Source organism: Halomonas sp. 72 (genome assembly GCF_052379785.1).
GTDB lineage: Bacteria > Pseudomonadota > Gammaproteobacteria > Pseudomonadales > Halomonadaceae > Vreelandella > Vreelandella citrativorans.
In genome coordinates, this window is sequence record NZ_JBQSYY010000002.1 from 112,817 (window position 1) to 169,475 (window position 56,659).

General features: G+C 55.1%; 55 protein-coding genes (2 of these 55 cut by a window edge). 31 read left to right on the plus strand and 24 right to left on the minus strand.

The genetic code is table 11. The features are described 5' to 3' along the window. Positions 1-361, plus strand: partial view of an NAD(P)H-flavin reductase gene (locus ACT3T6_RS02445; protein WP_193055218.1) — the end only. Its footprint begins 377 nt before the window's first position; the window shows 361 of its 738 coding nt (coding positions 378-738); the start codon falls outside the window, past its left edge; its stop codon occupies positions 359-361. Positions 362-374: 13 nt separating this feature from the next. Here ACT3T6_RS02445 and ACT3T6_RS02450 read toward each other — a convergent pair whose 3' ends face one another. Next, positions 375-518, minus strand: coding sequence for a hypothetical protein (locus tag ACT3T6_RS02450; protein WP_193055219.1), 144 nt, complete (start codon positions 516-518; stop codon positions 375-377). Between the two features lie 244 nt (positions 519-762). Between ACT3T6_RS02450 and ACT3T6_RS02455 the strand changes: the two genes are divergently transcribed. From ACT3T6_RS02455 to ACT3T6_RS02470, 4 genes are all read left to right on the plus strand, one after another. After that, a complete protein-coding gene (locus ACT3T6_RS02455; protein ID WP_172118479.1) occupies positions 763-918 on the plus strand; it encodes a hypothetical protein in 156 nt (51 codons plus the stop codon). 2 nt (positions 919-920) lie between these two features. Beyond that, the gene (locus ACT3T6_RS02460) at positions 921-2,006 is read left to right on the plus strand and encodes a 3-deoxy-7-phosphoheptulonate synthase (RefSeq protein WP_193055422.1); all 1,086 of its coding nucleotides are present in this window, start codon (positions 921-923) and stop codon (positions 2,004-2,006) included. A gap of 69 nt (positions 2,007-2,075) precedes the next feature. Continuing rightward, positions 2,076-2,588 carry a DUF3087 family protein gene (locus ACT3T6_RS02465; RefSeq protein WP_193055220.1) on the plus strand — a complete coding sequence of 171 codons (513 nt, stop codon included), beginning with the start codon at positions 2,076-2,078 and terminating at the stop codon, positions 2,586-2,588. A gap of 41 nt (positions 2,589-2,629) precedes the next feature. Continuing rightward, positions 2,630-3,355 carry an MliC family protein gene (locus tag ACT3T6_RS02470; RefSeq protein WP_193055221.1) on the plus strand — a complete coding sequence of 242 codons (726 nt, stop codon included), beginning with the start codon at positions 2,630-2,632 and terminating at the stop codon, positions 3,353-3,355. 54 nt (positions 3,356-3,409) lie between these two features. Here ACT3T6_RS02470 and ACT3T6_RS02475 read toward each other — a convergent pair whose 3' ends face one another. Then, positions 3,410-4,480 carry a metal-dependent hydrolase gene (locus tag ACT3T6_RS02475; RefSeq protein ID WP_193055222.1) on the minus strand — a complete coding sequence of 357 codons (1,071 nt, stop codon included), beginning with the start codon at positions 4,478-4,480 and terminating at the stop codon, positions 3,410-3,412. 276 nt (positions 4,481-4,756) lie between these two features. Here ACT3T6_RS02475 and gloA point away from each other — a divergent pair, with 276 nt between their 5' ends. Next, positions 4,757-5,197: a lactoylglutathione lyase gene (gene gloA / locus ACT3T6_RS02480; protein ID WP_193055223.1), complete on the plus strand. Its 441-nt coding sequence runs from the start codon at positions 4,757-4,759 to the stop codon at positions 5,195-5,197. A gap of 19 nt (positions 5,198-5,216) precedes the next feature. After that, entirely contained in the window at positions 5,217-5,687 is a 471-nt protein-coding gene (locus ACT3T6_RS02485; protein WP_193055224.1) for an META domain-containing protein, read from the plus strand. Between the two features lie 144 nt (positions 5,688-5,831). Here ACT3T6_RS02485 and ACT3T6_RS02490 read toward each other — a convergent pair whose 3' ends face one another. The 5 genes from ACT3T6_RS02490 to ACT3T6_RS02510 form a co-directional block, all read right to left on the minus strand. Next, positions 5,832-8,690, minus strand: a complete 2,859-nt coding sequence (locus ACT3T6_RS02490) for a valine--tRNA ligase (protein ID WP_193055225.1) — start codon at positions 8,688-8,690, stop codon at positions 5,832-5,834. A gap of 63 nt (positions 8,691-8,753) precedes the next feature. Further along, on the minus strand, positions 8,754-9,944 hold the full coding sequence (locus ACT3T6_RS02495; RefSeq protein WP_193055226.1) for an MFS transporter: 1,191 nt from the start codon (positions 9,942-9,944) through the stop codon (positions 8,754-8,756). Positions 9,945-9,994: 50 nt separating this feature from the next. Continuing rightward, entirely contained in the window at positions 9,995-10,426 is a 432-nt protein-coding gene (locus ACT3T6_RS02500) for a DNA polymerase III subunit chi (RefSeq protein WP_193055227.1), read from the minus strand. A 70-nt stretch (positions 10,427-10,496) separates the two neighbouring features. Beyond that, on the minus strand, positions 10,497-11,606 hold the full coding sequence (locus tag ACT3T6_RS02505; protein ID WP_193055228.1) for a branched-chain amino acid aminotransferase: 1,110 nt from the start codon (positions 11,604-11,606) through the stop codon (positions 10,497-10,499). Positions 11,607-11,758: 152 nt separating this feature from the next. Beyond that, on the minus strand, positions 11,759-13,276 hold the full coding sequence (locus ACT3T6_RS02510) for a leucyl aminopeptidase (protein ID WP_193055229.1): 1,518 nt from the start codon (positions 13,274-13,276) through the stop codon (positions 11,759-11,761). Between the two features lie 122 nt (positions 13,277-13,398). Here ACT3T6_RS02510 and lptF point away from each other — a divergent pair, with 122 nt between their 5' ends. The 5 genes from lptF (at position 13,399) to bfr (ending at position 17,067) form a co-directional block, all read left to right on the plus strand. Beyond that, positions 13,399-14,472, plus strand: coding sequence for an LPS export ABC transporter permease LptF (gene lptF, locus ACT3T6_RS02515; protein WP_087109935.1), 1,074 nt, complete (start codon positions 13,399-13,401; stop codon positions 14,470-14,472). Continuing rightward, positions 14,472-15,536, plus strand: coding sequence for an LPS export ABC transporter permease LptG (gene lptG / locus ACT3T6_RS02520; protein ID WP_193055230.1), 1,065 nt, complete (start codon positions 14,472-14,474; stop codon positions 15,534-15,536). The genes lptF and lptG overlap by 1 nt, the downstream gene beginning before the upstream one ends. Further along, positions 15,529-15,993: an RDD family protein gene (locus ACT3T6_RS02525; protein WP_193055231.1), complete on the plus strand. Its 465-nt coding sequence runs from the start codon at positions 15,529-15,531 to the stop codon at positions 15,991-15,993. The genes lptG and ACT3T6_RS02525 overlap by 8 nt, the downstream gene beginning before the upstream one ends. Before the next feature lie 201 nt (positions 15,994-16,194). Continuing rightward, a complete protein-coding gene (locus ACT3T6_RS02530) occupies positions 16,195-16,401 on the plus strand; it encodes a bacterioferritin-associated ferredoxin (protein WP_087109929.1) in 207 nt (68 codons plus the stop codon). 180 nt (positions 16,402-16,581) lie between these two features. After that, positions 16,582-17,067, plus strand: coding sequence for a bacterioferritin (gene bfr, locus ACT3T6_RS02535; RefSeq protein WP_172118571.1), 486 nt, complete (start codon positions 16,582-16,584; stop codon positions 17,065-17,067). An 89-nt stretch (positions 17,068-17,156) separates the two neighbouring features. Here bfr and ACT3T6_RS02540 read toward each other — a convergent pair whose 3' ends face one another. The 6 genes from ACT3T6_RS02540 to sodC all read right to left on the minus strand — a co-directional run bounded on the left by ACT3T6_RS02540 (position 17,157) and on the right by sodC (position 24,765). Beyond that, positions 17,157-18,920 carry an ABC transporter permease subunit gene (locus ACT3T6_RS02540; protein ID WP_193055232.1) on the minus strand — a complete coding sequence of 588 codons (1,764 nt, stop codon included), beginning with the start codon at positions 18,918-18,920 and terminating at the stop codon, positions 17,157-17,159. A gap of 13 nt (positions 18,921-18,933) precedes the next feature. Then, entirely contained in the window at positions 18,934-20,454 is a 1,521-nt protein-coding gene (locus ACT3T6_RS02545) for an ABC transporter substrate-binding protein (RefSeq protein WP_193055233.1), read from the minus strand. 127 nt (positions 20,455-20,581) lie between these two features. Continuing rightward, a complete protein-coding gene (locus ACT3T6_RS02550; protein WP_193055234.1) occupies positions 20,582-21,457 on the minus strand; it encodes an ABC transporter ATP-binding protein in 876 nt (291 codons plus the stop codon). Further along, the gene (locus ACT3T6_RS02555) at positions 21,457-22,296 is read right to left on the minus strand and encodes an ATP-binding cassette domain-containing protein (RefSeq protein WP_226913700.1); all 840 of its coding nucleotides are present in this window, start codon (positions 22,294-22,296) and stop codon (positions 21,457-21,459) included. The genes ACT3T6_RS02550 and ACT3T6_RS02555 overlap by 1 nt, the downstream gene beginning before the upstream one ends. 255 nt (positions 22,297-22,551) lie before the next feature. After that, entirely contained in the window at positions 22,552-24,015 is a 1,464-nt protein-coding gene (locus tag ACT3T6_RS02560; protein WP_193055235.1) for a carbon starvation CstA family protein, read from the minus strand. Between the two features lie 201 nt (positions 24,016-24,216). Next, positions 24,217-24,765, minus strand: a complete 549-nt coding sequence (gene sodC, locus ACT3T6_RS02565; RefSeq protein WP_193055236.1) for a superoxide dismutase family protein — start codon at positions 24,763-24,765, stop codon at positions 24,217-24,219. Positions 24,766-24,936: 171 nt separating this feature from the next. Between sodC and ACT3T6_RS02570 the strand changes: the two genes are divergently transcribed. The 4 genes from ACT3T6_RS02570 to ACT3T6_RS02585 all read left to right on the plus strand — a co-directional run bounded on the left by ACT3T6_RS02570 (position 24,937) and on the right by ACT3T6_RS02585 (position 28,971). Further along, positions 24,937-25,710: a pseudouridine synthase gene (locus ACT3T6_RS02570; protein ID WP_193055237.1), complete on the plus strand. Its 774-nt coding sequence runs from the start codon at positions 24,937-24,939 to the stop codon at positions 25,708-25,710. A 12-nt stretch (positions 25,711-25,722) separates the two neighbouring features. Next, positions 25,723-26,616: a tRNA cyclic N6-threonylcarbamoyladenosine(37) synthase TcdA gene (gene tcdA, locus ACT3T6_RS02575; protein ID WP_193055238.1), complete on the plus strand. Its 894-nt coding sequence runs from the start codon at positions 25,723-25,725 to the stop codon at positions 26,614-26,616. Next, positions 26,613-26,831 carry a DUF1653 domain-containing protein gene (locus ACT3T6_RS02580; protein ID WP_193055239.1) on the plus strand — a complete coding sequence of 73 codons (219 nt, stop codon included), beginning with the start codon at positions 26,613-26,615 and terminating at the stop codon, positions 26,829-26,831. The genes tcdA and ACT3T6_RS02580 overlap by 4 nt, the downstream gene beginning before the upstream one ends. 136 nt (positions 26,832-26,967) lie before the next feature. Beyond that, complete coding sequence (locus ACT3T6_RS02585) at positions 26,968-28,971, plus strand: RecQ family ATP-dependent DNA helicase (RefSeq protein ID WP_193055240.1); 2,004 nt, start codon at positions 26,968-26,970, stop codon at positions 28,969-28,971. Here ACT3T6_RS02585 and ACT3T6_RS02590 read toward each other — a convergent pair. Then, positions 28,962-30,077, minus strand: a complete 1,116-nt coding sequence (locus ACT3T6_RS02590) for a metallophosphoesterase (protein WP_193055241.1) — start codon at positions 30,075-30,077, stop codon at positions 28,962-28,964. The genes ACT3T6_RS02585 and ACT3T6_RS02590 overlap by 10 nt on opposite strands. A 148-nt stretch (positions 30,078-30,225) precedes the next feature. Beyond that, a complete protein-coding gene (locus ACT3T6_RS02595) occupies positions 30,226-31,176 on the minus strand; it encodes a LysR family transcriptional regulator (protein WP_193055242.1) in 951 nt (316 codons plus the stop codon). A 173-nt stretch (positions 31,177-31,349) separates the two neighbouring features. Between ACT3T6_RS02595 and ACT3T6_RS02600 the strand changes: the two genes are divergently transcribed. Further along, entirely contained in the window at positions 31,350-32,408 is a 1,059-nt protein-coding gene (locus ACT3T6_RS02600; RefSeq protein WP_193055243.1) for an SDR family oxidoreductase, read from the plus strand. Positions 32,409-32,667: 259 nt separating this feature from the next. Here the strand turns inward: ACT3T6_RS02600 and ACT3T6_RS02605 are convergent, their stop codons facing one another. Continuing rightward, positions 32,668-33,228 carry a DUF2946 domain-containing protein gene (locus tag ACT3T6_RS02605; RefSeq protein WP_193055244.1) on the minus strand — a complete coding sequence of 187 codons (561 nt, stop codon included), beginning with the start codon at positions 33,226-33,228 and terminating at the stop codon, positions 32,668-32,670. Positions 33,229-33,485: 257 nt separating this feature from the next. Here ACT3T6_RS02605 and ACT3T6_RS02610 point away from each other — a divergent pair, with 257 nt between their 5' ends. Then, positions 33,486-34,880 (plus strand): PepSY-associated TM helix domain-containing protein, encoded by a 1,395-nt coding sequence (locus tag ACT3T6_RS02610; protein ID WP_193055245.1) that lies wholly within the window; start codon positions 33,486-33,488, stop codon positions 34,878-34,880. A gap of 71 nt (positions 34,881-34,951) precedes the next feature. On the opposite strand, the gene zigA is transcribed toward ACT3T6_RS02610, so the two are convergent. Continuing rightward, on the minus strand, positions 34,952-36,178 hold the full coding sequence (gene zigA, locus ACT3T6_RS02615) for a zinc metallochaperone GTPase ZigA (RefSeq protein ID WP_193055246.1): 1,227 nt from the start codon (positions 36,176-36,178) through the stop codon (positions 34,952-34,954). Positions 36,179-36,487: 309 nt separating this feature from the next. On the opposite strand from zigA, the gene ACT3T6_RS02620 reads away from it, so the two are divergent. The 12 genes from ACT3T6_RS02620 to ACT3T6_RS02675 all read left to right on the plus strand — a co-directional run bounded on the left by ACT3T6_RS02620 (position 36,488) and on the right by ACT3T6_RS02675 (position 49,781). Further along, positions 36,488-37,285, plus strand: a complete 798-nt coding sequence (locus ACT3T6_RS02620) for an IclR family transcriptional regulator (RefSeq protein ID WP_193055247.1) — start codon at positions 36,488-36,490, stop codon at positions 37,283-37,285. After that, complete coding sequence (locus ACT3T6_RS02625) at positions 37,285-38,811, plus strand: class I adenylate-forming enzyme family protein (protein WP_193055248.1); 1,527 nt, start codon at positions 37,285-37,287, stop codon at positions 38,809-38,811. The genes ACT3T6_RS02620 and ACT3T6_RS02625 overlap by 1 nt, the downstream gene beginning before the upstream one ends. A gap of 2 nt (positions 38,812-38,813) precedes the next feature. Next, a complete protein-coding gene (locus ACT3T6_RS02630) occupies positions 38,814-39,584 on the plus strand; it encodes a citryl-CoA lyase (protein ID WP_193055249.1) in 771 nt (256 codons plus the stop codon). 4 nt (positions 39,585-39,588) lie between these two features. After that, the gene (locus ACT3T6_RS02635) at positions 39,589-40,302 is read left to right on the plus strand and encodes an SDR family NAD(P)-dependent oxidoreductase (RefSeq protein WP_193055250.1); all 714 of its coding nucleotides are present in this window, start codon (positions 39,589-39,591) and stop codon (positions 40,300-40,302) included. Between the two features lie 65 nt (positions 40,303-40,367). Next, positions 40,368-41,360, plus strand: coding sequence for a Bug family tripartite tricarboxylate transporter substrate binding protein (locus ACT3T6_RS02640; RefSeq protein WP_193055251.1), 993 nt, complete (start codon positions 40,368-40,370; stop codon positions 41,358-41,360). 66 nt (positions 41,361-41,426) lie between these two features. Continuing rightward, positions 41,427-41,957 (plus strand): tripartite tricarboxylate transporter TctB family protein, encoded by a 531-nt coding sequence (locus tag ACT3T6_RS02645; RefSeq protein WP_193055252.1) that lies wholly within the window; start codon positions 41,427-41,429, stop codon positions 41,955-41,957. Positions 41,958-41,962: 5 nt separating this feature from the next. Then, complete coding sequence (locus tag ACT3T6_RS02650) at positions 41,963-43,471, plus strand: tripartite tricarboxylate transporter permease (protein ID WP_193055424.1); 1,509 nt, start codon at positions 41,963-41,965, stop codon at positions 43,469-43,471. A gap of 1 nt (position 43,472) precedes the next feature. Then, complete coding sequence (locus ACT3T6_RS02655) at positions 43,473-44,312, plus strand: SDR family NAD(P)-dependent oxidoreductase (protein WP_226912035.1); 840 nt, start codon at positions 43,473-43,475, stop codon at positions 44,310-44,312. Positions 44,313-44,930: 618 nt separating this feature from the next. Beyond that, positions 44,931-46,346, plus strand: coding sequence for an ethanolamine ammonia-lyase subunit EutB (locus ACT3T6_RS02660; protein ID WP_193055253.1), 1,416 nt, complete (start codon positions 44,931-44,933; stop codon positions 46,344-46,346). Continuing rightward, positions 46,336-47,172, plus strand: coding sequence for an ethanolamine ammonia-lyase subunit EutC (eutC, locus tag ACT3T6_RS02665; RefSeq protein ID WP_193055254.1), 837 nt, complete (start codon positions 46,336-46,338; stop codon positions 47,170-47,172). The genes ACT3T6_RS02660 and eutC overlap by 11 nt, the downstream gene beginning before the upstream one ends. A gap of 116 nt (positions 47,173-47,288) precedes the next feature. Then, the gene (aceK, locus tag ACT3T6_RS02670) at positions 47,289-49,043 is read left to right on the plus strand and encodes a bifunctional isocitrate dehydrogenase kinase/phosphatase (RefSeq protein WP_193055255.1); all 1,755 of its coding nucleotides are present in this window, start codon (positions 47,289-47,291) and stop codon (positions 49,041-49,043) included. 24 nt (positions 49,044-49,067) lie between these two features. Next, a complete protein-coding gene (locus tag ACT3T6_RS02675) occupies positions 49,068-49,781 on the plus strand; it encodes an SIR2 family NAD-dependent protein deacylase (protein WP_193055256.1) in 714 nt (237 codons plus the stop codon). Positions 49,782-49,785: 4 nt separating this feature from the next. Here the strand turns inward: ACT3T6_RS02675 and bioA are convergent, their stop codons facing one another. The 6 genes from bioA to bioB are packed head-to-tail and all read right to left on the minus strand — an operon-like array spanning position 49,786 to position 55,443. Then, entirely contained in the window at positions 49,786-51,075 is a 1,290-nt protein-coding gene (gene bioA, locus ACT3T6_RS02680) for an adenosylmethionine--8-amino-7-oxononanoate transaminase (RefSeq protein WP_193055257.1), read from the minus strand. Next, entirely contained in the window at positions 51,072-51,761 is a 690-nt protein-coding gene (gene bioD, locus ACT3T6_RS02685) for a dethiobiotin synthase (RefSeq protein WP_193055258.1), read from the minus strand. The genes bioA and bioD overlap by 4 nt, the downstream gene beginning before the upstream one ends. Next, on the minus strand, positions 51,758-52,549 hold the full coding sequence (locus ACT3T6_RS02690; RefSeq protein ID WP_193055259.1) for a methyltransferase domain-containing protein: 792 nt from the start codon (positions 52,547-52,549) through the stop codon (positions 51,758-51,760). The genes bioD and ACT3T6_RS02690 overlap by 4 nt, the downstream gene beginning before the upstream one ends. After that, on the minus strand, positions 52,546-53,262 hold the full coding sequence (locus tag ACT3T6_RS02695; RefSeq protein ID WP_193055260.1) for an alpha/beta fold hydrolase: 717 nt from the start codon (positions 53,260-53,262) through the stop codon (positions 52,546-52,548). The genes ACT3T6_RS02690 and ACT3T6_RS02695 overlap by 4 nt, the downstream gene beginning before the upstream one ends. Next, on the minus strand, positions 53,259-54,404 hold the full coding sequence (gene bioF / locus ACT3T6_RS02700; protein ID WP_193055261.1) for an 8-amino-7-oxononanoate synthase: 1,146 nt from the start codon (positions 54,402-54,404) through the stop codon (positions 53,259-53,261). Before bioF ends, ACT3T6_RS02695 begins: the two co-directional genes overlap by 4 nt. Then, complete coding sequence (bioB, locus tag ACT3T6_RS02705) at positions 54,391-55,443, minus strand: biotin synthase BioB (protein WP_193055262.1); 1,053 nt, start codon at positions 55,441-55,443, stop codon at positions 54,391-54,393. Before bioB ends, bioF begins: the two co-directional genes overlap by 14 nt. Positions 55,444-55,612: 169 nt before the next feature. On the opposite strand from bioB, the gene ACT3T6_RS02710 reads away from it, so the two are divergent. Further along, entirely contained in the window at positions 55,613-56,371 is a 759-nt protein-coding gene (locus tag ACT3T6_RS02710) for a tRNA-uridine aminocarboxypropyltransferase (RefSeq protein WP_193055263.1), read from the plus strand. Here the strand turns inward: ACT3T6_RS02710 and ACT3T6_RS02715 are convergent. Further along, positions 56,368-56,659, minus strand: the 3' portion of a protein-coding gene (locus tag ACT3T6_RS02715; RefSeq protein ID WP_193055264.1) for a DMT family transporter. Its footprint extends 614 nt past the window's final position; only the last 292 of its 906 coding nucleotides appear in the window; its start codon lies off the right edge, out of view; it ends in the stop codon at positions 56,368-56,370. The genes ACT3T6_RS02710 and ACT3T6_RS02715 overlap by 4 nt on opposite strands.

The following is a 56,659-nucleotide window of genomic DNA, read 5'->3' on the forward strand; positions in this document are numbered from 1 at the left end:
GGCCACCCTGCGTGACCAGCCTGAGCGGCCAATCTCACTCTGGTGGGCTGCCCGTGAGCATCGCGACCTTTACGCTGAAAGCCTGGCGACTGAGTGGGCGCAGCGCTATCCCAATGTAACGTTTAAAGCGGTCACCGAATTTCCGCTAACTGAGCCTTTGGCAAGCGGCGAGCGTATTCATCACCATCAGGGCCGGGTTGATCTTGTACTGGAGAAAGCGGCGCTGACGTTCAGCGATTATGACGTGTATCTCTCCGGCTCGCCCGGCATGGTATACGCCTGCCTGGATGTGTTGGAAGCCAAAGGCGTGGTGAGTGAGCGGGTTTTTTCCGACGTATTTGCTTATGCGCCGCGTGGGTGATTGACCCACAGCGTTAGCCTGTCACTTTTTGGCTATGGCGCTGTTTGTTAATCAACAGTTGCCATTTGCCAAGCTTAAAGGCAGGATAAAGATATACATTTTTTAAAACGATTTTTTGCGGCCCCTTGGCTTGCCAATCATCAGGAAAAATATGCACACACAAGCGCCTTTCCACACTGCTAACAGTCTGCCTTTTATGGCGGTTAGTGTGTGCATGAGCGTTGTGGCCTATTTTGGATATTGGTTTAGCCACGGTGTGCCCGCGGCCGACGGTTAACGTCGCGCTACCAGGCACACCCTCCAGGTTGCCTGCCGAATCTTCAAGCCCCGGTTGGTAACCCCGCCGGGGCTTTTTGCGTTTAACGGCTTTTGCCATAGGAATTTCATTAAGGAGCTTCACCATGATGTATCGCGCTTATAACGTCACTATCGCTACCGGCTATGTGGGCTATGGCTGGCGATTTAGCGACGCGCGGTCGGTGCAAGCTGCCACCTCCGACCGTGCCCGTTTGGGTGGTAACGCCAATCAACGATGTCATGTGATACCGGAGAGTTAATGATGAATGCCCAGGCCAACCTAGCCCCGATCAAGAATGCTAACGCCAATCCCCTTGGCGACAGTACGCCCAGCCCTGTTAATCACTTACCGACACCCGCCGAGTTACGCCAAAGCGTTGCTGTTGATGCTCGGTTAGGCCAGCAAATTTCTCAACAGCGAGAAGCGGTCCAGAAAATATTAAGTGGCCAGGATAAAAGATTATTGGTGGTGGTAGGCCCCTGTTCTATCCATGACCCGGACGCAGCGCTTGAGTACGCTGACCGTTTGGCGGTGCTAAGTGAGCAGGTGGATGAGCAGATTTTACCGGTAATGCGGGTTTACGTTGAAAAGCCGCGTACGACGGTTGGCTGGAAAGGGCTGGCCTATGACCCTGATTTAGACGGTCGTGGCGATATGCCCAAGGGCATTACCCTCTCTCGTGAATTGATGCATGCCGTTGCCGCCCGAGGCCTACCGGTGGCCACTGAGCTGCTTCAGCCCATGCTCGCACCTTACCTGGATGACCTTTTAAGTTGGGTCGCGATTGGCGCGCGCACTACAGAGTCGCAGCTGCACCGTGAGCTGGCCAGTGACCTGGCCGCGGCGGTTGGGTTCAAAAATGCCACCAGCGGTGATGTGCAGGTCGCGATTGACGCCATACAAGCTGCCGCTCATGGGCATCAGCGCTTTGCTCAAGACAGTCATGGGCGCCCCATCATGCAGCAAACAGCCGGTAACCCACATACGCATGTTGTGCTTCGCGGCGGGCATGGCGAGCCGAACTATCAGGCAGCGCACGTTCAGGCGGCGATCAAGGCGCTGCATGAGGCAGGTCAGAACCCACGTTTAATGGTCGACTGTAGCCACGCCAATGCACGTAAAGATCATCGTCGTCAGAATGAAGTAATGCTGGATGTACTGGCCCAGCGGCAGGCGGGCAACGCCAATCTGGTCGCCGTGATGCTTGAAAGCCACTTGTTTGAGGGCAAACAGCCGTTAAACCCTAGTGCACTGCGTTACGGTGTCTCGGTAACCGATGCCTGTGTTGGCTGGGAGGCAACCGAGCGGTTGTTAAAAATGGCCGCAGAACGATTAAGCGCACATTAAGCGACTCAGGCTTGTTTGCGTTGGTCAGCCCCGTATCATAGAGCACTCATTTGGATTGCGAGGTTGGCCATGGTTTTTACCCTTGAGCCGCATGATGTACAACGCTACCGTCGTAAGGCGCGCATGATTAGCTTTGCGATGGCGGGCCAACTGGTCATTTTTGGAATGCTGTTTTCCATGCTGCTGACCTCTGCCTTGGGCTACAGCCTATGGCTCTACGCGCTGGGTATCTTCCTGGGGCTTCTAGCCACCAGCGCACTCTTTGCGGTGCTGCGCGAACGGCCCTGGATGACCGAGATGCGCTACGTATGGCAGTTAAAGCAACACCTGTCGCAAATCAGGGGGTATTTACCTACGCTTAGGCGTGCACTTGAAGATGATAATCAAGCCGCGCTTAATATCGTGACCTTTTACCATCAAGGGATAACGCAGCTAGCCGAGCTAAACGGTCGTGAGCCCTCTCAAGACCCCACGTGGCTGGCTGAGAAGCATCACTTGGCGGAAAAACGGGCAGCATTGGGATTGCCGCCCAAGTTTGATACCTTTGATCCACAGGATCTACACGCCTTTAAGCGAAGCTAGTGCATTACACAATAAATCACGCGCGCAGGGAGCCTTGATAGATGACGTTTTTTACCCCTCTTCGATTAGCCGCTGTGGGTGCTTGTTTGATGGCACTCACCGGCTGTGCCTCTACGTCTTCACCAGTAGACGAGTCTGGGACAATGACCGTTAACAGCAGTGCCCCGTTGCTGCCCTCGGTACTTTTTGCTGGAAACGCCGACCAGTACCAGGGCTGGCACTGTCAGCCCGCTGACCAGAATTTAGTGACAGCGACGAATACTAATGACCTACGGCTTTGGTCGCTGCACGGTGCCTGGCAGCTGCCTCAAGCGGTTGTCGCTAACGGGGCTCGCTACCAGGATGGCAGTATCAGTTTTTGGAACCGAGGTAACCAGGCCATGGTGGAAACACCGCGTGGCCAGTTGCAGTGCACCCTTGGCGAAGAGCGCAAAGTCCTTACTCGTGCAGAGCGTCCTGGCGTTATGTTTTTTGGGCATGGCAATGAGCCTGGCTGGGTGGTCGCGCTCGCACACGATTCCCCCACGTTAACCCTGGAGCTTAACTACGGCGAGGAGCGTATTGAGCTACCCTATATGGTGAGCGTGATGGACAACGAAGCGGGCCGGGTGGTGCTTGAAAACGCCCGCGTTGAGCCTTTCTTTCGGGTGCGTATTGAAGCGGGCGCTTGCTTTGACAATATGAGCGGTTTTCCCTTTCCTGCGCGGGTAACGCTCAGCTACGGAGGTGAGCAGTTCAGTGGTTGTGGGCAGGGAATCGCCCCATAAGCTTTTATTTCAGCGCCTATCAGCCATCACTGCTAGCGGTGCGGGGGTCACCGCTTAGCAGTGATATTGAAGCGGATCAGCGCGCCAATCAGGCGAGATAAAGTCGCTTGCACAAAGCGCCATGGCATCTCCAGCGGCCCTTGCTGCGAGACGCGACAGCATATTTAGCTGCAGCCCACGTGCGGTCTCGATCTGCTCGCTTACATCCACGGGTATCCATGTGTCATCCTGCAGCGCTGCGAGGGTGAAGCTGAACGGGTGAAAGCCGGGATAGCCCAGCCGAAGGTCGGTAGCAATTAATGTTTCATGTCCCTCAATATTGATGGTGTCATAGCGCAAGAAAGGGCCAGTAAACCACATTAGTCGCTGGCCAAGCGGGCCCGCCAACGCACTCTCTTCAAGCGCTATATTGCGGTATAGCGGTTCCAAACGTGGCTGACGCTTGCCATCAAATACGCTAATCAGACCTTCATAATAGCGATCTTCATTGACCACGGTAGCTCGCCATAGCACCGTGTTAAAAGGGGTTGGTTGAACCAGTAAAGGCGCCTCCTCTAGTCCCATCTCGGCAAGAACCGTTGCCAGCCGGTGCTCAATGTTCAGCTTCGCTCCGGCTGCTAGCAATAAGTAAACACTTGAGACAGCCAGCGCGGCCGTAGCGTACTTTTGTACCTGTTTTGATGCGATGCCTACGATTAAGCCAATTAGAAGAGGCAGGGTGTAGAGCGGGTCAATGATAAATACAATCGGCCAGGCGACCGGTGATGTTTCTAGCGGCCAGAAGAGCTGCGTGCCATAGGTGGTCAGAGCATCAAGCAGTGGGTGCGTGATTAGCGTGAGTGTAAAAAACCACCACCAGTGGATAAAGGAAATATCTCGTGCAGGGGCAAAACGGTTGCTAAGCAGGGCTAGTAACGTCGCGAGTCCGGTCAGTACAAATAACGAGTGGCTAAACCCACGGTGCTCGGTCACATTAGCGATGGCATCGCCATAGTCCAGCGCTACGTCGAGGTCGGGCAGCGTGCCCAATAGTGCCCCTATGAGAATGGCTTTACGGCCCAAGCGCCGACCCAGCACCGCACCACCAATCGCAGCGCCCAACGCCGCCTGTGTGATTGAGTCCACTAACGTCTCCTTTGAGATAGCCCTCAAATAGCACTATACAGATTTTTCTTTGAATTCGACCTTGTATAATAAATCCGTCTAATGGTTAGTTAAAGCAGGCCGTCATTTAAACCGATAGTGGTGCAGGTCGGGCTGAATAATGAGCTTTGACGAGCATTTGGGCATACGCTACCTGATATGCATAAGATTTGCTGGTTAAGACCTATTCTGTTTCCATCCATATAATGGATATCCGCGTTAATATTCATTCACCGGCCTTAATGAAAAGGAAATAACATGCAGTTTTTACACACGATGGTACGTATCAGCGATCTGGATGCATCGCTTCACTTTTACTGTGACCTGCTGGGCCTTAAAGAAGTACGCCGTAAAGAGAATGAAAAAGGCCGCTTTACGCTGATTTTCCTTGCCGCCCCCGAAGACGAAGAGCGCTCAGCGCAGCTCTCCGCTCCCGAACTTGAATTGACGTATAACTGGGACCCTGAAGCTTACACTGGCGGGCGTAATTTTGGTCACCTGGCCTATCGGGTAGACGATATTTACGCGCTTTGTCAAAAGCTCCAGGACGCCGGTGTTACTATTAACCGTCCTCCACGGGATGGACACATGGCATTTGTTAAATCGCCTGACGGTATCTCCATCGAGCTACTGCAAAAGGGCGACACGCTAGCACCTCAAGAGCCATGGGCTTCCATGGAAAACAGCGGCAACTGGTAAAACCTATAAGGTGATAATTATGTCCATGAAGACGTTAACGCTGCGTCATTGCTTGCTGCCCTTGTGTGTATCGGCGGCTTTTCTTTTGAGCGCGTGCAGCAGTTCGCCCGCGCCTCAAGAGAGTCATGAAGCGCCGAGCAGTGCGGAGCTTTCAGGAGCGATAGTGGATCAACGCTGGGATCTTCTGTTGATCGGAACAGACGAGAAATTAGCGTTTAACGAAACGCCGTTTTTTGAAATCTCTCGCGATGGCACGATCTCTGGTTATGACGGCTGCAACCGCTTTTCGGGGCAGGTAAGCTTGGGGGAAGGGCACCGTTTCGATGTTAAGCAGCTTGCCAGCACGCGTATGGCGTGCCCCGATATGGAAAACGCCGCGCAGGTAACGAACATGCTGGAAAGCGCCTATCGTTATCTCATTGACCATGACCGGTTGGTCTTGTTCGGCCCGGATAGCCGAGTGCTTGGCGGCTGGCGAGAGGGAAGCTAGCATCATCGCAACAGCGCGTGGGAAGCGTGATTGACGAAGCCTGCCATAGCTTCGGCGTATACGTAGAGTTATAGATAAACTATAAAAAACGCCCGGCTCTTAATAGAGCCGAGCATTTTAGGCTGAACGAGTTACGTCCGCGGTTTACAGCGCTTCAATCTTGGTTTTCTGTTCTTGCAGCAGTTTTTTAGCCGACTGGAACTCGGCAAGCTTGCCGCGCTCTTTTTCGACGACGGCATCGGGGGCTTTAGACATAAATCCGGGGTTGCCCAGTTTTTTCTCAATGCCAACCATTAGCTTGTCCTGCTTTTCGATCTCTTTATTCAATCGAGCAAGCTCGGTGTCTTTGTCGATTAGATCGGCCATCGGCACCAGAACTTCCATATCGCCTACTAATTGCGTTGCTGAAAGCGGGGCATCGTTGGGGTTTTCAAGCCAGCTCGCGCTTTCCAGTTTGGCCAGCTTGGCCAAGAAATGGCGGTTACTTTCCAGGCGCTTGGCGTCTTCCGGCTTGCCTTTGGTTAACAGCACGTCCAGCGGCTTGCCGGGGGCAATATTCATCTCGGCGCGAATGTTGCGCACAGCGATAATGACGCCTTTCAGCCACTCGATATCGCGGGTGGCCTGCTCGTCGATCTTGCTCTCATCGGCTTCCGGCCATGCCTGAAGCATCAGCGAGGCGCCTTCGCCCATCAACGTGCCCGCCAAGGGTGACACGCGCTGCCAGATCTCTTCGGTAATATACGGCATCATCGGATGCGCCAGGCGCAGGATGGTTTCTAGCACGCGCACCAGCGTACGCCGTGTGCCGCGCTTGGCTTCAGCGGAGGCATTTTCGTCCCACAGTACTGGTTTGGAAAGCTCAAGGTACCAGTCGCAATACTCATTCCAGACAAACTCGTAGAGCGCTTGCGAGGCGTGGTCAAAGCGGTATTCGTCCATCGCCTTGGTCACCTGGGCTTCGGTCTTCTGCAGCTCGGAAATGATCCAGCGGTCGGCCAGCGACAGTTCCACCTCGCTGCCCTGACCTTGAGAAGCGATGCCGCAATCTTCGCCTTCGGCATTCATGAGCACGTAGCGCGAGGCGTTCCACAGCTTATTGCAGAAGTTGCGGTACCCTTCCAGGCGGTTCATATCAAATTTAATATCGCGCCCAGTGGTGGCCTGGGAGAGGAACGTAAAGCGCAGCGCATCGGTGCCATGGGCTTCAATGCCGTCTTTAAATTCGTCTTTGGTCGCTTTGGCAATCGCCTTGGCTTTTTGCGGCTGCATCATATTGCCGGTGCGCTTTTCAAGCAGTGCATCCAGCGTAATGCCGTCGATAAGATCAATCGGGTCGAGTACGTTGCCCTTGGATTTGGACATCTTCTGGCCCTGCCCATCACGTACCAGACCGTGGACATACACGGTTTTGAAGGGCACTTGGCCGGTGAACTTCAGCGTCATCATAATCATCCGGGCTACCCAGAAGAAGATGATGTCAAAGCCTGTCACCAACACGCTGGTGGGGTGGAAGGTTTCAAGTTCCGGGGTTTTTTCTGGCCAGCCAAGTGTGCCAAAGGTCCATAAGCCTGAGCTGAACCAGGTGTCCAGCACGTCTTCGTCCTGAGTCAGCGCTATATCAGCGCTCAGGCCGTGCTTCTCTCGGGCTTCGGCCTCGGTGCGGGCAACGTAGACGTTACCTTCGGCGTCATACCATGCCGGAATGCGGTGGCCCCACCATAGCTGGCGGGAAATACACCAATCCTGCAGGTCGCGCATCCATGCAAAATACATGTTTTCGTAGTTCTTGGGCACGAACTGGATGTCGCCTTTTTCCACTGCCTCGATAGCGGGCTTGGCAAGGTTTTCAACCGCCACAAACCACTGGTCAGTCAGCAGCGGCTCAATCACATCACCCGAGCGGTCGCCATAGGGCAGGGTGTTGTTAACGGCTTCCACTTGCTCTAGCAGGCCAAGTGCGTCCATATCGGCGACAATCTGTTTACGCGCTTCAAAACGGTCAAGGCCTGCGTACTTGGCGGGCAGGCTAGCGTCTTCTTCCGGCTGGGGCTGGCCTTTAAGGTTGAAGATTTCCGCCTGCTCAAGAATCGTAGCGTCTTTGGAAAAGACGTTGATCAGCAGGTGGTTTTGGCGCTTGCCGACTTCATAGTCATTGAAGTCGTGGGCCGGGGTGATTTTCACACAACCCGAACCTTTCTCCATATCGGCGTGTTCGTCGGTCACTACAGGGATGCGGCGACCCACCAGCGGTAGCTCAATAAACTTGCCCACCAGCGAGGCGTATCGCGCATCTTCTGGGTTGACTGCAACGCCGGTATCGCCCAGCAGGGTTTCGGGGCGAGTAGTGGCCACCACGACATAATCCTTGCCATCGGCGGTTTTAACGCCGTCGGCCAGCGGATAACGGAAGTGCCAGAAGCTGCCTTGCTGCTCCTTGTTCTCCACTTCCAGGTCGGAAATCGCCGTGTGCAGTGTCGGGTCCCAGTTGACTAGCCGCTTGCCACGATAAACCAGTTTCTCCTCATGCAGGCGCACGAAGACTTCCTGAACGGCTTTATAGAAACCGTCATCCATGGTGAAGCGCTCGCGACTCCAATCAACGCTGGCGCCCATGCGGCGCAGTTGGCGGGTAATGTGCCCGCCAGACTCTTCCTTCCACTCCCAAACCTTATCAATAAACGCATCGCGGCCCAGGTCGTGGCGCGTTTTGCCCTCTTCTGCCGCGATCTTACGCTCAACCAGCATTTGCGTGGCGATACCGGCGTGGTCGGTACCTACCTGCCACAGCGTATTGTTACCCTGCATTCGCTTCCAGCGCGTCAGGGTGTCCATGATGGTGTCCTGGAACGCGTGGCCCATGTGCAGGCTGCCGGTGACGTTGGGCGGCGGAATCATGATGGAGAAAGGCGCGCCCTTACCCGAAGGGGCAAAGCGGTTATCGGCTTCCCAGCGCTGATACCAGCGGGTTTCAATCTGTTCGGGTTGGTAGGTCTTTTCCATGGGGAGTCGGCTCACAACGTGCAAAAAAATGGTGACAAGTATAGCGCGATAAGAGGCAGAGCGTCAGGCCTTTGCCGAGGGGAGATGTAACCCACGCATCGCGATTAAACCCAACACAGGGCCAGGCAACAACCACCAGATAACCGCCACGCTCTGGCTTGCCCAAAGGGCGGTTACCAAGGCAATGGAGGGAATGGTCAAACCAAAGCCGATAGCGTTCATCATGGCCAGGGCCGCGCCCAGCCGTTCGGCGGGCGCGTGGGCCGATGCCAGCGCCGAAAACTGCGCTGAATCGGCAATCACGCTAACGCCCCAAACGCCCAGCAGTGCCAGCAGTAGCCAGGGTGAAAGGCTGCCCAATAGCGGGTAAACCAGGCAAAGTACGCCCGATGTTAATAGCGCCACAAAAGCGACGTGGGCGCTGCCTGCTTTCCGACTCCACCGGCCTGCCCACACGCAACCAGGCAGGCCAAGGGCAATAACGGCAAAGCTTAGCCACGGCTGCAGGCTTGCTGACGCATTGAGCCGCTCAAGCTCGCGGCTAACCAAAAAGGGCACCAGCGCCCAGAATGCATAAAGCTCCCAACAGTGGCCGAAGTAGCCCAGTGCGGCTTTGCGAAACGGGCGCTGCTTGAACGCACCAAGTCCGGCCCAGGGGCGTCCGCTTCCGGCTTTGGCGGGTAGGTGGGGGCCAACGCCTAGCCGGAAAACCATCAACGCTGCGACCAGCGCCAACAGCGATGCCAATAGCAGTGGCCATTGCCAGGGCAGGTGCAACGTTAATCCGCGCAGTAAATGGGGCGAGGCGATGCCTAGCGTTAACATGCCGACAAGCCAGCCCAGGGCCGCGCCCGCATGCGAAGGTGTCCAACTCACCACCAGCTTCATGCCCAACGGGTAGATGCCTGCCAGGCATAGGCCGGTGGCAAAGCGTGCCACTGCCGCCAGCGTTATGCTGTCGGCAACGCCAATAAATGCCGCGTTGATAATCGCACCGAGCACCGCTGACAGCGCAAACAGATGGCTTGCCTGCATGCGGTCGGCAAGGCCGGTAATGGCGATTAGTAGCGTACCGGTGATAAACCCGGCCTGCACCGCGATGGTCAGTAAACCGAGATCACCTTCACTAAGACCCACCGCCTCCTGCAATGCCAAGCCAACGCCATTAACGCTAAACCACAGCGAGGTACCAAACAGCTGAGCAATCACAATCACAGCGAGCGGATGGCGAGTTAAAAAAGACGCAGACATCATCATACACTTCCGCTAATTGGTTATTGTTAGGTGCAAAAGTTGTTGAAGCATTACCCAAGCTTATGCGGCACCACTTCATGCCCCAGCTCTTTATAGCGCTGCCAGCAGGCGCGTTTGGCGACCAGAACGTGTTGATGCTGGTTGATAATTTCGGCAACGCGCGCATAGCGCTCAACGCCATCAGGAATATCGGGGTGCAGATTGAGAAGCGCGGTTTCTGCTTTGGGCGTAGGCAGGGTTTGCCAGCCCAGCGTTATCGGTACGCTGGCCGCCATTTCACTGTCTTCAAGCGCGTGGGGCAGGTAGGCGTCTTCGCGAAAACTCCACAGGGCCGCGTTAGCCTGCTCGGCCAAGGCCTTGTCTTCGCAGTGAAGGTGTAGCCGGTACCCCTTACGCCAAATGGTTTCGGCCAGCTTACAGGCGAATGCCAAACGCGCTTCCAGGGTGGTATCCGGGAGGATATAAAAATCGATGCGCGCCATAGCGGCTCCAGCTCTTTCAAAACGCGTTTAAAACAGTGCCGCCGCCAGGGCTGGCGGCGGAGGAGAGGCATTACACCAACCGGGTGAGCCAGCCGTGTTTGTCTTCACTGCGCCCGTACTGCACGTCGAGCAGCTTTTTACGAATGCGCATGGCCACTTCGTTGCCACCGTCGCTGTTCAGGCGAATACGCTCATTTTCCGTCACCAGCTCGCCCACCGGAGTGATAACCGCCGCGGTTCCGCAGGCGAACACTTCGCTAATCTCGCCGGACGCCGCGCCTTCACGCCACTCGTCAATGCTGATTGGGCGCTCTTCGGGGGTTAAACCTTCGTCTTTCGCAAGCGTGAGCACCGAGTTGCGGGTAACGCCTTCCAGAATGGTGTCGGTTAAGCGTGGCGTCACCAAGCGTCCATCCTTGAAAACAAAGAACAGGTTCATGCCGCCCAGCTCTTCAACCCATTTGCTTTCCTCAGCGTCAAGGAAGGCCACTTGGCCACAGCCGTGAGCTTCGGCCTCTTTTTGCGCGGCCAACGAGGCTGCGTAGTTACCGCCGCACTTGGCAAAGCCGGTGCCGCCTGGGGCTGCCCGTTTGTAGTGCGAGGAGAGCCAAATGGAAACCGGGCTGATACCGCCTTTAAAGTAAGACGCTGCCGGAGAAGCGATCACGTAGTAGTCGACTTCGTGAGCCGGGCGTACGCCTAAAAAGGCTTCTGAAGCGATCATGAACGGGCGAAGGTAAAGGCTGCATTCGTCGGCATCGCTTGACGGCGTGGGCACCCAGGTCGTGTCCTGGGCCAGCAGCGCCTTGATGGAGCCGATGAAGTCTTCATCGGAGAGTTCCGGCAGTGCCAGGCGGCGGGCGCTGCGGCGAAAACGCTCGGCGTTTTTCTCCGGGCGGAAGGTCCAGACCGAGCCATCGGTATGGCGGTAGGCTTTGATGCCTTCAAAAATTTCCTGACCGTAGTGCAATACCGATGCGGCCGGGTCGAGCGTTAACGGGCCGTAGGGGCGTACCTGATGGCCGTGCCAGTCGGCATCGACCGTCCAGCGGATATTGACCATGTGGTCGGTGAAGTGCTTGCCAAAACCTGGGTTGGCCAGGATGTTGTCACGAATGCTGTCGGCCGTTGGCTGATTGGACGGCAGGATTTCAAAACGAGTCGTAGAGCTAGTGGGCACGGCGTGTTTTCTCCGCTAGAGCCAGGCCCCGAAGGGCGATATAAGCGTGTCGTTAGCGTAGCGCGTGCCATAAACGATAGAGCACACGCTATACTTCCAGATTTAACGGTTGTGGCACTCAAAGGCAACCATTGAGCGCACGATCCGTGCGATTAGTTGGCGCTGATTTCTACCTGGCCGTCGGCTTCACGGTCCAGCAGGTACTGGGAAAGTAGGCCAACCGGGCGGCCGGTGGCGCCTTTCTGTTTGCCCGAGTGCCAGGCGGTACCGGCGATATCCAGGTGCGCCCATGGGAAATGATCGGCAAAGCGCGATAAAAAGCACGCGGCGGTAATCGTACCTGCTGGGCGCCCGCCAATATTGGCCAGGTCGGCAAAGTTGGATTCCAACTGCTCCTGGTACTCATCCCACAAGGGTAAATGCCAGGCGCGGTCCCAGGAGACTTCACCGGCTTCCAGCAAATCGAGCGCTAGGTCGTCATCGTTGGAGAGCAGGCCCGTCGCGTGGTGGCCCAGGCCAACAATCACCGCGCCTGTTAGCGTGGCGATATCGACAACGCTTGCTGGTTTAAAGCGCTCGGCGTAGGTCAGTGCGTCGCACAGTACCAGGCGGCCCTCGGCATCAGTATTAAGCACTTCAACCGTTAGACCTTTCAGCGTTTTAATAATATCGCCAGGCTTGGTGGCAAGGCCATCGGGCATATTTTCTGCGGCAGCGACAATAAATACCAGGTTGAGCTTGGGCTTGAGCGCAAGCATGGTCTTCACGGTGCCGAATACGCTGGCGGCGCCGCACATGTCGAATTTCATTTCGTCCATGCCTTCGCCGGGTTTCAGCGAAATGCCGCCGGTATCAAACGTGATCCCTTTGCCTACTAGAACATGAGGGGCTTCTTCACTCTCCGTCGCACCGTTGTACTTCATGACAATCAAGCGCGTAGGTTCGTGGCTGCCTCGGCCAACCGACAGTAGTGAGCCAGCGCCGAGGGCACCCAGCGCCTCTTCGTCGAGAATGTCCACCTCTAACGCGCCGTTGGACGCCTTGCCCAACTGCTCTGCCTGTTGGGCAAGGTAGCTTGGCGTGCACACATTGCCCGGTAAATTGCCCAACGTGCGGGCGTAGTTGATGCCTTGGCCAATCGCTGCGCCAATCTGGGCGCCTTGTTGGGTAAGCGTCGCGTTTTCAGGCTCGCTAAACAGCGTGAGTGCGTTAAGGCGTGCTAAAGGCGCTGGCTGCGACTTAAACTGGTCAAAGCGGTAAACCGCGCGTTCTGCGGCCTCCAGCACCTTACGCGCTTTCCAACTGCTGTCGCGGCTTTCAAGAGGAACATCATTAAACGCGATGCTTGCTTCATCGACGGGCAGCTTGGTCAGTGCCACCATGGCTGCGTCCAGCGCTTTTAAAAAGGCGCCTTCCTGGCACTTTTCGCGCTCTCCGAGGCCTACTAACAAAAGCCGTTCTGCGCAAAGCCCCGGCGCGAAAGGAATCATCTGTACGTTGCCAAGAGCTGGATCGAAATCGCCGCGCTCAAGCAACTGACCGATTAAACGTTCACTGGCGTCGTCCAGGCTGGCGGCCGTGGGCAACAAGTCGCTACCTTTAAACATGGGGATGACGAGACAAGCCGTTTCGGTTTTGGCCGGATTGGCGGTCTGAACGGAAAATTCCATAACGTCTCCAACAAGACAAGCATCGAGGGATTCGGGATAATGCCCCGTACTGGGTGTTGGGTTAGTGTACCCAAGCCATGGGCGCATTGCATGGCATCCTGCACGATTAGCCGGAGAGGGCATTGATTTTATTTCGGTACTTAACTCGCGAAGTGTTACTCACCATGTCGGCTGTGGCAGGGATCTTGCTGCTGGTCATTATGGGCAGTCGTTTTATTCGTTACTTCTCTGACGCGGCGGAGGGAGATATCCCCGTTACCATTCTGGGTAGCTTGATGGTGTTTCATCTACCTGGCTTTATGGAACTGGTGCTGCCGCTTGCGTTCTTTCTGGGCATCTTGCTGGCCTATGGCCAAATGTACATGAACAGCGAAATCACCGTAATGGTGGCCTGTGGCATGAGCCCTCTGCGGCTGTTGCGAGTAACGTTGCTGCCCGCCTCGGTAGTGGCGGTGCTGGTGGGCTTTTGTAGCTTGTGGCTAACCCCCGCCGGGGCGTTGCAAACGGCAGCGACGCTTGAAGAGCAGCGCAGCCGGTTGGATGTGTCGGTACTGGCGCCCGGGCGATTCCAGGATTTTGGTGGTGGGCGTACCGCTTATATCAGCGATTTCAGCAGCGATGGCACCGAGATGCAGGAGGTGTTGGTTCATGAACGGCCTAATACAGAAAACCCACATAGCTTTGTTACTCGGGCCGGTTCGGGGTATCAGGAAACGCGCGTTGAAACGGGCAGCCGCTTTTTAATATTGGAAAATGGCGAGCGTTACGGTGTAGTGCCGGGTCAGCAGGATGCTCAACGGCTAACGTTTGAACGCTATACGATGCGCCTGGGGTTAAGTCGCGGCCTTCAGGAGTTTGATTCTATTGAGTACGCTACCACCGCGGCGCTTTGGGATGACCCTAACCCACGCGCCCAGGCGCAGTTTCAGTGGCGTACCGGTTTGCCGTTCATGGTCTTTGTATTAGCGCTTATCGCCCAGCCGCTTTCTCGGGTGAACCCACGCCAGGGCCGGTTTGCCAAGCTACTACCGGCGGTATTTTTGTATGTGGCTTATTTGAGCTTACTGCTTGCAGCGGTCGATGCGATTGGCAGTGGAAAGCTCTCGCCATTGGTTGGCGTTTGGCCCGTGCATCTCTTGTTTTTAGGCCTCGGCTTGCTGCTTTTGTGGCGCTCACAACGTAAGGGGATGCGCTAATGCTGGCTGATCGTCTGGATCGTTACATCGCTCGCAACGTGCTGGGGGCAATTATCGTTGTGCAGTTTGTCCTGCTGGGGCTGGATATCACCATTGCCTACATTGGCGACCTGAGCGACGTACAAGGGGATTTTACCGCGTTTGATGTGTTTCTCTATCTACTGATGCGCGTGCCTTGGCGGTTTTATCAATACGCGCCCGTAGCGGTACTGATAGGCGCGCTCATTGGCTTGGGAAGTATGGCTTCCAGCAACGAGCTGACCGTGATGCGTGCTTCAGGTCGTTCGCTGGCGCGCATCGTCTGGGGTGTGATGAAACCGGTGTTGCTGGTGGTTGTGGCCGTGCTACTGGTTGCTGAGTTTGTAAGCCCGCGCACCGAGCAGTTTGCCGAAGCGTGGCGGCTTGAGCAGCGCCAGGGGGAAAGCGCTCAACCCGCCAGCCGTAGCGGCTGGCAGTTTGAAGGTGACAGCGTTTACCGATTTGGTGCCATACGGGCCGATGAGGTCGTGCTTGATTTAACCCGCTACCGGTTTGATGGGCGCCGCCTGGTGGAAGCCACCCACGCTGACCGGGCACACTGGGAAGAGGGCGCCTGGCGGCTTGCAAACATCACCACGACACGTATCTATGATGACCGCACTGAATCCGACTATCAGGCCAGTGCTGTTTGGGAAACACAGATTACGCCGGTGCAGTTAGAGCGGCTGCTGCGCTCGGTCGATAGTCAGGCACCCAGCGAGCTATGGGCGTATGCACGCTACCTTCAAGAGCAAGGCTTAACGGCGGATCAACCGCTGTTGTACTTTTGGCAAAAAGTCTTAATGCCCCTCACCATGGGATCGCTGGTATTGATAGCAGCTTCCTTCGTGTTTGGCCCGCTGCGCACTGTGGCGGCAGGGACTCGCGTCTTTTATGGCGTCGTGACCGGGCTGTCATTTAAATATATGCAGGATCTGCTTGCGCCTGCGTCGACGATCTTTGGGTTTTCGCCCGTATGGGCAGTGCTGGTGCCAACACTCGCCTGCGCTGCTGTTGGGGTTTACTTCCTGCGCCGTAATGGCTGACGTCATGGGCGCTGGTTTAGGTCGCCGCCTGGGCGCTCTGCTCTACGACAGCGTGTTGGTGGTGGCGCTTTGGCTGATTGTAACCATTGTCCATCTGGCTTTTTTTCGACTGATGTTGGGGCAGCCCGTTGAAGCCGTGGGTGCTTCTGCGCTATCGGTTTGGAGCCTGCGCGCGCTGTTACTGGTCTCCGTCACTTTTTTCTTCTGCTTTTTCTGGTCTCGTAGCGGCATGACGCTGGGTATGCAGGCATGGCACCTGCGCGTGCAAGCACCGAATGGGCAAAAAATCACCCTTAAGCAAGGCCTTGTTCGCTGTGTCACGGCTTGGCTTTCGCTGGCGGCGCTGGGCATGGGCTATGGGTGGGTGCTTGTCGATAAGCAGCGGCGCAGCTGGCCAGATATCGCCTCTCATACTTGCACGGTAATAGTACCGAAACGCCAGAAAACCTCTGACTAACGAGTGTGCTCATTACGTTAATCAGAGGTTTCCGTTGGCAAAAGTCGTATTAGGTGTTTCGCAACTAAATAACTAACAAGCTGAATTGAATAATAAAAGCTAAATGCTAAGGGCAATCACTGCTAAAGAGCATCTGTTTTTACTTGCAAAGATATATGCGAATCATTTACATTCACCTCACGTGATTAATGAGGTGTCGCCATGTACGTTTGCGTGTGCAAGGGAGTAACCGATCATCAGATACGTCAGCAGGTGAGCGACGGAGCGCGCAGCTGGCGAGAAGTACGTGAAGCCACCGGCTGTGCGACCCAGTGCGGCAAGTGCGCTTGTATGGCTAAATCGCTAACGCGTGAAGCGGTACAAAATGCCCGCTTGGAAGCCGATATGAGTCTCGCTTACGCCGTATGACGCGAATCACTCTTGTTAGAGTTATCGTTAGCAAATAACTGATTTGTTTGAATTTTTTGATCTCTTCTTTATACTCTCAGAAAGCTGGGAGTATGCCTTTGCGTGGCCTATACTCCTTTGTTAACGTAACTGTTTGATTGCTTAGATGAACTCTCAGCATTACAACGAAAAGGTGACGTCATGAAAGGTGATCCCCAGGTAATTCAGCATCTCAACAAAGCGTTAGGCAACGAGCTTATCGCTATCAATCAGTACTTCTTGCACGCCAAGATGTACAAGGATTGGGGCCTAAAAGCACTCGCCAAATGGGAATATGACGAGTCCATTGAAGAGATGCAGCACGCCGATAAGCTAATTGAGCGCATCCTGTTCTTGGAAGGTATTCCTAATCTTCAGGACTTGGGCAAGCTGCACATTGGCGAAAACGTTAAAGAGATGCTCGAAAGCGATCTGCGTATTGAGCACGACGGCCGTAACGACTACATCGAAGCCATCACGTATTGTGAAAGCGTTAAAGACTACGTTTCACGTGATTTGCTGCGTGATCTGCTCGCCGATGAAGAAGAGCACATTGACCATATCGAAACCGAGTTGAAGTTGATTGAGCAGGTCGGTATTCAGAACTACATGCTGCGCCAAATGCAGCTGGCGGGCGACCACGAGTAAGCGCTAGCCCAGCACTTATTGACGACCGCTCACAAAAATGCCCCCGACAGTGTCGGGGGCATTTTTTTGCCTGTCATGAGTGCTATTGCCTAACGGGCGGGCTTGCTTGACCCCACAAAAGTTGAAAGCGACACCGCCAGCACCGAGAGCAGCACCAGCGCCAGCGCAGGAATCAGCACCGCCCAAGGCGCACGCTCAATGTACGGCATGCCTTCTGCCAGTACTAACCCCCACTCTGGCGAAGGTGGCCGTGGCCCCAGACCCAAAAAGCCCAGTGCCGCAAGCGCCAGCGCAACCCCAGGCAAGCGCAGCATGGCGTGGCGAAATACCGGGCCAATCACCGCAGGAAGAATATAGCGGCCCATCAAGCGCAGCTGCCCCACTCCTAGAAGGGGCGTTATGCGTACGTGGGGCTGGGCTTTTGCCTCGGCGACCAGCGCTGCTGTATGCGCCGCCAGGGGTGCCCAGGCCACCGCGGTAACCGCAATAACGGCGCCGCTGGTGCTGGGTCCCATCAAACCGGCGACGATAAGACCCGCAATGGTGGGCGGCGTTGCCTTGGTAATCTCTATGGGGCCGGTAGCAAGCTTGGGTGCCAGGCCAATCAAGAGCCCCAATATCAGCGTGAAAAATACTACCGCAACCGCCATGCCAATGGTGGAGAGCGCGCCATGGGCCACGCGGGCCAGAATATCGCGTCCGGTGCCGTCTGCCCCTAGGGGCAAGCCAAGGCTGGGTGTTTCCAGGCGCATAAAGTCCGAACTAAACGGGTCGCGGGTAATGCCTGCAATCACTAGCACACACAGCAGAAGAACCGCGACGCTCGGGACGATCCACGCTCGCCGCGATACGCTTTGCTCGGTGTGGGTCACGGGCAGTGCACCCAGCCGAAATGCCCGGCCGAGCAGCAGCGCACGGCCAATGTTGGCAAGGCTGCCCAGCACAATCGCAATCACCAGCAGAATAAGAATGCCGGTTTGCAGTGCAGGCATGTCCTGGGCTGATGCCGCTCCCAGCGTTGCCCGGCCAAGGCCCGGAATCGAAAACACCTGCTCGACGGCTATCGCACCGCCGGTTAGGCCGACCATGACCATACCCACCTGGGGCATAAGGCTTGGCAGCGTACGGCGCAGAACGGAGAGCGTAATACGGCGATGAGAGAAGCCCGCCACACTCCAGGTGGCCACCCAACGCTCGGTAAAGGTGGCCGAGAGGCCATCGCTGAACAAGCGGCCCAGCAAGCCGCCTGCGGGAAGCCCCAGCGCCAATGCGGGAAGCACCGCGTAGCTCAAGCCGCGCCAGCCATAGGGCGGCAGCCAGTTAAGCCAGGCGGCAAACACTACCAGAAGCAACGAGGCGAGTAGAAACTCCGGCAGGGCCGTTAATGCCGCGCCCACGGTGCCAGGCGAGCGGCTAATCTGACCACGCAAACCCTGCCGCACCACTGGCAGGCAAATAAGCGTTGCGGTAACCACCGCCACCAGCATGGCAAAGCTCATTAGCAGCAAGGATACCTGTGCGCTTTTTAGCAGGCCGGGCAGCACCGGCGCGCCTGAAATCCATGAGTTACCTGCATCACCCTGCAAAAGCCCCAGCAGCCAGTGCTTCAGCATCTCCAGCGGCCCGGATTCCAGGCCCAACTGAGCACGAATGGCCGCCAGTGCTTCTGGTGTTGCCTCCTGTTCGGCAGAACGCGCCCGCAAGATGCTGAGCGCCGGGTCGCGGCCTGAAAGCCAAGGCAGTAGCCCCACCAGAACCACAACGCCTGCCAGCGTCACTAGGCGTGACAACAGGGGAATAAACGGCTCGATGCGTAAGCGGCGCCACAGGGGCTGTGATGTTGCGTTAATCATGCGTGGCGCGCCTTCAGGACTCGCTATCAGTATCGATAGCGGTTTTTTCGGTGATCAGCATGCGTTCACGCGGGTCGCGTTCGGCGTTGCTAACCCGTGCCGATTCCCCCTGAATGACCCGCTCGTGGAGCATCGGGATCGCCGCATCGGTGCGCAGAATAGCGGCTTCAGCGTCGATAATCGCTTGGCGGCGTGCTTCACCGGTGGGCTGCTGTGAAGCGTTGGCAAGCGCCTCATCAACGGCCGGGTCGCAAAGCTGGGCGATATTGAAAGAGCCTTCGCAGGCGAAGTCGCTGTACATGTAGGCCACCGGGTCGCCAGAATCCAGCACGGTGGCACGCGACAGGATAAAGGCGTCAAACTCACCGGCTAACGCGTCGGACTCAATATGCGCGTACTCGCGTACTTCCTGCGTCACCTTGAAGCCAGCCTGGGTCAACTGCTGCTCAAGCAGGACGGCGACTTCCGGCAGCTCAGCGCGATCAGTAAAGGTCGCCAGAGTGATTTCGACGCCCTCTGGTGCGGTAGGCGCGGCACGGTCATCTATTGAGGTGCGGTAGTCGCTTGCCCAGGCCAGTGCCGGACCCAGTAGACCTTCGGCAATATCGGCACGACCTTCGTAAACGGTCTTCACAATGGCGGCGCGATCAATCGCTTCACGCGCGGCCGCTCGCAGGCCGGGGTCCGCCATGGGGCCTGATTGCGTGTTCAGATACAGCGTGTTGGTGCGCGGCATGGGCACTTCGTGCACCAGCGCCTGGTCCAGCAGCGCCACTTGCGACACTGGAATGGCTTCTACCACATCGGCGGTGCCGGTTCTCAGGGCAGCGGCGCGCGCCGTACCGTCGGATACATAATCCGCATCGATACCAGCAATGGCGGCGGGCTCGCCCCAGTAATCATCAAACCGGTCAAGCGTGGCGCTGGTGGTGCCATTGATCTCTTTCAAAACAAAAGGGCCGGTGCCTGCTTCGATGGGATTCACTCGGCCATCGTCGCCATAGGCGCTAGCGGCTAGAATCGCCAGCTGCGGGCTGGAAAGTCGGTTGGCAATTAATGGGTCGGCTTTCTCGGTACGCACCAGCACGGCATTGTCGCCATCGGCTTCAATGGTCATGTTAACGCCGTCCAGAATACGCGGCTTGGGGGCCGCTTGAGTGGCGGCTGTCAGGGAGTTCACGACGTCGTTGGCGGTCAGCTCGGTACCGTCGTGGAAAACCACACCGTCACGAATCACAAAGCGCCACGTTTGGTCGTCCACCTGCTCCCACTCGGTCGCCAGGAACGGCTGCGGGTCACTGTTGGTGTCCAGACGAACCAGAGTTTCAGCGTTACTCCAGCGCGATAGTTTAAACGCGTCGTCGGATAATGGACTCAACCCTGAACGCGGCGGCTGAAGCATCGCGACGCTAATTCGCTCGTCGGCGTCTGGTGAGGCAGAGGTTTCATCACGCTGATTATCAAAGCAGCCAGCGAGTAGAAAAGGCGCGGCCAGGACAGCGGGTAACGATAGGCGAAACTTGTGGCGTAGCATTGGGGAGTCTCCATGTCAGGAACAGAAGTAGACGTTAAAAAAAGCCGCCAAACGTTCGTAAGCAAACGCTTGGACGCCATGTTGGCGAAACGGATTATTCGTCGCGGATAGGTTGTTTATAAGCCCGCTATAAAAGCGCCCCCACGTCCGTCGGACGACAGTGCGGGTAAGCGCAGGTAGGCAGTTGAGAGACGGCCTTGATCAAATCAAGCGTGATGGGATGGCGAGGTGTGCGCCAAAGCTCTGTGGTAGGGCGGTCTTCAACAATCCTGCCGTCGTCCATTACCAGGGTGCGCTTGCACAGGTTGGCGACCACGGATAAATCGTGGGACACCATCAGCAGGCCTGTGCCGTTCTCATCGCAAAGCCGCTTCAGCACGTTAATCACCTGGGCGCGCACCGGCAGGTCAAGCCCGCTAAGCGGCTCGTCGGCCAGTAAAAAACGCGGGCGGGTAGCGATGGCACGGGCAATGGCTACCCGCTGCGCCTGGCCGCCGGAAAGCTCATGGGGTTTGCGGTCCAGAAATGCAGTGCCCAACCCCACGTGCTCAAGCGCTTCCTGGGCGCGCTCAATCGGGTCGCACTTCACCTGAAGGCGAATCAGCGGCTCAGCAACCAGTGCGCGCACGCTCATTCGCGGGTCAAGCGAAGAAGCCGGGTCCTGGGGAATATACTGAACCGCTTGGCGGTACCAGCGCAGGCGGGCCGTGGACGCGGGGCGCACTACTTTATGTTGGCAGGTGATCGATCCGCTATCAGGTGCTTCAATGGCTAGAAGCGAGCGTAGTAGGGTGGTTTTACCCGAGCCGGACAAGCCCACCAGCCCCACACGTTCGCCGGGGTAAAGTGTAAGGTCAACATTGTTGATGATGTGCTTACGCTCACCTGCTCGCCAAAACACCTCACGTGGCAGCGTGACGCTTTTATTAAGCCCGCGTGCCGATATAAATGCTTCTCTACCCACGAGTGCTTCCTGACGACTAAACGGTAGGGGGCTTTGCATCAGGCGCTCTTTAAGTAATCAACGGATAGAGGTTCGGCCACGCTCGTGAACTCGGCTGGCTGTACGCTGTGTGCCGCGGCCACTAACTCTTGAGTAAAGCGGTGTTGTGGGGCGGTAATCAGGGTATCCAGCTCACCGCTTTCAATCATGACGCCGCGCTCGATAACCACCGCGCGTTGGCACAGCTGAGCGGCGGCGTGAAGGTCGTGAGTGATAAACAGCAGAGACGTGGCCGTTTTGCCGGTATGTTCGCGCAGGGCACGGAGTACCTGCGCCTGGGTGACGACATCCAGTGCGGTCGTAGGCTCATCAGCAACGAGCAACGAGGTTTTGCAGGCCATGGCAAGCGCGATACACACGCGCTGGCGTTGACCACCGGAAAGCTCGGCAGGCGTGCGTTTAATCAACCGCTGAGGGTCAGGAAGCCCCATGGCTTCCAGTAACGCAATAACGGCCTGCATGGCCGCTTTACGCGATAAGCCGTGGTGGCGCGTGAAGGGCTCGCGCAGCTGGGAGCCGATAGTCACCAGCGGGTTGAGCGCCGAAAGCGAATCCTGAAACACCATGGATACGCGGGTTTCATTGCGCCGCTGTGCAGCAGGGGTGTGAATAACGTCCTGGCCAAGAAGGCGAATGCTTCCCTGTACCTGAGCATTAGGCGGTAAAAGCCCTAACACCGCTTTCGCGGTAAATGATTTCCCCGACCCCGATGCGCCCAATAGGCATACGCGCTCATCGGCCATCACGTCAAAGGAGAGGCCATCAACTACCGGCTGTTGGTCAATTTGAATGCGCAGATTACGCACGGATAAAACGGGGTCGCTGCACATTGCCAACATCTCAAATCAGGCCATTAAATCGCTATTAATGGTTATGATATAACGTTTTCTATGGGGTCGACAATATGCCGTAATAAAATCCGGGAGCAGAGGAAGAGAGTAATAGAAAGAGAGTAATAGAAAGAGAGTAATAGAAAGAGCAGGTGCGGGAGTGATGAAAAATGTAGCAGAGATGACAAAAGGATAGACACAAAAAAAGCGCTGACGGTGCAGCGCTTAATGCATACCGGGCAGCAGGCTGCCCGGGGGATGGATTTATTTGGAGGAGGCCGCGAGAACGTCTTCGCTAAAGTTCGTAGCAGGCTCATCGACCGTAAAGGTCGCGCGGCTCAAGCGACGTACACGCTTCATAAACAGGGCGATGCACACCAGCGTACCCAGTGCCGCCACCACATAGCTCACCTGCAGTGGCAGGCCAAAACCAATCGGCGCGTAGGCGATATAGGTAAAGGTAGCCATGGTCATGAAGACCGCCGGAATTGACGTAATCAGGTACGGTTTGCGCGATAGCACCAGATACATCGTGGCGACCCATAGCGCGATCACGGCGGTGGTCTGGTTTGCCCAAGAGAAGTAGCGCCACAGTAGCGTGAAGTCCATGTGGGTGAGTGCGTACGACACGACAAACAGAGGTACAGCGATCAGCAGACGCTTAACGATCGGGCGCTGATCAATTTTCAGGTAGTCGGCAATGATCATGCGCGCGCTACGAAACGCGGTGTCGCCAGAGGTGATCGGAAGAACGATAACGCCCAGTACTGCTAGTGTGCCGCCGACGGCGCCAAGCATGGTGGTAGATACTTCGCTTACCACGGCCGCAGGACCGCCTGCTGCCAACACGTCAGAAAGGCTTTGATCACCGTGGAACAGGCTCATGGCTGCTGCTGCCCAGATCATGGCGATAATGCCTTCGGTGATCATCATGCCGTAAAAGATTTTGCGCCCGCTGGTTTCGTTTTCCGTTGTGCGCGAAATAATGGGCGTTTGCGTGGCATGAAAACCCGAAAGCGCGCCGCAAGAAATCGTTAAAAACAGTAGCGGGAAGATAGGTGCGCCTTCCGGATGCATATTTTGGAACGAAAGCTCAGGGATCGGCGCGCCCGTCACGATCATGCCAATGCCGATACCCGCTGCGCTGAACAATAACAGCGCACCAAAGTAGGGGTAGATGCGGCCGATCACCTTATCAATCGGTAGTAGTGTCGCAATCAGGTAGTAGACAAAAATCGCCATAATAATCAGGGTAAGTGATATCGGCGTCATATTGTCCAGCAGCGCGGCGGGGGAGGTGACAAATACGGTACCCACCAGCAACAGTAGTAAAATCGCAAAGCCGTTAACCACGTGCTTCATGACTTTACCCAGGAACTTGCCCGCCAGTTGAGGCAGGTGAGCGCCGTGGTTGCGAATCGAGATCATGCCCGTTAGATAATCATGCACCGCACCGGCGAAAATACACCCAACCACGATCCAAACGAAGGCGACCGGACCGTAAAGTGCGCCAAGAATAGGGCCAAAAATGGGCCCGACACCGGCAATATTAAGTAGTTGGATAAGCGAGTTACGCGTTGTGTTCATCGGTACGTAGTCGATGTTGTCACGCATACTATAGGCAGGCGTTTGACGCTTGCGATCAGTGACAAAGACCCGTTCAACGAATTTACCGTAGGTAAAATAACCCACGATTAACAGCAGTATCGAGACGATAAAGGTAATCATGTTGGGCACTCAGTGGTCATGGGATAATGAAAGACGACAGATGAAAAATCAGCTAGGGCGCTGATTAGTTGGCAGAATGTACAGTGTCGTTAAGCAAACCGCTTTAAGACTTTAGTGGCCCACTGAGCGTAATGACACACATCAATATGAAAACGGGCAGCCTTAGGCTGCCCGGTCATCTTCTTGCAAAACGTAAGCGCGTTATGAAGGTGTCACACCGCAGAGCATGCGCGCACCACCGCCACCCAAGTGTGGCTCGTCTTCATACGTGTCGCCGCCCTCATGAATAATCAGGGCGCGGTCTGTTATGTCGTCCATGCTCAGCCGAGGTGCCAGCACGGGCAGGTTCGCTTCCCCATCGTCGTTGACGGTCAGTACCGGCAGGTCACCCAAGTGGCCTTCGCCATAAGGACCCTGATGGGTATCGGTATTGTCCGGGTCGTAGTGACCGCCGGCGGCTTGAGCAGCGGTCATTTCGCCGTCATCGTTTTCGGCCGGTTCGCAACTGGGGTTTTCATGCAGATGAAAGCCATAAATACCCGGCTCTAGACCGGTAATGGAAGGCGTCAATACCACTCCCCCGAATTCGGAGCTTTCAACCGTCACGGTACCGAGTGCATCGTTTACGCCTTCGGATGTTACCTCGTGCATATTCACTTCAAGCGATTCGCTCTCATTTGTCTGAGCACTAGCGGTAGTGGCCAGTAGCAGGGCTGCGGCGATACCGGTGAGCGGAGCTGAATAACGCATCGTTCGTTCTCCTTTCCTGTTCCGTGGAAGCCCCCGAAGGGGTGCCTTTACAAGGTAGTTGCCGAGTCCCCATGTTGCCAACGCTGGCTGGCTAGCTTTAAGATAACGTTACGGATGACATCAGCCTGCCCAGCCGCGACAATAGCGCCTCGTTTTTACCCAGGAAGTGCTATGTTGCCGCTTAGAATCCTCTATCAGGATGAGCACCTTGTCGTCGTGCATAAGCCCTCCGGGCTTTTAGTACACCGCTCGGCGCTGGCACGGGGTGAAACGCAGTTTTTATTGCAGCAACTGCGTGACCAGATAGGCAAACGCGTTTATCCCGTGCACCGGCTGGACCGGCCAACGTCGGGCGTTATTGTGTTTGCCCTCTCCTCGACTGTCGCCGGGCTTTTAAGCGAAGCGTTTAGTGAACGTCAGGTCGAAAAGCGCTACTTGGCGGTGGTGCGTGGCAAAGCACCTGATGAGGCGCGTCTGGACTATCCGCTACGTGAAGAGGATGGCTTGCGGCCTAAAGCAGAAATGCCTGCGATGCCCGCCATGACCGATATACGCCGCCTGGACAGTGTCGAGCTTCCCGTTCAGGTTGACCGCTATCCAGTAGCCCGTTATTCGCTTGTGGAAGCGCGCCCACTCACTGGGCGTCGCCACCAAATTCGCCGCCATTTATCGCGGCGCGGTTACCCCATTATTGGTGATGCCAAGCACGGTAAAAGCGTCCATAATCGTTTTTTTGCCGACCAACTGAATGCGCCACGCTTGTTGCTAGCGGCCACGCATTTAGCCTTTGATCACCCCGTGCTGGCTAAACGGGTTGCGCTAACTTGCGCCCTGGATGACACCATGACCGCCTTGTTCCATCATTTAGGCTGGGCAGGCCACCTGCCGTTGGACAGCGTGCGGACACCGCCGCTGACTGCGCCCTCTGCCCTTCAAATGCTTTAAAAAGAGCTTGCCATGTCTACTACGCCTTCACTTCCACCGGTTACCCCGGCAAGTGCTGAGCCAGCCTCTGCTGGCACGGCTTTTAACGACTATGCTTCTAACGACTATGAGTTCCGTTTTGGCGGTATTCGACGCCTTTATGGGCAGCGCGCGGCCACCGCGTTTCGCCATGCGCACGTGGTGGTGGTGGGCGTAGGTGGCGTAGGTAGCTGGTCGGTGGAGGCGCTGGCGCGTTCAGGTATCGGTAAGCTTACCTTGATCGACCTGGACGATGTGTGTGTCTCCAACATCAATCGTCAGCTGCACGCGCTGGACGGCACCATCGGCCAGCCCAAGGTAGAGGTGCTGGCTGAACGCTGTCGTCTGATTGCGCCGGAAATCGACATTGTCGCTGACACCGCGTTTGTCACACCCACGAACCTGGCCGAGCGCATTCCCGAGGACGCCGACCACGTAGTGGACGCTATCGACAGTGTTATCGCCAAGGCCGCGCTGATTGCCTGGTGCAAGCGGCGTAAAATCCCGATTACCGTGACCGGTGCCGCCGGTGGGCAAACCGACCCCACACGTATTCAAGTGGCCGACTTAACCCGTACTGAGCACGACCCGCTGTTATCCAAAGTGCGCTCGCGCCTGCGCCGGGATTACAACTTCTCGCGCAACCCCAAGCGGCGCTTCTCGGTCGAGTGTGTCTACTCCGACGAGCAACTGGTGTATCCCGGTAGCGACGGTGAAGTGTGCCTGCAAAAGCCCGGCAGTGGTGATGCCACCCGGCTGGACTGCGCCTCCGGTTTTGGCGCCGCCACGTTCGTCACCGGCACGTTCGGCTTTGTAGCGGCCTCCAAAGTGCTCGAACGCCTGGCTAAAAAAGCCAACCAGCCAGCCACTCAGAAGGAAATCCAATGACCGCCCCCGTTCCCGGTATTTACCGCCACTATAAAGGCGCACTTTACGAAGTGGTTGGCACCGCCCACCACAGCGAAACCGAAGAGCCGCTGGTGGCCTACCGCGCCCTTTATGGGGAGTACGGTTTGTGGGTGCGCCCGCTTGAAATGTTTATGGAGACAGTGAATAAAGAGGGCCAGACCCAGCCGCGCTTTGCGCTTGAGAAGGCATTTTAGAGCACTCTTTGAGCAGAGCAGAGCAGAGCAGAGCAGAGCAGAGCAGAGCAGAGCAGAGCAGAGCAGAGCAGAGCAGATGGCTAATCCTGGCTGAAAAGCCGTCGCTTATTCCAGTACGTCACCATCAGGAAGCTATATGCCCTCACCGACGCCGCAACAAACGCTGAAAGACGTATTCGGTTTTGACGACTTTCGCGGTGGCCAGCAGGCCGTGGTCTCCCGGGTGTTAAAGGGCCACTCCACGGCGGCTATCTTCGCCACCGGTGCGGGGAAGTCACTGTGTTATCAGTTGCCTGCGCTGCATCTACCCCATTTAACGCTGGTGGTGTCACCGCTTTTAGCGCTGATGCAGGACCAGCTGGCCTTTTTAACCCGGCATGGCGTGGCGGCGGCCACTATTGATTCTACCCAGGACCGCGACACCGTGCGTGATGTGATGGAGCGCGCCAGAAGTGGCGAGTTGAAGATTCTCATGGTGTCGGTGGAGCGGCTCAAGAACGAGCGTTTCCGGAATTTTCTACGCCAGGTGAATATTTCGCTGTTAGTGGTCGATGAAGCCCACTGCTTGTCTGAATGGGGGCATAACTTTCGCCCCGACTATCTCAAGTTGCCTGAGTACCAGCGCGAGTTCGTAATCCCGCAAGTGTTGCTGCTGACCGCCACGGCCACGCCTGCGGTGATCGCCGACATGGGCGAGAAATTCTCCATTGATCCAAACAATGTGATTACCACCGGCTTCTACCGGCCCAATCTTGAATTACTGGTGCACCCAGTGGCGGGTAACCGCCAGCAGCATTTGATTGATTGGCTAAAACCCCAAATGCAGCCGGGCAATGAAGCGCCCAGCATCATTTATGTCACCTTGCAGCAAACCGCCGAACAGGTGGCCAGCGCCTTGGTTGCCCAGGGAATCAACGCTCAGGCGTATCACGCGGGGCTGGATTCATCGCGACGAGACGAGATTCAGCGCCAGTTTATGAGCGGGGAGTCGCCGTGCATCGTGGCTACCATTGCGTTTGGCATGGGCATCGACAAAGGCAATATTCGCAACGTCGTGCACTTTGATCTGCCCAAATCCATCGAGAACTATAGCCAGGAGATCGGCCGGGCAGGGCGCGATGGCTTACCTTCCACTTGCCTGACCATGGCAGGGCGCGATGGCCTGCGCGTGCTGGAAAACTTTGTGTACGGCGATACGCCGGAATATGTGGGCATTGTGCGCTTGCTTGAAGAGATCGCTGCTGCCGGTGCCACGCCCGAGCGGCAATGGGAAGTGCTGCTCAATGTGTTGTCGCGCGATACCAATATTCGCCTGCTGCCATTGAAAACCCTGCTGGTACGGCTGGAAATGCACGGCATTATTGCACCGCGCTTTGCCTTTCTGGCGGAGTACCGGCTGCGTTATCACACTGAACCAGAGGCGCTGGTCGCGCGCTTTCAAGGCGAACGGGGATCCTTTGTCCGCCTGCTGGTCGACAACATCCCCATCGCCCGCACCTGGGGGAGCGTGGATTTCGAGCGGCTGCAGTCGGCTGGGCAGGCGCAGCAGATTGATGCCTCCCGCGCCCGTGTAATCACCGCTCTTGAGTACTTTCAGGACAAAGGCTGGCTGACGCTGGAAGGCAAACGAATGACCGACGTGTATGACGTCCGTCAGCCGGCATTCAGCCTTGAGAGGCTGGCGAGCCAGCTATATGATGAGTGCTTAGTGCGTGAGCAAAGCGAGATCGAGCGGCTGCAGGCCATGCTGGCGCTCTTTGAGTCCGACACATGCCTGACTCGGCGTTTAACCGAGCACTTTGGCGACACCACGTTAAGCGCAAGCGACGACAGCCGGTGCGGGCACTGCTCGGTCTGCTATGGGCATCGCGTTCAACTGCCTGCCGCGCCGTCTTTACCGGCACTGACAGACGCCGATTTCAGCCGTTACGCCGTGCCCTTTATGGAACGCCATACGGCGCAAACGGGCCAGCCTCCCAACAGCCAGCGGCTAGCCCATTTTTTGTGCGGCCTGAGTATGCCGGTGTTTACACCGTTCAAGGCGCGAAGCCTTGATGGCTTTGGCGTATTTGAGCAGCGCGCCTACCCTGAAATACGGCAGTGGGCCGAGCGGTGCCTTACCCTTGGCGCTTACCCCTGACGCAGCGTAATGCGGGTGAGTTCTGAAGGCTTGCCTAAGCGCAGTGCAAAGCCAGGCCAGAGCCCGGTGCCGTTATTGACGTAAAGCGTCATTCCGTCAACATCGTAAAAGCCCGAGACAAAGCCGTTATTGGCCAAGGCCACAATACGATCAAACCCCCAAATCATACCGCCGTGGGTGTGGCCGGAAAGCTGCACATCAACCCCGGCGGCAGCTGCCTTGGCGGCATCAAAAGGCTGGTGGTCGAGCAGGATGATCGGCGCGCTATCGGGAGCACCAGCGATTGCTTCGTCTACATCCGGCGCAGGCCAGCCGGTGCGCGGCGCGCGTAAATCGGTGATGCCAGCCAGTACCAGGTGGGCGTCGTCTCGTGTGATCACAGTATGTTGATTGGCCAGCGTCTGCATACCAAGTGATTGGTAATGTGCCATCCACTGCTCGTACCCAAAGTAATATTCGTGGTTGCCGGGGCTTGCATAAACGCCATCTGGCGCCGAAAGCGCTTGAAGCGGTGCTACATCCAACCTTCGGGTTTCAAGGTCGCCGTCGATCAGGTCGCCGGTAATCACGATTAAATCAGGCGCCAAGGCGTTGGTTTTGGTGACTACCGCTTTAACCCATGGCGCCTCAAATAACCGGCTAATATGCAGGTCGGTTAAATGGATTATTTGATACCCGTCAAACTGCGTGGGCAGCCCGGTAATGGTTACTTCAACCTCCTTCATGGGCGGTACGCGTACTGCCTGGTTGACCCCAAAGGCTGCGATTGCCAGCGCGATGACCCCGATCGCATAACGTAACGAGGCAGGGATTTTAAGTCGCCGCCTTTTTGCTGCTATTAAAAGAAGTGTTACCGCATCAACGATGAGTTGTAACGCCGCCAGGAAAAGAACGGTGCCGAACAGCCAGTTGATCATCAGCACCATACTTCTGGGTACCTCGGGGGAAAACATGCTGCCAAAGGCCAAAAACGTCAGCAGGTGGTGCTGTGACACGAGCAGCAGTAACGCGCTAAGGGCAATCTTGACCCATAACGGCCAACGCAGCGGCACCAGGAAACGGGCAATAACCATCAGGCAGGGTATGGCAACGATGAAGTGAAACATCAAAAGGAACTCGTATAAGAGAGTGGGCGTAGTTATATAGATAAACGACTAAATTAGCTATTCATCAAAAAAGTGTAAAAATCGCGTGGTTCAACGCTACGTGCATTCGCTAAGCGCTTTCGATACGTACGTTCGCTAAGTGTTGCCACTAAGTACGTTCATCGGGCAGGCGTCTTTCGCGCCAGTTATCCCACGCGGGAGCTGGACCCACCATGTCAAACAGATGATCCAAAAAGGCGCTTACCTTTCGCGTATGCAGGCGACGCTGCGCGTACAGTACATGAATATCGCGCCTGCCGGGGGCCACCTCGCAGCGCCACGCTTCAAGCACGGGTAGCAGTTTTCCCGAGGCCAGCTCATCGGCGATTAGCCAAGTCGGAAACATGACAAGCCCGTGCCCCATGAGCGCTGCTTGTACCAGGCTTTCGGCATCATTGCTACAAAGCGGGCCATCCACCTTGCAGGTCAGCGGTTGGCGCTGCTCGGGGTGGTGGAAGTACCAGCGCTGGCGACCCATTTCACCCTGGTAAAGTAGGCAGCTGTGCTGAGCCAGGTCATCAGGCGTATTCGGCGTGCCTGCATTGTGCAAATAGCTCGGCGCGGCGGCCACCACGTAATTCATCGGGGCCAAGCGGCGTGCCACCAGCGTAGTGTCAGCAAGCTCACCTACGCGAAAGGTGATATCGATGCCCTCGCGTACTGGGTCAGTGAGTTGATCGGTCAGCATTAACTCGACGTTGACCGCCGGGTAGCGCTGCTGAAAGCGATGCAGAATTGGCATGATTTGGCGCTGACCAAAGGCGACCGGCGCGTTTAAGCGCAGCACTCCGGAAGGCTCGGCATTTGGCGCTGTCAGCGCTTCGGTCGCCAGGTCGAGCTGTTCAAGGATGCCTCGCACGTCTTGATAGTAGCGCTCACCGGCTTCGGTCAGCGTCACTGCCCGCGTGTGCCGATAGAGCAGTTGCTGACCCAACGACTCTTCCAGGGACGCAATTTGGCGCGAGATAGACGACACAGCGCGATGAAAATGACGAGCCGTGGCGGTAAAGCTGCCGGTTGCGGCAACGCGCTCGAAAACGCGTAATGCATTGAGATCCATTGAGTTGTGCCTACAGCAATAAAGATTTGCGGTTTTTCCAATTGTAGCAACTTTGGCTGCTGTCCAGAATAAGCCTCAACCGATACGAGCCCAGCGTTCGTCGATTTTAGAACTCACTTTGTCAACACTCGCTGGATTGATGCGAGTTATCTCATTTGGATAAGGAGTCAATAATGCGTAAAGGCAACGCGCTTGTCGTAGGCGCGACAGGAATCACTGGCGGTAACCTGGCAAGCTATCTTAATGCCAGCGGCTGGACTGTTTATGGTTTATCACGCCGCGCCACTACCCAGACCGGTGTTATCCCTGTTGCCGTTGATCTGCTGGATCGCGAAGCGACCGAGAAAGCTCTGGCCGATTTACCCATCACGCACGTGTTCTACTGCACCTGGGTCAAGCGCGATAGCGAAAAGGACAATGTCGAGGCCAACGGCGCGATGATGCAGAACCTGCTGGATGCCCTGCAGGGTGCCAAAATCAAGCATGTCTCGCTGGTAACCGGCACCAAGCAGTACCTGGGCTCTTTTGAGAGCTACGGCAGCGGCAAGACCGAAACGCCATTTCGCGAATCCGCGCCGCGCGTACCGGGTGAGAACTTCTACTACGCCCTTGAAGACACCCTGTTCACCGCCGCCGAACGTGACGGCTTCAGCTGGAACGTGCACCGCCCGCATACTGTGATCGGCTATGCCCTGGGTAACGCCATGAACATGGGCGTGACGCTGGCGGTTTACGCGTCTATCTGCAAAGCAACCGGCAAGCCGTTTACCTTTCCAGGCTCGCAGACTCAGTGGAATTCACTGACCGACCTAACCGATGCGTTGGTGCTGGCGCGCCAGTTGGAGTGGGCGGCCACCACTCCGGGTGTACACAACGAAGCATTCAACACTGTTAACGGTGACGTTTTCCGCTGGCGCCGGATGTGGCGTGAAATAGGCGAGTTCTTCGAACTGGAGGTGGCCGATTGCCCGGAAACGCCGCTGCCGCTGGAAACACAAATGGCCGATAGCGCGCCAATCTGGGCCGACATTGCTGAAAAGCATGACCTTGTTGAAGCCGATGTGACCAGGCTAGCTTCCTGGTGGCACTCTGATGCCGACCTTGGTCGTGAGCTTGAGTGCGTTAACGATGTGACCAAGTCACGCGATTTCGGCTTTGACCACTTCCGCGAAACCCGTGGCGCGTTTTTTGATCTGTTCACCCGCCTGCGCGCAGAACGCATCATTCCTTGAGCCATACCGCTTTCAGAAAAATCGCCACCGGGGTGCCTAATGGCACCCCATTTTGCGTTCCTGAGCGCCTTCTTGGATGTAATGGCTCAAGTGCGGTGATAAAAAATGAGTTAACCGGATGCTGGTTAAAAGAGTAGCAAAGCTATTAATGATTCTAATGTATAGCAGTAAGTGTCGCTCTGGCCTGTTGTGAAGGAATAGATTAAAAGATATTTGTCGTATTCTTTAAAACAGTAAAGCGCACTAAGCCCGGGCCTTGTTATGCTTTTAAAAAGCCTAACAACCCTGTTTCTTTTTTACTTTTACGCGTTACTATTAACACTGTTCGTGTCGATGTTTTTAAATGCTCGAAGATAAAAGAAGGTGGCCCGCGAGTTAACGCATGCGGATAGTTATACTGAAAAAACGCACCGGTCTGGAGCGTTAGAAATGCGCCGTCCAGCGCAACGAAGGCTTCGTGGGCAAGGGCGGGTAACGCAATAGAGAGCGACGGGCTGTGTTGCCACAGCTCACAGTAGCCACACTGGTTGTGCCAGTCTGACAACGTGCTGGAAAGCGCGCGGCCAGTAGCCGTATCGGGTGGGAGAGAGTGCGCTACAGGGTGCTCGGCGTGTTCATCCGTAGAGTGATGATGTTCAGCATCCGCATTGTGGTGATGGCTGCTGCTGTGGTTGTGGCTGTGAGCATGGTGGCCATGGTCGTGATGACTGGCCTGGAACTGAGAAATGAGCGGCCCCGCAAATAACAGGCACATGGCTACCCACGCCATCGCTAATGTAACGCGATAGTAGGGTAAGCGTGCTGAGCGAGACAGTGGCATCAAATTCAGCTCTCACGGGGTTAACAAGAAGCGTGATTGTACCAGTCCGGTACTGTGTAACCATAAAATTATCCGTTAACGGTAGATTCCTTAAATCGCTGAGCCTTATGCGACCTATAACCGCACACTTTATATGAATGATTTTAGAAGATGTTTGTAGCGTTTTAATCGTTAGCTTTTTTAAAAATCAATAATCCTTTGCATATACGTCATGCCGATAAAACACACTGTTTAATATCTCTTGGGAAATGATAAGCATGTCCTCAAAAAAAAACGATCCAACGCTGCCCCGGCGAAATGGAAAAATTCTCTTTGCGCTATTAATGCGAATGCACTTTTATGTGGGGCTGTTGGTAGGTCCCTTTATCCTGGTGGCCGCCTTAAGCGGTATTGTCTACGTTTTAACACCTTCGGTGGAATCGTGGCTTTACCGTGATGCCTTAACAGTAAGTACCCAAGATGCACCGCAGCCGCTGGCACGGCAAATTGAAACGGCGCAGTGGGTGATAGGCCAGGACACGCTACCCGCCGCGGTTCGCCCCGCACCGGATGCGCACAGTACCACGCGTGTTATGTTTGCTGATCCAGCGCTTGGACCCTCCGAGCATCGGGCTATTTTTATAGACCCGGCAACGCTTGACGTAAAAGGCGACATGACGGTGTACGGCACCAGCGGCATATTGCCGTTTCGCACGGCGCTTGATCAGTTTCACCGTGGTTTGCTGTTGGGTGATATAGGGCGTTTGTACAGCGAACTAGCGGCGTCATGGTTATGGATCATTGCGCTGCTGGGCCTGGTGCTTTGGTTAGCGCGACGTAAAACGCTTAAAAGCCCAAGCCCGCGTATGGCGGCAAGGCGCTTGCACGCAACCGTAGGTGTTTTTGCGCTCGTCGGGCTGCTGTTTTTCTCAGCCACGGGGCTTACCTGGTCGCAATGGGCCGGTGGCAATATTGGCGAATTAAGACAGGCGTGGGGCTGGGGTACGCCGAGTGTATCGACCGTGCTTCCCGCGCCAGGGGATGCAGTGAGCCATGATTCCCATGCCCATCACGACATGCATGCCGACCATGGTGTGAGCAGCGCCCCCGAAGCCGGAGATTTTGTAAGCCCGGAAGGGTTCGACCAAGCGCTTGCGGCAGCCAGGAGTGCAGGACTACTGGCAGGTAGAATCCAGCTAGAACCGCCTGCCAGCGAAGGCCGAGCGTGGCGTGTGACTGAAATTGACCGCCGCTGGCCTACTCAGGTAGACCAGATCGCACTGAACCCAAGCGATATGCGTATTCTTGAGCAAACGGATTTTTCAACGTTTCCCTTGGCGGCAAAGCTAACGCGCTGGGGTATTGATTTACATATGGGCGTACTGTTTGGCCTGCTTAACCAGCTGGTGCTGGCGCTATTTGCAGCGGCCCTGGTGTTTCTTATTGTGTGGGGTTATCGGATGTGGTGGCAGCGCGTTAAAAACACCACGGTGAATAAGGCACAAACCATGACCGCGCTGTTTATCATGCTGGGCTTGCCCGCTCAGTTGGGCCTGCTCGCCATCCTAACGCTTTTAGGGTTCGCCTTACCGGTATTGGGCGGCAGCTTGATCATTATTGCGATTATTGATGCGCTGCGCTGGGCGGCTTCCAGAAAGCCCCGAAGCGTGTAAAAACGCTGATAATAAGCGCAATAGAAAAGGCCTCAGGTCGATACCTGAGGCCTTGGCGCTTGCAAGCAGATTTATTCCCACGCGGGGAAGGGGTCAGGCAGTGTTTTCCACATCTCCATGCCTTCCAGTAGCTCGCCTTCGTTGAGTAAGCAGGCATCCAGCGCTTCACGCATGCGGGCTTTATCCAGCCCTTGGCCGATAAACACCAGCTCCTGGCGCATATCCCCAAACGGCTCTTCCCACTTCTCGGTGATGAATTGGCGGTACTCGGGGTCAGTTGGCCAGCGCTCTTCAGGAACCGCCTTCCAGAACATACCGGCCATGCCGTGATGGGCGATGCCGCCTGCCTGGCTCCACTGCCCGGCCCACTGAGGGCGAGTGGCCAGCCAGAAAAAACCTTTCGAGCGCAATAAACCCTCGCCAAACCACTCGGAATGCAGCAGGTCGTGAAATTTGGCCGGGTGAAATGGGCGACGGGCGTGATAAGCAAAGCTTCCGATGCCGTACTCTTCGGTTTCGGGTACGTGCTCGCCACGCATCTCTTTTAACCAGCCCGGCGCCTGCTGAGCGCGCTCAAAGTCAAACCTGCCAGTATTTAGCACTTTATTAAGCGGCACGCCGCCTTGGCGAATAGGCACCAGCTCGGCATCGGGGTTGAGGGAGTGCAAAATGGCTTTGAGTGCCTCCAGCTCTTTTTCGCTAATTAAATCCGTTTTACTAATCAGCAATACATCGCAGAACTCGATCTGATCCACCAGCAGGTCGGCAACGTTGCGTTCATCCTCTTCGCCGAGACTTTCTCCTGCTTCCGCTAGGCTTTGCGCTTCACGGTATTGGGCAAGAAAGTTGGCACCATCAACGACCGTTACCAGCGTATCCAACCTGGCGATATGGGAAAGGCTTTGGCCGTCCTCATCCTCAAAGGTAAACGTTTCAGCCACTGGCAAGGGTTCGGAGATGCCGGTCGACTCAATCACCAGATAATCGAATTTTCCTTCCTTTGCCAACTGGTTGACCTCGATAAGCAGGTCTTCGCGCAGCGTGCAGCAAATGCACCCATTGCTCATCTCGACAAGGCGTTCTTCTGAGCGATTAAGCGCTACTTCGTTCTCAAGCGTTGATTCGCCCGGGCCACCGCGCACCAGCGCGGCGTCGATGTTCACCTCGCTCATATCGTTCACAATCACCGCCACGCGAAGGCCTTCACGGTTGGCGAGGATATGATTGAGCACAGTGGTTTTACCAGCACCCAGAAAGCCCGACAGCACGGTAACGGGCAGGGGAGAAAACGCAGTCATTGCTAGCATGCCTCTAAATGGTTTTATGTTATGTAATAATATAACAATATATGGCGACTAGAAAGTGCTGTTAGCGAAATGGTGAGGCTTGGTGACAGATGCAAGAAAGGAGGGATGGGCACTTCGGTTTTTAAAAAAACTTATTTATCATTGTCTTAATATATAAATATTAAGTAAATTAAACTATTTATTAGTTTTATATTTTCATCTAGTAAAAATATAAATTTCGTAATACGAAAGATTAATACAAACGTAAACTACCCTGAGCTACCTTTTTATGAACAATAAAATATAAAAAGGTAAGAACTAATGCGGGTAAAAACACCGTTACCATCCAATAAAGTGGCTCAGTCCTCCTTGTCCAAAGGATTAGCTTTGTTAACTGCAGTGGCAGAGAAAGGCTCAGAAGGAATTAATCTGAGTGAGGCTTCCACGAAAGCTGGAATAAATATTTCAACAGCTTACAGATTGCTGAATGCCTTAGTTGAAGAAAACTTCATTAGCCTTGACCCTTACTCTAAGTTCTACCATCTAGGGCTTATGCCTTATGAAATTGTTGAACGAGCTGGATCTGATGTTGCTTTCCTTGAGCTTCGTCGAAAGTTACACCCAACCTTATTAGCTATACAGGAGGAGGTTGATGGAATTGTTTGTCTTTCTGTTCCATCTCGAGGCGAATCATTATGTATCGACCTTGTTTCTGGTAGCTCTCATATAACAATCAATACTTTAAAAATAGGTGCAAGACGCCCGCTCGGCGTTGGCGCTGCTAGCCTCGCACTACTTGCCAGCCTCTCCGACGAAGAGAGGGAAAAAGTCATCATATCCGAGGCAGAGCGATATCTAAGGTATGGCTGTATGACAGCTGAAATTGCTCGCGATGCAGTAAGTCTTCTCGATTCTCAAGGCTACGTTTTTAACGATGCTTATGTCATTCCAGATATCGGTGCGATTGCATTACCACTGTTCTCAGAAAATTCGTTGATTGGCGCTATCTCCGTGACGACCACAATTTCTCGATTAAGCAAAGAACGGCGAAAGCAGATTGCGGCGATGATTTGTGCTGCCGTCAAACGTGAAGGCATGCAGGTTAAGAGGAGACGCTGATGTACCCAATTGACTTTTTTTATAGGCAAGTACTTAAAGATGGGAATCGTATTGCAGTTGAGTTCGGCGACGAAAAAATCACTTATAAAGTGTTAAAGAATAAATCGGATGCTTTGGCTGCGGCGTTTCAGGATATTGACTCGACTCCGGGTTCCAGAGTTGGCATTTGTTGCTTCAATCATATCGACCACTTAATCGCTTGGCTGGCGGTTCTGGCTGCGGGGAAAGTGTGGGTTCCTCTCTACCCAAAAAATAGAGAGGCGGAAATCTGTCAATCGATTGAATTCACTGAAATGTCGATTGTTGTTGTAGATGAGGATAGCCATCACTTGGTCAAGAATGGCGGAGCTAAGATTCTTATTGCGAGCGCAGAAGAAGGGCAGACTTCATTAGCCAAATTGATCCGAAAATATGAAGGAAAGAAACCGACCTTTCACCTTTTACCACTCCATGAAACACAAGCAATTAAGTTCACTGGAGGTACTACTGGTAAACCAAAGGGAGTAATGCAGCCTTACCGTGCTTGGAACACGAATATCGTTACACAGATCTTGGCGTGGGACATGCAAGAGGGCGATCGATATCTCGCAGCGGCACCAATCACGCATGGAACCTCGACATATATTTTACCGACGCTAGCAACCGGAGGCACCATCGTCATTTTGGACCAGCCTCGACCAAAAGAGACGCTTCATTATTTACTAACGAGCGATATCACTACCACTTTTTTACCGCCGACAGTTCTTTACTTGATGATGCAGATACCTGAAGCCAAAGAGGGAAGTTACGATCGGCTAAGAAACCTTGTTTATGGATCGGCACCGATGCGATCAGAGGCTATTGCTGATGCTCAAAAAATATTCGGGCCTTGTATAGCTTCAAATTATGGTCAGACGGAGGCGCCGCAGATCGCCACTATGATAACTGCACAAGACCTGCTTCGCCCCGAAAAACGGGCCTCTGTTGGTCGTGAAACCATTCTTTCGAAAGTTGGCATTATCGATGAAAGCGGTAATTTGCTTCCCGCTGGATCTAATGGAGAGATCGTTCTGCGAGGTGACCTCCTCATGACCGGCTATTGGCGTCAGCCAGATAAAACTGCTGAGACTTTAGTTGATGGATGGCTTCGTACTGGTGACCTTGGCTTTGTCGATGATGAGGGTTTTCTTTTCATTAAAGGGCGATCGAAGGACGTCATCATCACAGGAGGCTTCAACGTCTACCCAATCGATATAGAGCCGGCTATCGCTGAGCATGAGGCGATTATAGATTGTGCTGTCTTCGGCGTACCTGATGATAAATGGGGGGAGGCTGTCCATGCCGCTGTTGAATTACGTGATGGAGTTCAGGTGGAGCCTAATGAAATTATTGCATTCATTAAGGAAAAACTTGGGTCGGTAAAGACCCCCAAATCTCTTGTTGTCTACGATCGTCTACCCCGCAACGCGTATGGAAAGCTTCAGAAGCAGACGCTCATTGATGACTATATAAAGTCGGCCAAAGCCGGCAAACAAAAGGATACATAATTATGGTCTTTAAAACGCCTACCACTTCTCTAAGCCGACATACTCCTACAGCGGTCTTTTATCGGGAAAAAAACCTCGTTGAAGATATGCTCAAGTCCGGCTCTCAATCTGATTTCGTTTCCGTGATGATGGAACATATCCTTGGCCGTCAAATTAAGCCTGAGGAGCAGCGAGTAATGAATGCTGTTCTAATCACCATGATGGAGCATGGCTTTACGCCTAGCGCCATAGCAACGCGTTCCGTCTACATGAGCGCACCTGAAAACTTACAAGGGGCCGTAGCTGCAGGGCTTTTAGCAATCGGAAGCCAGTTTGTCGGGACCGTGGAAAACAATGCGCGCTTATTAGCCAGCCTTGCCTCATTAGAGGGCGAAGAACGCAGAACATACGCTAAAGAGATCGTCAATGAATATCGAGGCCGAAAAGCACACATCCCAGGCTTCGGGCATCACCTACATTATCCTGACGATCCTCGGGCAAAACGGCTTATAGAAATAGGTCAAAAAAATGGGTTCTCAGGAAAGTATATCGAATCCCTCCATCTTCTTTCCGAAGTTATTGATGAAATCACAGGGCGGCACATTACTATCAACGCGACTGGCGCAACAGCCGCACTGCTTGGCGAAATGGGTATTCCTGTAGATCTGATGCGAGGCTTCTCTGTTATTGGGCGCACCGCCGGTCTGGTTGCCCATATTGCGGAAGAGCAGCAACGCCCTTCAGGCCGATATATCTGGGACCTCGTCGATAAATCTATACCCTACGAGGATTAAAGAAATGTCCAATTATGTACTTATTACAGGCGGCTCAAGGAACATAGGTGGTGCGATAGCGAAACGCCTTTCTGAGGATGGACTGCGTGTTGTTGTGGTAGATCGGATTCAACCTGAACATGAATACGCAGAGAAATTTATTGAGGTCGATCTCGCGGATGCCATAGCGACAGAGAACAAAATCATCGAATTTACCGCTACTCATAGCGTACTTCGGCTAGTCAATAATGCCGGTATCGTTATGCCTTCTGCGATTGAAGATACCGAGCTTGATAGCATTGAGAAAGTCGTTTCCATCAACCTGACAGCACCAATTTTATGTGCCAAGGCTGTTATTCCTGCAATGAAAAAGGCTGGTATAGGCCGCATTGTTAATATCTCTAGCCGCGCCGCTTTAGGTAAAGAAATGAGAACGGTTTATTCGATGACGAAGGCTGGGCTACATGGTTTAACGAAAACATGGGCACTCGAACTCGGACGACATGGTATCACTGTCAATGCGGTGGGCCCCGGCCCAATACGAACAAGTCTGTTTGAAGAGGTTAACCCGCCGGACGATCCACGCACGAAATCCATCATTGAGCGCGTACCTGTTGGAAGGCTAGGCACGCCAGATGATGTTGCTAATGCAGTAAGTTTTTTTGCATCCGAAAAATCAGGCTTTGTTACTGGGCAAGTACTTTACATCTGCGGAGGCATGACGATCGGCTCCGTATAAAGGTTTCCAGTTGCATTAGCACTGGAGAATCCCCGAGTGGGTACATTCATGCAGAGGAAAAAATAATGACAAAACTCTCGAAGACACTGTTGTCGTCCATTTTGGTCAGCACTTCACTCATGGCGTTCACATCGCAAGCGAACGCACAAGCAGAGGACTTTCCAACTAAGCGTATCAATATGATCGTTCCCTATAGTGCTGGTGGATCGACCGACATACTTGCTCGTCAAGTAGCAAGGGGGCTAACAAGCGTCCTTGATGAGACGGTGACCGTGGAAAACCGGGCCGGAGCCGGGGGCACGCTAGGAAGCACACAGGCTGCAATGGCAAACCCTGATGGATACACTCTCTTTATGGGAAACGTTTCATCTCATGGCATTGCGCCGGCTGTCTATAAAAACCTGCAATACGATGCGAAGAATGATTTTGATCCAATTATATATCTTCTTTCGATCCCGAATGTGATGGTGGTCTCTAATGAGAGCAATATTAATTCGGTAGAGGAATTTATTGATCAAGCCAATGAGCGAGAGATGAGATTCGCTTCGTCAGGAGTTGGAAGTTCAATTCATCTATCAGGGGAGATGTTTAAAGCACGTACGGGGGCTCGGATGACGCACGTACCATACCGTGGAAGTGGTCAAGCAATGCCAGCACTACTTTCTGGGGATGTTGACGTAATGTTCGAGAATATGCCTTCGGCTCTCCCGCAAATCCAATCAGGTGCAATCCGACCTCTGGCAGTCACGACGAGTGAGCGATCCGCAGCATTGCCTGATGTTCCCACACTTTCTGAGGCGGGTATTGCCGAACTTGAGGAATTTTCTGCCATTTCATGGTTCGGTCTATTTTCTCCAGCGGGAACAGATGATGCAGTGGTTACGAAACTTAACGAAGCAATGCAGGAAGTGATGCAGAGCGACGATTTTAAGGAATTCGCTAGGACGCGAGGGGCCACGATCGAAGGTGGCGAACCAGCAGACCTTGCTTCACATGTCGATCAAGAACTAGCTCAATGGAAAACGGTCGTCGATGAAGCCGGCGTGACCGTGGAGTAAGTATTTTAGAGCGGACGTGAAAATTTACGTCCGCTCCACTTCATTGGGTTTATAGAGGGCTTATCGATGAGCGACGACATTGAACAGAGACCCGAGGCTGTTGCTAAAAAAAGCATAAAAGATGCCATGCTTGGGGGGGGAATATTTGTGGCTTCAGTTCTCTTCGCTTGGATTGTAATTCCTGCGGGAGTGGTTTCACCTGCTTCAGTAGAGCGGCTTCCTCTCTCTCCGGTCTTTCTACCTTACGTTTTAACCACATTAATTGGGATTTTTGGCTTGATCTACGGGATGCAGGCATCAATCGGCCTAGGGGTTCCTAAAGAGGAAAATGATGAGTCTACCCATTTAAGGCGTAGGTGGCCGTTACATATTTTATTAGTAGCCGCCTGTTTTTTTGCCTATTGCTTTTTAACTCAGTACCTCGGTATGTTGTTGATATCTATAATGGTTACAGGGTTTCTTATCTGGCTGGGTGGAGAGCGACGGCCTCTAATCCTGGTTTCAGTCTCAATCGGGCTTCCGCTAGTTCTTTATCTATTCTTTACGCTGTTTGCGCAGGTTCCGCTTCCGAAAGGCCTACTTGAAGGATGGATCTGACGATGATGTCAAACATCGCCGAGGGTATTACCCTTTTTTTCAGTCTCAGTAACTTTCTTGCTATAACGGTCGGGGTATTAGTTGGCGTGACAGTTGGGGCCATTCCTGGGCTAACTGCAACAATGGCTGTAGCGCTGGCTCTGCCTTTTACATTCTCGCTCGACCCTATCACTGGAATATTGCTTCTGATAGGAATCTATAAGGGAGGAATTTTCGGGGGATCAATTACCGCTATTTTGGTAAAAGCGCCTGGAACGCCAGCAGCAGCTTGTACAATCCTTGATGGCTACCCAATGGCTCGCAAAGGCAAAGCCGGAAAAGCGCTAAAGATAGCCTTATATTCCTCATGCACGGCAGATTTAATCTCCAATCTTGCTCTTATCTTCCTAGCCGGAACCATTGCAAGTTTCGCGTTAAAATTCGGACCTCCAGAGTATTTCTGGCTAATAGCTTTTTCTTTGACAATTGTAATCTCGATATCAGGATCATCTTTAATGAAAGGGTTGATGTCGGGAACTTTAGGTATCTTGGTTTCGACAATTGGGCTTGACCTAGTCTATGGAACCCAGCGCTTTACTTTTGACAATTTCAACTTAATGGGTGGTGTTAGCTACATTCCATTGCTTATTGGCCTTTTTGCTATTCCTGAGGTTATCGATTTTTATGTTCAAAAAATAATGCCGATTGCCGTTAAAGGGGCAGACCGAAGTCGAGTATCTATGCCTGAGTTTATTAAGTGCTTACCTACAATTATTCGCGGAAGCTTTATTGGCGTGATCATTGGTGCGATTCCAGGAACGGGGGCTACGGCTGCTGCTTTTCTTTCTTATGGTGAGGCAAAGAGAGTATCCAGTCATCCGGAGAAGTTCGGCACTGGGGAAATTGTAGGTGTGGCGGCTTCGGAATCTGGCAACAATGGTGTCGCCGGGGCGACACTCATACCACTCTTAGCATTAGGGATACCTGGTGATGTTGTAACTGCCGTTATTTTAGGGGCTTTTATGCTTCACGGGCTAACGCCGGGGCCGCTACTCTTCCAAGATAACATAACCATAATATATGCAATCTTTGCAGGGATAATGCTGTCCTCACTCGTACTGCTTGTCGCCGGTAGTTTAGCAATACGCCATTTCGCAAAAATTGCGGACATCCCTCGGCACATTCTTTTGCCATCGGTTCTGCTTTTCTGCGTATTCGGAAGTTATGCCGTCCAAAATCAGATGTTTGATGTACTAATGATGTTTGCCTTTGGGCTTCTTGGCTTTGTAATGACTCGGATAGGGATGGCTTCAGCCCCCTTTCTCATCGGGTTCATCCTTGGACCCCTGTTCGAAGATAACTTAAGACGTTCCTATTTGATATCAGAAGACATATCCATCTTTTTCCGAAGCTGGATCTGCTGGTTTTTTATAGCGGCGGTCGCATTATCTCTTTTTATGGGGTTACGCCGGGAGTGGCTAGCGGCAAAAGCAGCGAAGTCCAGAGCCAGTAGCGCCCATTCTGACGGCATATGAAATGAATAAGAAAGGTGGATTAATAATGATAAAAGATCTAGAGGGTAAAGTTGTCTTAGTGCTTGGCGGTGGGTCAGTCGGCCCCGGCTGGGGGATTGGAAAAGCGATTTGTGTAAAGTACGCCGAGGCAGGTGCGATCGTCATTGTTGCAGATCGGGAATTATCTGCTGCGCAGGAAACCCTAGCACTCATTAAAAGTAGAGGCGGTCAAGGCCGGGCGGTTGAAATTGACGTTACAAAGGATGAGGACTTAACCGCAACTATATACAAAGTTATCGAGGCTTTAGGCCAGGTCGATATACTTTATTGTAATGTAGGGGTAGGAAAGGCTGGAGCCTCTGAACAGACATCTCCAGCAGACTGGCGGCGTATTAGCGATGCCAACCTCACTTCTCTTCATGTTGCTACCTCAGCAGTACTGCCCTCCATGCGTGAAAAGGCTAGTGGAGTTATCTTAACAACGTCTTCTATCGCCGCGGTTCGTGACGTTGGATATCCTCATCTTGCTTACGGTACCACCAAGGCCGCGGCTATTCATTTCATGCGGCTCTTGGCAATGGAAAATGCCTGCTATGGTATTAGAGCGAATACGATAATTGCTGGCTTAATTGACACACCGCGCATCGAAAAGACACTCGCTAATTCTTATGGAAAAAAAACTTCCGACGAAATGCGGGCTGCCCGAGCTATGCAATGCCCATTAGGCCGAATGGGAACAGGGTTTGATATCGCAGAAGCCGCTTTGTTTTTAGCTTCTGATAAAGCATCGTATATTTCTGGAACAGAAATATTAATTGATGGTGGGCTCTCTGCCACTGTGCAACAACCACCTATATTTTGAGTAACGCCTGACCGGCGGTCTGGCGAATAGTCTCACGGGCGTGCTGAACCCAACCTAATGGCATGAGGTTTTCTCCAGAGTTAGTGCGCCATACTGGCAGGAGGTTGGACAACTAACAGCGTTGAAGTCATTAGCCGTCTCAGTGTCGCGGTAAATACACCCGTGCCAAATGGATTGATGTGTTTCGTTCCCGTGGAATCAATGGCTTACATGACATCTGGCCGGCTGTAGAGTCGCACTGCTTGTCCCGGTGTCCTTTAAGATATGCATGGCATCCAACCCTATGTCATCCAGTCGACCATAAAAGTGTCCAATGTTAAGTTGATCGTGCTCATGTTGCTAGAAACTCAGGTTTGATCGTGTCCATAGGCATCAACGGCAAAGGCTTCCTGGATGCATCTTTTTATGCGTCAAGCACGTCGGTTAAGTGTATAGGTACCTCTCAAGTGTGGTGGTTGTGCCTTAAGCTAGTTTTTGTTTTTTAACGTTATTTTTTATTGTTTATTTACGGTTTTCTAAGATTCGATACTGAAAGATGAGTGATAGCGCTATGGTGTAAGTAGTAATGTCTATTCTGTAACGCCTAGCCGTTGGGAAAATAAATACTAGGTAAACCCCATGGCCCAGACCTTTCAAACGACAGTAGGCAGCCGCCATTATCGCTTTAAAAGCCTGACCGAACTGATGGCCAAAGCGACCCCCGCGCGTTCGGGTGATCGTTTAGCGGGTGTAATTGCCGAAAGCGCTGAGGAGCGCGTGGTGGCACAGATGGTGTTGGCGGAACTGCCGTTAACCACCTTCTTGAACGACGCTCTGATCCCCTACGAACACGATGAAATCACCCGGCTGATTATCGATGAGCATGACGCCGAGGCCTTTGCGCCCCTTCGGCATTTAACGGTAGGGGATTTTCGTAACTGGCTGCTCTCGGATCAGGCAACTTCAGAAGTGCTCACCGCCGTTCGCCCAGGCATTACGCCGGAAATGGCCGCGGCGGTCAGTAAGCTGATGCGCAATCAGGATCTGATTCTGGTGGGCAGAAAGTGCCGAGTTACCACGGCTTTTCGTAATACCATCGGCCTGCCCGGGCGGCTTTCTACCCGGCTACAGCCCAACCACCCGACGGACGATGTCACCGGCATTGCGGCGAGTATTCTGGATGGCCTGCTGTATGGCAGCGGTGACGCGGTGATCGGGATTAATCCAGCCACCGATAACGTGGCTCAAAGCGTTAAGCTGATGCGCTTAATGGATGACGTGATTCAGAAGTACCAGATTCCCACCCAGTCCTGCGTGCTTACCCATGTGACCAATACGCTGGAAGCCATTGAGCAGGGTGCCCCGGTGGACCTGGTGTTTCAATCGATAGGCGGCACTGAAGCCACCAACCGCAGCTTCGGGTTTGATTTAAGCACGCTTGCTGAAGCCGAAGCGGCTGCCCAGTCGCTTAACCGGGGCACGGTGGGGCGCAACGTCATGTACTTTGAAACCGGCCAGGGCAGTTCGCTCTCCGCGGATGCTCATCATGGGCTTGACCAGCAGACCTGCGAGGTGCGTGCCTATGCGGTGGCGCGCAAATTCAGCCCGTTGTTGGTCAATACGGTGGTGGGGTTTATCGGCCCCGAGTACTTGTTCGATGGTAAAGAGATCACCCGGGCCGGGCTTGAGGACCATTTCTGCGGCAAGCTTTTGGGCGTGCCCATGGGCTGTGATGTTTGCTACACCAACCATGCTGAAGTCGACCAGAACGATATGGACAACCTGCTGACCCTGTTGGGCGTAGCGGGCTGCAATTTCGTGATGGGCATACCGGGGTCTGACGACATTATGCTCAATTACCAGACCACCTCGTTTCACGACGCGCTCTACGCCCGCCGCGTGCTTGGGCTAAAAGCCGCGCCGGAGTTTGAGCGCTGGCTTGATGAGATGCAGATTTTCAACGATGTGAAAACACACACGCTAAACGACCAGGTGCCCGCTGCGTTCGCTAACAGCCTGCGCCACCTGCCCAGGGAGCCACGCCATGACATCTAACCCAACGCCTATTGTTGTAGAGAACCCTTGGGAACGGCTGCGTGCATTTACCGATGCGCGTATCGGCTTGGGCCGGGCGGGCGTCAGCCTGCCTACCGGTAAGCTGCTGGAGTTTCAATTGGCCCACGCTCAGGCGCAGGATGCGGTGCATGCCCCGCTGGATGTCGAAGCGCTGGCTCAGCAGTTGCAAGAAGCCTTTGCGCTTGAACATGAGCCGCTTCGCTTGCACAGCCAAGTGGAGGGCCGAGCCATGTATCTCCAGCGCCCCGATGTTGGCCGCCGGTTAAATGATGATTCGCGGGAGCGCTTACACAATGCCCAAACGTCGCCATCACGCGTGGATCTGGCTGTGGTGATCGTCGATGGACTTTCTGCTCTGGCGGTCCAGCAGAACAGCCAGCCATTTTTAAAAGCGCTGTATCAGCAGTTTGAGCAGGACAACGCTGCGTGGCAGTTAGCGCCGCTCGCTATCGTCGAGCAGGGTCGGGTGGCGATTGGCGATGAAATTGGCGCGCTGCTCAATGCCGATGCGGTACTGGTGATGATCGGTGAGCGGCCCGGGCTGAGCTCGCCGGATAGCCTCGGGCTTTACATGACCTGGGCGCCCGAGCCGGGGCTTAAGGATGACCGGCGCAACTGCATTTCCAACGTGCGCCCAGCGGGCTTGAACATGCAGGAGGCAGCTCGGCGGCTCTTTTTACTGCTCAAAGACGCCCGTAAGCTGAAAGTATCGGGCGTTAAATTAAAAGATCGCAGTGAAGACGGCGTATTTGAAGGCGACGCAGCCGCCTCGGGCGCAACGAAAAACTTTTTGGTCGCTGATTAGCGCTTATACCGCACGACGTGAAGAGGCTACTCACTTATTCAATAAAGCGCCTTTGCTGAATGGCTTCATGGCGTTTCATCCTATAGGCTGATCAAAAAGCGACAAGAGTCCCGCTTGTGAACACCACGCCTGCCTATCGCTTGGCCGCGACCATTTTGCATGGCTTTGAAGCGTACCGAACCCGCTTTAAAGCGATCACGCTGGATGCTCAGCGCCGTTTTCAAGAAGGTGCCTGGCGGGAGAGCCAGCAAGCGTCCATTGCGCGGATTAATCTCTATCAGCAGCAGGTGGATGACGCGGTTGAACGTCTCAAGCGTACATTTTCAAATGAGTTATTAACCCATTGCGAGGTCTGGCGTGAAGCGCGTAGCCACTATGCCGAGCTAATTCGTCCGCGGCTGGATGTTGAACTGGCCGAAACCTTTTTTAACTCGCTCTTTTGCGCCATTTTCAAGCATCGCCATATTCGCAATGAGTGGATGTTTGTGATCAGCTCTCGAAAGGAGGCCGCGCAGCGTTCAGGCATTGAGTTGTGCCGACGCCGTTCAATTGATGGGGATTGGCAGGCGGCTTTGCGCTGGGCACTGGAAGGCGCTGCCTTGCACAACCCGTTTGCCGATATGGCACGAGATACTCGCTTGGGTGCCGCGCTATTAAACAAAACGTTGCCAGGCACTATATGGCAGGCCAAGGACGCCGCTATAGAGCTGCTTCACAGCGTTTTTTACCGCAATAAAGGGGCATACCTGGTGGGACGAGTCACCGGCGGCGGGGAACAAGTGCCGCTGGTCTTGCCGGTACGCCACCAGGAGCATGCCGAGCAGAACACTGAGGGCGTCCCCCGGCTTCATCTGGATACCGTACTGATTACGCCTGACGATGTAGCCATTATCTTCTCGTTCAGCCGGGCGTATTTTCAGGTGGATGTCGCGGTGCCGAATGAGTGTGTGGGTTACCTGCAGCGCCTAATGCCCCATAAGCCAGCTGGTGAGCTTTACGCGGCGATTGGCTTTTTTAAACATGGCAAAACCGAGTTCTTTCGCGCGCTTAATCAGCAGGTCGCTAAGCGCGAGGACGTGTTTATTATCGCCCCCGGCGTGCGCGGGATGGTGATGGCCGTGTTTGTACTGCCAAGTGCGCGTACGGTATTCAAGATCATTAAAGACACCTTTGACCCTGCCAAGGACGTGACACCTGATATCGTGCGCGAAAAGTATCATTTGGTGAAGCGCCACGACCGGGTAGGCCGCATGGCCGATACTCAGGAATTTTCTAACTTCACCGTGCATAACGATCATTTCGACCCGGAATGCTTGGCTCACCTGTTGGAAGTTGCCCCCTCTACCGTGACGCTGAAAGGCGAGAAAGTCGTCATCAAACACTGCTATACCGAGCGCATGATGACGCCGCTGAATATCTATCTGGAGCAGTGTGATGATGAGGCGCAGTTAGCGGTGCTCAAGGACTATGGCGATGCCATCAAGCAGATGGCCGCCGCCAATATTTTCCCAGGCGATATGTTGCTCAAAAACTTTGGCGTTACGCGCCAGGGACGGGTGATTTTTTACGACTACGATGAGGTGTGTTACCTCACTGAGTGCCACTTTCGCGCTATCCCGGCCGCAAGTGGTGACGATTACCTGAGCGGTGGAAATGAAAGCTTCTCCATTGGCCCGAACGATATCTTTCCCGAGGAGTTTGGCCCGTTCATGTTTGCTAACCCGGAGCGGCTGCGGGTGTTTAAACAGCTTCACCCGGAGCTGTTTGAGGTCCGCTACTGGCAGGGCTTGCAGCAGGCCATTGTCGATGGCCGTATCATTGACGTGTACCCTTATGGAAACGAGCAGCGCTTTGTAGACGCTGCACAGTAACCGCGGTAAAGCAGCGAGGTAATCATGACGACAGCGCGCCATCTGGTGGTATTTACCGGCTCGGGGATCAGCGCCGAAAGTGGTATCAAGACATTCCGCGCAAGCGATGGCTTATGGGAAGACCACCCGGTTGAAGAGGTGGCAACGCCGCAAGGCTGGCAGCGCGACCCCCAGCGCGTACTGACGTTTTATGATCAACGCCGAGAGCAGATTCGCAGTGCCCAACCCAATGCCGCGCACAGGGCGCTGGCAAGCCTGGAGCAGGCGGGGTTCAAGGTCACCGTTATCACTCAAAATATTGATGATCTACATGAGCGGGCAGGTTCCAGCGATGTGATCCATTTGCATGGCGAAATTTTAAATGCCCGCTCCAGCGCGGATGAGCGCATGCGCTATCCGCTCGTTAAAGGCGGTATTGCGTTGGGTGATCTGTGCGATAAGGGCAGCCAGCTGCGCCCTGACGTGGTCTGGTTTGGCGAGGCCGTGCCGCTGTTTGAAGAGGCCTGCGAACTAGCCAGCCAAGCGGATTTTTTGCTGGTCGTCGGAACCTCGCTTGCGGTGATGCCCGCCGCTTCACTGCTCTCGTATATCGACTACGACACGCCCTGCGCACTGGTTGACCCGGATGCCGATGACTTAAGCCCACCTGGCGTACTGGCGATTAATGCTACTGCCGGGGAAGGCGTGCCCGCGCTGGTAGAGCGCTGGAAAAGAGAAGGCGCGCTAACACTGCCTTAACGCTTTAGCCTGACAAGCGAGGTGACGATTTCAGAAACCAGGCCTTCATGACATCGGTAATGTGGGTTATCTGCTGCTCAGAGGTAATATAGGCGGGCATGGTATATAGCCAGCGCCCGATCGGGCGTAGCCAAACACCCTGCTCGCGAGCAAATGTGGCAACGCCTGTTAACGCTGCTTCCGAGTGCGCTTCAATAACGGCCGTGGCGCCCAGTATGCGCACATCGGCAACCTCTGGGTGCGCCATGAGCGCTTGATCCTCCAGTAAGGTGCGGCACAGTAACCGGTTTAAGAGCGCTATTTTGCCAGGATAGTTTTCCTCTTCAAATACCGCCAGGCTTTCCAGCGCTACCCGGCACGCCAAGGGGTTGCCCATAAACGTTGGGCCGTGCATAAAAGCGTGGTGTGCGCTGTCACCGATAAAAGCGTCGTGAATGCGGTCGGTCGCAAGCGTGGCGGCGTGGCCCAAATAGCCGCCAGTTAGCCCTTTGGAAAGCACCATGATATCCGGGCTAACGTTGGCGTGATCGGCGGCAAATAGTTTGCCGGTGCGGCCAAACCCCGTGGCAACCTCATCAAAGATCAGCACCACGTTAAATGCGTCACACAGGGCCCGGGCGCCGCGCAAGTAGTTCGGGGAGGTCATGTTCAGCCCACCCGCAGCCTGCAGCAGCGGCTCCATCAGCAGCGCAGCAATGTCCTGATGGTGACGCTCAAGCACCTCGCCTAGCGCATCTAAATCGGCGGCTACCTGCGCTTGCGTTGCGTTAAAAGGAGCGATTGGCGCAGGCGCAAAATGGTGCTGGGGCAGCAGGCTTGAAAACAGGCTGTGCATGCCTTCTTCTGGGTCGCACACGGCCATGCAGCCCGTGGTATCTCCGTGATAGGCCTTCATTAGCGAGAGCATTTTGCGCTTTTTTGGTTGTCCAGTAAGCACGTGGTACTGCAGCGCCATTTTCATCGCCACCTCCATGCCTACCGAGCCGCTGTCAGAGTAGAAGACGTGATTAAGCCCGTCGGGCGTGACGCGCACCAGCTCACGCGCCAACTGATCGGCGGGGTCATGAGTGAGCCCGCCGAGCATCACATGGCAGAGTGTTTCCGCCTGCTCGCGAATAGCCGCCACCAGGCGCGGATGGCCGTAACCGTGAATCATGCACCACCAGGAGCAGGTAGCATCCAGCAGGCGCTCGCCGCTTTCCAACTCAAAATAGGCGCCGCTACCGCCGACCACCCTGGGGGCGGGCGGTTGGGTTTTAAGGTGTGCGTAGGGGTGCCAGACTGGCGAGTTCATAATGCCTCCAACGAGAGATAGCGGTGGGCGGTGGCCGCATCGGGCGTTGTCAAATGCGGCACAATGCCCAGGCAGGGCGCTGCCAGCCTGGCGTTAAGGTGGGCCATGTTGGGCGTGAAACGGGTAGTATCCGCCGCAAAGGCGGGGTCAATCACACTGCCTGCCCAGCCCGCAAGCGTCAGACCGTCGGCGCGAATGGCATCGGCCGCTAAGCGGGCATGGTTCAGGCAGCCGAGCTTTAAACCAACCACCAGGATCACCGGCAGCCTCAGCGCGATGGCGATGTCGGCAAAATCCTCCTGTTCGTTGATCGGCACGCGCCAGCCGCCCGCACCCTCAATCAGAGTGAACGCCCTCGGCGTCTGGCCAAGGGTGTCACGCAGCCAGTGGGCAACCTCAGGCACGCTTAGCATCTGGCCTGCCTCCTGTGCGGCCAGGTGAGGTGCTATCGCAGGCTCAAAGGCCATTGGGTTAACCGTGGCGTAGTCAACCGGCGGTTCACACTGCTGCTGCAGTGCCAGCGCATCGCCATTGCGCAGCCCTTTCGTCGTTAGCGAGCTGCCAGAGGCGATGGGCTTAAGCCCTAAGGTGCTCAACTGCTGGCATCGGGCGGCATAAAGAAGCGCGCTCCCGACCAGCGTTTTTCCCGCATCGGTGTCGGTGCCGGTAACAAAAAAGCGCTTCATCGGGGTTTCTCCAGTTGCAGGTTCAGGCAGTGATAGCTGACCGGAAGCCCTTGGCGCTTACGAAGCTGCTCAAAGCGCGTGGCAGCCGCTGCCAGGTCCGCCCGGGTGAGCATGGCGTTGGGCCTGGCCACTTGTGCGCCAACCCCCTTGATGGAAGCCATAACGGCCTTGATGTCAGGATAAAAGAAGGTTTCCACGTGGGTCGCTTGGTGAGTGCAGCGCAGGCCGCTTTTGTGAATAGCACCGTTAACCAGGCGGTAGGAGGGCGTCGTTAACAGCGCGCTTGAGCGCTGCCAGGCGAAAGCCACTTCGGCCAACGTGCCGGGTAATAGCGTACTGATGTACGCCAGGCCGCCTGGCGCCAGCACTCGATACAGCGACTGCATAACGGCCAGAGTGTCGCGACACCACTGAATGGCCAGGTTGGAAAACACCAGGTCGAATAGGTAGCGAGGGGTGGGCAACGACTCGGCACTGCCTGGCTGCCAGGCAATGTGGTCGCCGTGGCGCGAGCGAGCGTGCTCCAGCATGCCCGGCGCAATGTCCAGCCCCGTGACGTGTCCATGGGGGTAGCGTTCGGCTAGTCGCTGCGACCAATAGCCAGTACCGCAGCCCAGGTCGAGTATATGGCTAGCCTCAGATGGCAAGTCGTTCCATAGCGTTTCACCGATATGGCGTTGGGCGCTGGCCAGTGCATCGTATTGCGGTGCTGCCCGGGAGAAAGCGTGCGCCACTCGGGCCTGCCAGTCGGCGCTGGGCCGCCGTAACTGAGGGGGGATCGAACTCATGCCATTTCCCTGGCAGATAGCGCAGTGGCTTGAGCGGCGAGCAGTGACGCCAAACGCGTTGGTTGCGAGAGCATTGGGCAGTGGCCGCCGCGTTCAAGTGTTAGCGTCCGCTGGCACTCAATAGCGCTGATCAGCGGGTCATGCTCGCCCACGAGATGAACCACTGGGCATGGCGACGTGTTTAGGCGTCGACGATTATCCAGTGTGGCCAGCCAGTGAAGGCCTGCAGAAAGCGTGGTGCGGTCTGCCGGGGGCGTACTGCCAAGCAGGGCACGCAGCTGTGCGTGAACCTGATACGGAGCGGGCTCTCCTTGAGCCTGCCAGCGCAGAAAGTGACGCCACGCGGCATCGCCACGGTGCGCAAAGATGGCTTGGAAGTCGGCAAGCGCTGCTGACGTTGCGCTATCCGGCGTGCAGAACCTGGCACCTGCTCCCAGCAGTAGTAGCCCCTGGGGCGCAGGAAGATAGTCAAGCAGCGCCGTCGCCAGCAGGCCGCCCAGCGACCATCCGACCCAAACCGCATCGCTGGGCAGACGGCTTGCCATGGCCGTGGCAAGCTCACTCAGGGAGGCGTTGTCAGGCAGTGCAGGAACCTTGCCGTAACCAGGCCAATCAACGGCGGCAACCTCGACGTTGGCGGGCCAGTAAGGGTGCAGCGGCCGCCAGATTCGCCGGTCAATTCCCCAGCCTGAAAGCAGTACCAGGCGCGTCATAATGCCTCCAAGTGGCAGGCCGCCAGCGTTTCGAGAAGCCGGTCGATATCACTACGCGAATGGCGAGCGCTGAGCGTAATGCGCAGGCGAGACTCAGCCCTGGGCACGGTGGGTGGACGAATTGCGCCAACGTCAATTCCCGCTTGATACAGCTTTTCGGCCCACAGCAGCACGCGCGACTCGCCTCCCAGATACAGCGGTTGAATGGGCGTGCGCGATTCACCCAGCGGCAGGTTCAGCCGTAGAGCCTCTTCACGAAAGTAGTCTATATGACGCGCAAGGCGCAGGCGGTGCTCGGGCTCGCGCTGGACAATCGCAAGTGCTTCCAGCGTCGCGGCGCTAACGCCGGGCGGTTGTGCGGTGGTATAGATATAGCTTCTGGCGAACTGGGTCAGATGGTCGATCAACTGTGCATCGCCTGCAACAAACGCACCGGCCGTGCCCAGCGCTTTGCCCAGTGTACCGACCAGAATCGGCACCTGGTCACTTCCCCAGTGTGTGCCCACACAGCCACTGCCGTTATTACCTATAACACCAAGGCCGTGGGCGTCATCAATCATTAGCCAGGCAGCATGCTGTTGGCTTACCCGCACCAGCGCTTCAATATCGGCCACATCGCCATCCATGCTGAAGACACCGTCGCTCACTACCAGCTTGTGGGTACAGCGGCTGCGCGCCAGCAGGCGGCTCAAGTCGTCACTATCGTTATGGTGGTAGCGCCGTGAGCGGGCGCCGCTCAGCGCGCTTCCATCCAGCAGTGAGGCGTGATTGAGCCGGTCGTGAAAAATGGCCGTGTGGGTATCGGCTAGCGCCTGTAGCACGCCCAGGTTTGCCATATAGCCGGTGGAGAACAGCACGGCCCGCTCGCGGCCTGTCCAGGCTGCCAGGGCGTCTTCCAGGGCATCGTGAATCGCGTGGTGGCCGTTCACCAGATGCGATGCGCCAGCCCCGGCGCCAAATCGGCGAGCGCCTTCGGCTTGGGCAGCCTGAACGCGAGGGTCGGTTGCCAGGCCAAGATAGTCATTGTCTGCGAAGTTCACCAGGTGTGGCTGTCGGGTACGCCGAGTGCGCCACTGCTGGGCGTGCTGACGAACCGCTCGCGCATTGGCCAGACGTTGATGCCACGCTTCAGACACTGGCATCCACCGCAAGCTCAGCGACGCGCTGGTTAAGCTGCTGCTGAGCCAAGCGCTCACTTTGCGCGGCCTCGCTTTCACAGGTTTCGCGCGTTTCTGGATGCAGGCCTAGCTTGGCAAACAGGGCCCTGTCTCGCGTGGCCTGGGGGTTGCTGGTCGTTAGCAGCTTGTCGCCGTAGAAGATGGAGTTGGCACCGGCCAGAAACGCCAGCGCTTGGGTGGATTCGCTCATCTGCTCGCGCCCGGCGGAAAGCCGTACATGGCTTTGGGGCATCATGATGCGCGCGACGGCAATGGCGCGGATAAACTCCAGCGGGTCGAGATCTTCCACGTTCTCAAGTGGCGTGCCGGGCACTTTGACCAACATGTTAATCGGCACCGATTCCGGGTGCGGGCTGAGTTTGGCCAGCTGTTGCAGCAGGGCGCTTCTATCCTGAGCACCTTCCCCCATGCCCAAAATGCCGCCGGAGCAGACCTTCATGCCCGCCTCACGAACAGTCGCCAGGGTTTCCAAGCGGTCACTGTAGGTGCGCGTGGTGATGATTTCGCCGTAGTAGTCGGGGGACGTGTCCAGGTTGTGGTTGTAGTAATCAAGCCCGGCGGTTGCCAAACGGGTAGCCTGTTGGTCGTTGACCATGCCCAACGTCATGCAGGTTTCAAGCCCCAGCGCCTTTACCCGACGGACCATCTCTTCGACAACGAGCAGGTCCTTGTCCCGGGGGCTGCGCCAGGCTGCGCCCATGCAGAAACGGCTGGCGCCAGCTTGCTTAGCGGCCTGGGCCTGTTCCACCACCTTTTCGATTTCCAACAACTTCTCTTTTTCAAGCTGTGTGGTGTAGTGGCCCGATTGCGGGCAGTACTTACAGTCTTCGGGGCAGGCGCCGGTTTTAATCGACAGCAAGGTTGATACCTGGACCGCGTTAGGGTCGAAATGCGCTCGGTGCACCTGCTGGGCCTGGAACAGCAAATCGTTAAACGGCAGAGCAAACAGGGCGTTGATTTCTTCAAGCGTCCAGTCATTGCGTGGGGCAGCAGTCGCGATCATTGGTAAACCATGTCTGTGTAAAAAGTTGACAAGACTCTAGCGATGAAGCGTTTGTTATGTCAACTATGAAAATTTAAAAGGTTTACGGTGGTGATGGATTCGTCAACGATCAAGCACTGCTTTATACTCTGCGCCCTTTTTCATCCTGTTGACGACCTTTGGAGCGCGGATGCCTGCCTCAACTGAATGTGATTCTGTCACTGGTCATCCTCGCCCACCGCGTCGAGAGTTCAAGGCGCGGGGCAGTTTTGTCATACGCTGTGAGGGCTGTAATTTGCCCGCGCTAAACTGCCTTTGCCCGTACCAGGTGAAGGCCGAAAGCCACGCCCAGGTATGGCTGCTGACGCATCCGTTGGAGCACTATAAGCCGACCAATACGGGTCGGTTGATAGGGGATGTGCTGGCGCAAACGCAGGTATTTACCTGGTATCGAACGGCGCCGGATGCGCAGTTAACCGAGCTTTTGGCAGACCCGCGCTACGTGCCCTTTGTCATCTTCCCGGATGACCAGCCCGATTATGCTGACCGGGTGGTGGGAATGGACGCCGTACACAGCGCCAAACAGGAATCGCGTATTCCTGTGTTTATCATTCTGGATGGTACATGGCGGCAGGCGCGGCGCATGTTTCGCAAGAGTGCGTACCTGGATGCGTTGCCGGTATTGCCGTTACATACCGAACGCGAAACCCGCTACCGGCTGCGTAAGCCCGCCTCGAAAGCGCATTTATGTACGGCAGAGGTGGCCATTGAGCTGTTGCGCCAAGGGGGCGACAACAACGCGGCGGCCGTGCTGGATGACTACTTCGATGTGTTTAACGATAGCTACGCCGCCAGCCGGTTCTACAAGAAAATTGCAGAACCCACTGAGGCAATGACGCGCCTGTTAGCACGAAAGGAAGGGGTTGAAGAGAGGGAAGAGCGTCGCTAGCGGGCAGCGCCGGGTAGCCAACGCAGGAGTATCTTGCGCACCCAGTACCAGCGGTTAATCAGCAGGGCGGTAAAAATTAGCCCGCAGCCGAGTAGCTGTAGCGGCGCCATAACTTCGCCAAACCACCAGGCGGCAAATAATGCGGTCCATACCGCTTCCAGCATCAATACCACCGAGGCGTGGCTTGGCGTGGTCATTCCCTGGGCGGTAATTTGCAGGAAAAACCGCAGGGCGCTTGCCAATAGAACACTGGCCATAAACCAGCCCAGAATAGACGTGTTAAGCGCC

Coding starts and splice junctions, on each gene's coding strand:
- ACT3T6_RS02455 (WP_172118479.1), top strand. CDS start 763: ATGATGTATCGCGCTTATAACGTCACTATCGCTACCGGCTATGTGGGC.
- ACT3T6_RS02460 (WP_193055422.1), top strand. CDS start 921: ATGAATGCCCAGGCCAACCTAGCCCCGATCAAGAATGCTAACGCCAAT.
- ACT3T6_RS02465 (WP_193055220.1), top strand. CDS start 2,076: ATGGTTTTTACCCTTGAGCCGCATGATGTACAACGCTACCGTCGTAAG.
- ACT3T6_RS02470 (WP_193055221.1), top strand. CDS start 2,630: ATGACGTTTTTTACCCCTCTTCGATTAGCCGCTGTGGGTGCTTGTTTG.
- gloA (WP_193055223.1), top strand. CDS start 4,757: ATGCAGTTTTTACACACGATGGTACGTATCAGCGATCTGGATGCATCG.
- ACT3T6_RS02485 (WP_193055224.1), top strand. CDS start 5,217: ATGTCCATGAAGACGTTAACGCTGCGTCATTGCTTGCTGCCCTTGTGT.
- ACT3T6_RS02490 (WP_193055225.1), bottom strand. CDS start 8,690: ATGGAAAAGACCTACCAACCCGAACAGATTGAAACCCGCTGGTATCAG.
- ACT3T6_RS02495 (WP_193055226.1), bottom strand. CDS start 9,944: ATGATGTCTGCGTCTTTTTTAACTCGCCATCCGCTCGCTGTGATTGTG.
- ACT3T6_RS02500 (WP_193055227.1), bottom strand. CDS start 10,426: ATGGCGCGCATCGATTTTTATATCCTCCCGGATACCACCCTGGAAGCG.
- ACT3T6_RS02510 (WP_193055229.1), bottom strand. CDS start 13,276: ATGGAATTTTCCGTTCAGACCGCCAATCCGGCCAAAACCGAAACGGCT.
- lptG (WP_193055230.1), top strand. CDS start 14,472: ATGCTGGCTGATCGTCTGGATCGTTACATCGCTCGCAACGTGCTGGGG.
- ACT3T6_RS02525 (WP_193055231.1), top strand. CDS start 15,529: ATGGCTGACGTCATGGGCGCTGGTTTAGGTCGCCGCCTGGGCGCTCTG.
- ACT3T6_RS02530 (WP_087109929.1), top strand. CDS start 16,195: ATGTACGTTTGCGTGTGCAAGGGAGTAACCGATCATCAGATACGTCAG.
- bfr (WP_172118571.1), top strand. CDS start 16,582: ATGAAAGGTGATCCCCAGGTAATTCAGCATCTCAACAAAGCGTTAGGC.
- ACT3T6_RS02540 (WP_193055232.1), bottom strand. CDS start 18,920: ATGATTAACGCAACATCACAGCCCCTGTGGCGCCGCTTACGCATCGAG.
- ACT3T6_RS02545 (WP_193055233.1), bottom strand. CDS start 20,454: ATGCTACGCCACAAGTTTCGCCTATCGTTACCCGCTGTCCTGGCCGCG.
- ACT3T6_RS02550 (WP_193055234.1), bottom strand. CDS start 21,457: ATGCAAAGCCCCCTACCGTTTAGTCGTCAGGAAGCACTCGTGGGTAGA.
- ACT3T6_RS02555 (WP_226913700.1), bottom strand. CDS start 22,296: ATGTTGGCAATGTGCAGCGACCCCGTTTTATCCGTGCGTAATCTGCGC.
- ACT3T6_RS02560 (WP_193055235.1), bottom strand. CDS start 24,015: ATGATTACCTTTATCGTCTCGATACTGCTGTTAATCGTGGGTTATTTT.
- sodC (WP_193055236.1), bottom strand. CDS start 24,765: ATGCGTTATTCAGCTCCGCTCACCGGTATCGCCGCAGCCCTGCTACTG.
- ACT3T6_RS02570 (WP_193055237.1), top strand. CDS start 24,937: ATGTTGCCGCTTAGAATCCTCTATCAGGATGAGCACCTTGTCGTCGTG.
- tcdA (WP_193055238.1), top strand. CDS start 25,723: ATGTCTACTACGCCTTCACTTCCACCGGTTACCCCGGCAAGTGCTGAG.
- ACT3T6_RS02580 (WP_193055239.1), top strand. CDS start 26,613: ATGACCGCCCCCGTTCCCGGTATTTACCGCCACTATAAAGGCGCACTT.
- ACT3T6_RS02585 (WP_193055240.1), top strand. CDS start 26,968: ATGCCCTCACCGACGCCGCAACAAACGCTGAAAGACGTATTCGGTTTT.
- ACT3T6_RS02590 (WP_193055241.1), bottom strand. CDS start 30,077: ATGTTTCACTTCATCGTTGCCATACCCTGCCTGATGGTTATTGCCCGT.
- ACT3T6_RS02595 (WP_193055242.1), bottom strand. CDS start 31,176: ATGGATCTCAATGCATTACGCGTTTTCGAGCGCGTTGCCGCAACCGGC.
- ACT3T6_RS02600 (WP_193055243.1), top strand. CDS start 31,350: ATGCGTAAAGGCAACGCGCTTGTCGTAGGCGCGACAGGAATCACTGGC.
- ACT3T6_RS02605 (WP_193055244.1), bottom strand. CDS start 33,228: ATGCCACTGTCTCGCTCAGCACGCTTACCCTACTATCGCGTTACATTA.
- ACT3T6_RS02610 (WP_193055245.1), top strand. CDS start 33,486: ATGTCCTCAAAAAAAAACGATCCAACGCTGCCCCGGCGAAATGGAAAA.
- zigA (WP_193055246.1), bottom strand. CDS start 36,178: ATGACTGCGTTTTCTCCCCTGCCCGTTACCGTGCTGTCGGGCTTTCTG.
- ACT3T6_RS02620 (WP_193055247.1), top strand. CDS start 36,488: ATGCGGGTAAAAACACCGTTACCATCCAATAAAGTGGCTCAGTCCTCC.
- ACT3T6_RS02625 (WP_193055248.1), top strand. CDS start 37,285: ATGTACCCAATTGACTTTTTTTATAGGCAAGTACTTAAAGATGGGAAT.
- ACT3T6_RS02630 (WP_193055249.1), top strand. CDS start 38,814: ATGGTCTTTAAAACGCCTACCACTTCTCTAAGCCGACATACTCCTACA.
- ACT3T6_RS02635 (WP_193055250.1), top strand. CDS start 39,589: ATGTCCAATTATGTACTTATTACAGGCGGCTCAAGGAACATAGGTGGT.
- ACT3T6_RS02640 (WP_193055251.1), top strand. CDS start 40,368: ATGACAAAACTCTCGAAGACACTGTTGTCGTCCATTTTGGTCAGCACT.
- ACT3T6_RS02645 (WP_193055252.1), top strand. CDS start 41,427: ATGAGCGACGACATTGAACAGAGACCCGAGGCTGTTGCTAAAAAAAGC.
- ACT3T6_RS02650 (WP_193055424.1), top strand. CDS start 41,963: ATGTCAAACATCGCCGAGGGTATTACCCTTTTTTTCAGTCTCAGTAAC.
- ACT3T6_RS02655 (WP_226912035.1), top strand. CDS start 43,473: ATGAATAAGAAAGGTGGATTAATAATGATAAAAGATCTAGAGGGTAAA.
- ACT3T6_RS02660 (WP_193055253.1), top strand. CDS start 44,931: ATGGCCCAGACCTTTCAAACGACAGTAGGCAGCCGCCATTATCGCTTT.
- eutC (WP_193055254.1), top strand. CDS start 46,336: ATGACATCTAACCCAACGCCTATTGTTGTAGAGAACCCTTGGGAACGG.
- ACT3T6_RS02675 (WP_193055256.1), top strand. CDS start 49,068: ATGACGACAGCGCGCCATCTGGTGGTATTTACCGGCTCGGGGATCAGC.
- bioA (WP_193055257.1), bottom strand. CDS start 51,075: ATGAACTCGCCAGTCTGGCACCCCTACGCACACCTTAAAACCCAACCG.
- bioD (WP_193055258.1), bottom strand. CDS start 51,761: ATGAAGCGCTTTTTTGTTACCGGCACCGACACCGATGCGGGAAAAACG.
- ACT3T6_RS02690 (WP_193055259.1), bottom strand. CDS start 52,549: ATGAGTTCGATCCCCCCTCAGTTACGGCGGCCCAGCGCCGACTGGCAG.
- ACT3T6_RS02695 (WP_193055260.1), bottom strand. CDS start 53,262: ATGACGCGCCTGGTACTGCTTTCAGGCTGGGGAATTGACCGGCGAATC.
- bioF (WP_193055261.1), bottom strand. CDS start 54,404: ATGCCAGTGTCTGAAGCGTGGCATCAACGTCTGGCCAATGCGCGAGCG.
- bioB (WP_193055262.1), bottom strand. CDS start 55,443: ATGATCGCGACTGCTGCCCCACGCAATGACTGGACGCTTGAAGAAATC.
- ACT3T6_RS02710 (WP_193055263.1), top strand. CDS start 55,613: ATGCCTGCCTCAACTGAATGTGATTCTGTCACTGGTCATCCTCGCCCA.